The following is a 57,671-nucleotide window of genomic DNA, read 5'->3' on the forward strand; positions in this document are numbered from 1 at the left end:
AAAATGCGGGGTTAATTCCCCTCCTCCGGAGGGGTGCCCGTAGGGCGGGGTGGTTTCGTTACGAATAACTCATACTCAGTCTCTAGCTTTTGTTTTTCCTAGGATCTGCCCTCACCTAGTGCCTAGGAACTTAGTTTAAAAAACCCAACCACCCCGTCAGGCTTCGCCTGCCACCCCTCCGTGGGAGGGGAATTTGGTTCAGTGCAAGGGGTGAAGTTAGTTCAGTGCAAGGGGGGAATTTAGTTCAGTGCAGTGGTGAAGTTAGTTCAGTGCGAGTGGTGACGTTAGCCAGCCCTTACACATGAAGGATCAGAAGAAATAGCAAAGGCCGGATTGCTCGCCTATCCACATTTTTCCTGCTACTATTTGCGCAGTTTTTAGCTTGAACGTGGAATACAATATGATCATCGTAACCGGCGGTGCTGGCATGATTGGCAGCAATATAATCAAAGCACTTAATGACCGTGGTATCACCGATATACTAGTGGTTGACCACTTAAAAAATGGCCGAAAATTCAAAAATTTAGTTGATCTAAAAATCGCCGATTATATGGATCGTGACGATTTTTTAACGCAAATTATGGCGGGCGATGATTTTGGTCCGATAGACGCTGTTTTCCATGAAGGGGCTTGTTCGGCCACAACGGAGTGGGATGGCAAATACATCATGCTCAATAACTATGAATATTCGAAAGAGCTGCTGCACTTCTGTTTGGATCGTGAAATCCCCTTCCTATATGCCTCTTCTGCTGCAACTTATGGTGATACCGATACCTTTATTGAAGAGCCTGAATATGAAGGCGCACTCAATGTTTATGGCTATTCTAAACAACAATTTGATAATTACGTTCGCCGCTTGTGGCAAGATGCTGCCGAGCACAATGAAACGCTCTCGCAAATCACTGGCTTTCGTTATTTTAACGTCTACGGCCCACGTGAGCAGCACAAAGGCTCCATGGCTTCGGTTGCCTTCCATCTCAATAATCAAATGAACGCTGGGGAAAATCCAAAACTGTTTGCCGGTAGCGAACACTTTAAACGTGATTTTGTTTATGTTGGCGACGTTGCAGCGGTCAATTTATGGTTTATGGACAGTGGCGTATCAGGCATTTTTAACTGCGGTACCGGTCATGCGGAATCATTTAATGAAGTCGCTAATGCGGTCATTACGTATCACGGTCGCGGCCAAGTAGAAACTATCCCCTTCCCTGAGCATCTAAAAGGGGCGTATCAAGAATATACTCAAGCCGATTTAACCAAACTGCGTACCGCCGGCTGTGATATCACCTTTAAAACTGTCGCCGAGGGCGTGGCTGAGTATATGGCAATCATTAATCGTTAATATTTTATTGATAGGAAAAACAGCGTGAAAATAGCAGTAGCAGGAACCGGCTATGTCGGTCTATCCAATGCGATGTTGCTGGCGCAGCATCATCAAGTGGTGGCTTTAGACATTATTGAAGAAAAAGTAACCATGCTGAATCAACGTCAGTCACCGATTGTCGATAAAGAAATTGAAGACTTTCTACACCATAAAGCACTCAACTTTGTTGCCACCCTCGATAAAGAACATGCTTATCTCGATGCCGACTTTGTCATTATTGCCACTCCAACCGACTACGATCCACAAACCAACTACTTTAATACCTCTTCCGTTGAAGCAGTAATTCGTGATGTGATGGCCATTAACCCGAATGCGGTGATGGTGATCAAATCAACCGTGCCGGTCGGTTACACGGCACGAATTAAGCAAGAATTTCAGTGCGATAATATTCTATTTTCTCCTGAGTTTCTTCGCGAAGGTAAAGCACTGTACGATAATTTATACCCGTCGCGGATCATCGTAGGTGAGCAGAGTGAGCGGGCTAAAGTGTTTGCCGATTTACTGGTCGAAGGGGCACAAAAAGAAGAGATCCCGGTTCTGTTTACCCATTCAACCGAAGCAGAAGCAGTAAAGCTATTCTCTAATACCTATCTTGCGCTGCGAGTGGCTTATTTCAACGAATTGGATTCCTACGCGGAAGTGAACGGCTTAGACACTCGACAAATTATTGAAGGGGTCGGGTTAGATCCACGTATTGGCAATCATTATAACAATCCTTCTTTTGGCTATGGTGGCTATTGCCTACCGAAGGATACCAAGCAGTTATTAGCCAACTATCAAGCGGTGCCGAATAATATTATTTCAGCCATTGTGGATGCCAACCGCACCCGCAAAGATTTTATTGCCGATTCAATACTAAAACGTAATCCCAAGGTTGTGGGTATTTATCGTTTGATCATGAAAGCCGGGTCGGATAATTTCCGTGCCTCTAGCATTCAAGGCATCATGAAACGCTTAAAAGCGAAAGGGATTGAAGTGATTGTTTATGAGCCTGTTCTTAAAGAGAGTCACTTCTTCCATTCTCGAGTGATTGATGATCTCGAAGCGTTTAAACAAGAAGCAGATGTGATTGTGTCTAACCGCATGACCGATGACCTTAGCAATGTTGCCGATAAAGTCTACACAAGGGACTTGTTTGGTAGTGACTAACACCGCTTGCCGCCGTCTATTCGGCGGCGAACTTGTCACTGTCGCGCTTGGCAATGAGCTGTTATACTGCGCCGCAAATTTAAACAATCGACCTCATTTACGCTGAGTAATTTATGCCATCACCACGCAATGACTTTGATGAATACGCCTATAATCCTCAATTCCAGTGGCATTTTCTTCACCCTCGTTACTGGGGCACTTGGCTTGCTGTTTTTTTCGCCTGCTTGATTAGCTTCCTTCCTAATTGGCTCAAACGCGCCATCGCTCGTGGTTTGGCCACTCTCGCGGTTCGGGTAAAAAGTAAAGCGAATAACCGCGCACGGGTCAACTTAGCCATGTGCTTTCCTGAAAAAACGGTCACTGAGCGTGAAGCCATTTTATATAATATGTATATCACCTCGACTATGTTTTTGATGGGCTTTCCTTCAATTACATTAAGAAGTAAACAATGGCTTAAAAAGCAAACAACCATCAGGGGATTTGAACATCTCGATCAAGTTATTAAGAATGGAGATAATGTTATTCTTTTATTGCCGCATACTTGGTCTGTTGATATCCCAGCTATTTTTTTGGCTTCTGAAGGCTTACCTATCACCGCAATGATCAAACAGCAAAAAAATCTGCTTTCCGATTGGTTGATGCATAGACAGCGAGTTCAATATGGTGGACGGATTAATAAACGTGAATCGGGCATAAAACGTTTTATTCATGCGATTCGGAAAGATGGTTATTTAGGCTATTATCTACCCGATGAAGATCTCGGTAGAAAACATAGTGTTTTTGTCGATTTTTTTGCCACCCAAAAGGCGACGATGGCTGGTTTAGGTCGACTCGCTACCTTGAGTAAAGCGAAGGTGGTTCCGTTGTTTACGATCTTTAATACCGAAACCGGTCGTTATGAACTAGACTTTTATCCAGCATTACCTTTCCCAACCGGAGATGATCGACAAGACGCTCGCATGATGAACCAATGTATTGAAGCCTATGTCACACAACGACCAGAACAGTATATGTGGATTTTACGTCTGCTAAAAACTCGTCCGGATAGTGATGAAAACCCGTATAGTAAATAAAATTATGAATAATAATAAATCATTGATATCAAACAGCTTGATTCTATCCCCTTATTTATTCCTAATACTTGGGTTAAATTTTTTATCTAATGGTGACAAAAACATGGTGGTTTTCTCCCTCATATCAATGCTCACCAGCTTTATATTTTATGGAAAAAAAATCGTTTATGAAAATATAAAGAACCCTATTTTTATCGTATCGATCTTATTTTCTATATATCTATCCATATTGTACCAACTTCAAGGGGGAAGCCCGAGTTTATTACGATCTTTTATTGCTGCCAGCTTAGTCACTCTATTTTTACCTAAAAAATTACTTTCAAAAAAAATCATGTTAGGCCTAATATTAATTGGCTCCATGATGTTATTTTTAAATAGCCTTTACTATACATTCTATCTTGGGTTGTCACGTTCTGCTGGACTCGTCAATGTTATTCCTTATGCAACCTTCTGTTCAGTTTTTTCTTTAGCTGGCCTATATTTCTTTTTATCACATCAAGAGAAGAATATTAAGTTAATAGGGTTGATAACTACCATATTGTCTACGACTTGTGTCATCCTCAGTCTTTCTAGAGGGGTATGGCTTGCCTTATTTTTTTCTATGATAATGATGCTATTTTTTCAGTTTAGGTATTCAAAAAAAATGTGGAAATATATCCTCATTTCTATTATCAGCTTACTGATTGGTTTTTTCATGTTTCAGGATAAAATTAATCATCGTATAGCACAAACAAATGCAGAAATTCAAGAGATAAAAGAAGGGAATCTTAACACATCTATTGGGCTGCGGCTGCAAATGTGGAATGCCTCATTTCTTGTTGTAAGGGATAATTGGCTTTTTGGTGTTGGTAGTTCACATCAAATGATATTAGAAGAGCTGGCTAATCAAGGTCAAGTGAGCCAAGAACTTGTTAAGTTTAAAAATCAACATTATCATAATCAACTAATAGACACACTGGTTAAATATGGGGTATTTGGCGTACTGCTACTGATAATGATGTATATAACCCCTATATACTTAGCCGTTCATAATAAATTAAATTATGCGCCCTTTATCATTTCTGTGTCTTTGCTATATTTTATCTCAGGCTTGACAGATGTACCATTAAGTCATAGCCAAACTATATATTTATATCTTCTTATAATGATCCCACTATGTTCTACTAAAAATTGACTATTCAATGAAGAACCTAACTTTTTAAGTTCTTCATTTTTCTTTTGAAAATTTTAAATTTTGTTTGAATTCGATTTGGATACACATGTAAAAGTCTAAAAAAAGAAACATTAACTTTATTTTTTATAAAGCTATCTATACATATAGATGAATCACAATATTTTTGATAAATTTTCTGCCACTCAAAAAACTGTAACATTGCAACTTGGCCACTGCGTCGAGATATTCTAGCTTTGCCTAAAAACTTTTGACATAGCCCTAAACCAATATGCTCTGGAGAGGCTACTATTAAATTATTTGCAATAATTTTATCTGATTGAATTAATTTATATTTCCGGTTATCTAATAGATGTTCAAGTGAAATATTTTGATCAAACTTCTTTATTGCCGATATAAATAATGCTTGTGTGCAGTCGATAACAAAATTAGGGAATCCATCATTAATTGGTGTTACTTTCGATGGTTGAAAATCTTCAAATAAAGGGATATCCCATAAAGCTAATACATCTTCCGTTCTTCCATAATAGAAAAAATCACTAATGTGGAAAGCAACAGGAAATCCTTTAGCATATCGTCTTGTAAACGTATTACTGACCACTACTCGTTCATTAAAAAAATTGTACTCATCAGACCGTTTATAATATTTCTTTTGCAATTCAACAAAATTATTGCCAGTTAGATAGTTGTCACTTCTAATTTTAATAGCATAAGGTGTTTTTACTTTCTTTAAGCCTTCTCTTGATGAAACGATCTGTCTGTTATTATTATATTTTTGTGGTTCACCATTTATCGTATAATTACGAATATTTACTCCAGGATCATCAGAAATGACGATTTCATCATAATCTAACCCAGTTAGATCTTGTTCTGGCCAAGTTGAAAGAATTATATGTGCTCCAGGGAGATACTCCCGAATAGACGCGATACATTTTTGAGTTATATTTGCCTCTTGTGGGCGATCCTGAAACGTTTGTACCGGGCCTTGTACCACAACAGTAATATCACAATAATCCATTTTTCATTTTCTCACTTAGCTTTTCGTATTTTTTACCAACAACTCGATAGTCTAAAAAATTAAGATCTTCTGGCCCTACTAATGGCGGAGATTGAAGAACTTGATCGATCTTTCTAGCTAATGCATCAACATCTCGACATGGGACAATCCATTCCTTTAAACGTTCACCGAGAAGCTCTCTAACGCCACCAGTATCGGTTGCTACCACAGGGGTTCCTACCGCTAAACTTTCAATAACCACTGTCGGCAACCCCTCAACATCCGAACTTAAAATATATGCGCTAGCTTGTTTAAAGTAAGGCAGTAAATTATTACAAAATCCCCAGAATATTACTTTATTCTCGATACCTAATTTAACAGAAAGTTTCTTTAATTCATTAAGCTTTCTCCCCTCACCAAATATAACGAGAGGTAAAGTTTTACTGCTTTTTGCATAAGCTTTTAATAGAATATCAAAACGTTTTGTACGGTCAGGACGCCCTGCAGCCATAATAAAATTTTGGGGTACATTTTCTGTTTTTCCTTGCCGAGCTCTTTCTATTATTTCATCAAAATTAAAACCATTGTAGATCGTCTCAATACTAATAGGTTTTGCTTTCATTTTATTTAGCATATCCAACCGAACAGAATTAGATACTGTAAGTAAATGCTTAGCGCTATAAACTTTTTTGTATATTTCTTGATGGATTTTTTTAGTTAAAACTGAACGATGGCCAAGGAAGTTATCATATTTACAGCTATGCAGTACTAAAAAATGGGGAAGGTTTAATTTTCTAAAAGCAATAGAAGCGGCTCCATGCAAAAAAATACAATCATATCCCTTAAAGTAAACAACAAATTTATTAGTAACCAATCGACTTGTTATAAATTCATATATATGCCTGCTTAAAATATTTTTTAAAAAACCAAATAATCGATTTATGAAGTAAGATTGAAAAATGTTTTTTCTATCTATAAATTTTTGATAACGATCCAAAGGAATATCAGAACGTTCAGTAAAAAAAACATCAACTTGATGGCCGTTTTCTCTTAAATAATTTATCACATCTTTAGTTACAATATATATGCTTGTTTTATTATTTCCCGTAATAATAAAAGCAATCTTCATTTTTACCACGGCTCACCCTCTGATTACTACAAAAAAACCAGTGTAAATGTTATCATAGCTTTACCGAAAACAACTATTACGTTTGATATGAAAAGATTGATTGTTGATCTCGATGGTACAATAACCAATGGAGATAACCCTGATTATCGCCATGTCTCTCCTAATGTAGCAGTGATTGAACGCTTACGCGAATACCAAGCTCTAGGGTTCAGTATAACTATTTCTACAGCCAGAAACATGCGCACTTACCAAGGTAATGTAGGAAAAATCAATATCCATACTTTGCCTATTATTACGGAATGGCTCAATGAGCACCAAGTTCCATATGATGAGATACTTGTAGGAAAAGCATGGTGTGGACACGAAGGTTTTTATATCGATGATCGCGCCATTCGCCCTTCTGAATTCGCTACTTTAAGTTTAGAAGCAATCAATGATTTATTAAAAAAGGAACGTCACTCATGTTCTTAATTATGTCTGGCTCTTATGTTGGACAGGATCTTCGTGCTGAGTTCGGTATGATTCCTCCTTCTTTCTTACCCTTGGGAAATCGCCGATTGTTCCAACACCAAGTCGCCTTAGTGCCTAAAGGTAAACGAATTTATCTTTCTATTCCTCAATCCTATCAAGTGGAAACATTCGATAAACAATGGTTAACGGCGCACGACGTCGAATTATTAGCACTCCCTGACGATCTCTCTTTGGGCGAATCACTAATGGCGGCTTTAGCCTTAACCTCCCAGTCTTTTGATACGGATCTGAGTATTCTTTATGGTGATACGTTACTCACGCCTCCCACACAAAAAGACGTAATTACCATTGCCCAAGTGGACAGTGGTTATAACTGGGCAACGATTGATGAAAATAACTCCCAATGGTTAGCAACGGAAGATACTAATCTGACCAGTAAAAGCCAGGTGGTTAGTGGATTTTTTAACTTTTCATCACCAAGAACATTAATCCGCTGTTTGAGTCAAACCCATTGGAACTTCTTACAAGCATTAAACGTTTACCACAAAGCTCTCGGCATTCAAGTCAGTCAATCTCATGATTGGCTCGATTTCGGACATGTAAATACTTACTATCGCTCTAAAGCTGAATATACAACGCAAAGGGCGTTCAATGAACTCACAATAACTCCTGACTGGATAGAGAAAAGCAGCGTTAAAGAGCATAAAATTGTGGCGGAATCGCTTTGGTTTCAACACATCCCAAATGAATTAAAACATTTTTCTCCGCAGTTTCTTGGTGAATATACCAAGAACGGCAAAGTGGCATATCGCTTAGAATATCTATATCACAATGCGTTAAATGAATTGTTTGTTTTTGCCCGCTTACCAGAAATGACATGGCGACAAATTTTGCTGCAAATGCGTACTTTTCTTTCTACTTGTTACTCAATGACTGCACCTGAATATGCCGTTACCGATTCGTTAGAAACGCTGTTTGCTAGCAAAACCGAGCAAAGATTAAAGCAGTTCTGTCAAGAACGACAATTCGATTGGACACATCCTTGGACTTATAATCAACACCCACACTTAAGTCTTAAGGCGTTACATGAGGCGTCTTTGCAGCATTTACCAACGAGTCAAATGGCAACCGTTATGCATGGCGATTTTTGCTTTAGTAATATTTTGTATGACTTTCGTAAAAATCGCATTAAAGTCATCGATCCTCGAGGCATGACGGCAGATAATCAACCCACTATTTACGGGCATATCGAGTATGACATTGCTAAGGTTTGTCATTCAGTGATTGGTTTGTATGATTGGATCATTGCTGGGTATTATAGCGTTGATATCAATAAGTACACGATTGAGTTTTCACTGGCGGATACTGATCACCTCTCTGACGTACAGCAGCTCTTTTTGGACACACTCTGTGCCGACTACCAGTTGACGGCTAAGGCACTCTACGCGATGCAAATTCAACTGTTTTTATCGATGCTCCCCCTACATAGTGATGATCTTTCTCGACAAAACGCTTTATTAGCCAATGCGTTTCGACTTTATAACTGCATGTTAGAGGCAAAGTAATGATTGTGATCCCGATGGCCGGACTCAGCTCTCGCTTTTTTAAAGCTGGATTTGATAAGCCCAAATATATGTTAGATGCCCATGGAAAAAGCCTTTTTGAACACGCCGTCAGCAGTTTCCAACGCTACTTTCAAAGTGAGCATTTTTTATTTATTGTCCGAGATGTCGATAATACAGTCGAATTTGTCAATCAACGGGCACAAACATTGGGCATTCGCTCCTTTAGTGTCAAGTTGTTGACCCAAGAAACTCGGGGCCAAGCAGAAACGGTCTTTATCGGTATTGAGGATCAGGGGGATGAAAAACAATCACTCACCATTTTTAATATCGATACCTTTAGACCGGGGTTTGTTTTCCCTAGCAAACTCGCTGACTGGGATGGCTATCTTGAAGTCTTTGATGGCCAAGGTGACAATTGGTCATTTGTCCGGCCACAATCAGCAAACACAACACGAGTTATTGAGACTGCAGAAAAAAGACCTATATCACAACTTTGTTGCACAGGGCTCTATTACTTCGCATCACTACAAGACTATCGCGATGCTTATCAGCATTACCTCGCTTTACCCCCAGAGCAGTGGGAAAAAGGCGAACTTTATGTGGCTCCGTTATACAATTACTTGATTCAGCAAGGTAAACAGATCCATTATCACTTAATCGAACGCGATAAAGTTATTTTTTGTGGTGTTCCTGATGAATATTATGCTTTCTTAAAGCAAGAGCCTTCTGCTTTCAAAGGTTAACACGCTACTTATGAATCGTATTCTGATCATAGGCCCATCTTGGGTCGGCGATATGGTGATGTCGCAGTGCTTATATATCACCCTTAAACAGCAACATCCTGACGCGCTGATCGATGTGATGGCTCCCGCTTGGTGTAAACCGATTTTAGAACGGATGCCCGAAGTCAACCGCGCTCTTGAACTGCCTTTTGCCCATGGTGAGTTTAACTTTTTTGCACGTCGGCAACTGGGGCGCTCTTTACGTGGTCAATATGATCATGCCTATGTGCTGCCGAATTCCGCCAAATCCGCTCTGATTGCTTGGTTTGCGGGTATCTCTGTCCGTACTGGCTGGAAAGGGGAAATGCGCTATGGCTTATTAAATGATGTGCGCCCGAATAAAAAAGCATTTCAATATATGATTGAACGCTATGTCGCGTTAGCTCACCCTAAGTTTAAGATGACCGGTTCTGCAGCGTTGGGCGGAATCGATCAATTACCTAAACCCAGGTTAACCATCACGACAGAGCAGCAACAAGCCACGGCAAGAAAGTTTGCTTTAGCATTGACTGACACTATCGGCCTCTGTCCTGGTGCTGAATTCGGCCCAGCAAAACAGTGGCCGACGGCTCACTATGCGCAAGTCGCTATACATTTTCTGCAACAAGGTAAGCAAGTCTGGCTTTTTGGCTCCGCGAAAGATCAAGTGACAACTCAAGCGATTGTGGCACAAATTCCAGACGATCTAAGAAAAAATATCGGTGATTTAGCTGGAAAAACAAGCCTAATTGAAGCCGTGGATTTGCTTTCTTGCTGCCAAACGGTGGTCAGTAATGATTCTGGCTTAATGCATGTGGCGGCGGCGGCGGGTTGCCAAGTGGTCGGTGTTTATGGTTCAACCTCACCGCACTATACCCCACCGCTGGCAGAAAAAAGTGCGGTTGTGCATACTGATATTGACTGTCGCCCCTGCTTTAAGCGTGAATGTCCTTACGGGCATTTAAAATGTTTAACTGAGCTTGCTCCCAAACAGGTTATTAACGCTATCGAGGCTTTTAACACGGATGTAGAGCTATGCTGATTCGTGCTTTATATACTTTTTTGTTGCTGATCGCCGCCCCTTTTATGTTATATGGGTTATATAAAAAACGGGCCGGAAAACCCGCCTTTGGTCGGCGCTGGAAAGAGCATTTTGGGATAACGCCAAAACGAAATGCTGCGGATAAACCATTATGGATTCATGCGGTTTCGGTGGGAGAAGCTATTGCAGCGACCCCCATTATTCAAGCAATAAAAGAGCGTCAACCTAATTTATCGATTGTGGTCACCACCACCACCAGTACCGGTGCCGAGCAGATCGAAAAATTATCCGCTCTCGTTGAACATCGTTATATGCCGCTGGACTTTCCTCTTTGCATTAATGGATTCCTTAATGCTATTCAGCCTAGCCAATTGCTGATTATGGAAACCGAACTCTGGCCCAATACATTGCATTGCGTTGCCACGCGCAATATTCCCATTACCGTGATTAATGCCCGTTTATCGGAACGCTCTTGCCGCCGCTATCAACGTTTCCAATCCATATTTCATCTGCTTTCTCAACATATTAGTCAGTTGCTTTGCCAATACCAGAGTGATGCAGAACGTTTTCTTCGACTAGGTATCGACTCGCATAAAATATCAGTAATGGGTTCGATTAAATTTGACATCACCGTCACCGATGAGATCCGTCAACAAGGACGGATGTTACGTGAACAATTAGGCCAAGATCGTCCTATCTGGATCGCCGCCAGCACCCATCAAGGTGAAGATGAAATGTGCCTTGCGGCGCATCGACAATTGCTAAGTCACTATCCTGATGCATTATTAATTTTGGTTCCTCGCCATCCAGAGCGTTTTAATTCGGTAGATTTACTGTGCCGAACGCAAGATTTTACCGTTAGCCGTCGAACTGAACCTATGACAGAACCAACTGAGATCTACCTTGGGGATACCATGGGCGAGATGCTAACGTTGATTGGAAGTGCCGATATTTGCTTTATGGCAGGAAGTTTGCTGGGCAATAAAGTGGGCGGCCATAACCCATTAGAGCCCGCCGCATTAGCGAAACCGATACTGAATGGCCCAAGTTATTATAATTTTTCCCAAGTTACTGAGGGTTTGTTAACCGCTGACGCTGTGATGATTTGTCATTCGGCATCCGAGATCAGCGCCGCTTTAGTGGCATTATTTGGTCACCCCGCAAGGATGCAAGCGATGGGGCAAAGAGCACAGCAGGTGGTGGAAGAGAATCGTGGCGCTTTAGAAAAAACCGTACAAGCTATTTTATCGCCAACCCACTATTCTGCATGATAGCCAGCCAATAGAGATTGCCACTGTGACTCTTGCCACACAATACCAAACCGCTGCTGCTCTTTACGAAAAGAGCGTAGCAAACGCTGTAAATTAGCAGCCTTCCAGCGGTCACCTTTTTGCTGGTAGCATTTATCAAAATCAATAATCCATACGGTATTGTGTTCATCGAGCAATATATTATGGATATTCAAATCGGTATGATTCACCTGAGCCCGATGCAGCTTAGCAATCTCTTTTCCTATCGCCATATATTGACTTTCTGTTAGGGCGTTTTCTTGCAAGATGGCCACCAAATCTCGCGCATTGGTGATTTTTTCGCTCAATAAGTCCGCTTGATAGAAAAGCCCTTGTTTAACGGCACGGGCCGCAATCGGGCGAGGTACATTTACCCCTTGCTCACGCAGATAATGCAAGAGATGAAATTCAGCGTAGCTACGGGTTTTTTGCCAATTCTGAAACCAGTAGTGATCACTCACCAACTTACCGAATAATCCGCCTCGCCGGTAATGACGCAGTGCCACTTCAAGCTGCTGCATGGCAATAAACCACGTGGTACCGCGGCCTGTGGCACTGCCGATGATTTTCTGTTCCGCTTGCCAATAGCTGACATCGAACAACGAGTGAAGGGGGTCGTTAATCCACTGTTCGTCATACCAGATGATTTGGTTATTGAGTGAAAGCTGCTTAAGCATAATAAGATTCCTGCGGCACGTTATCCGTAATAAGCATAGAGTAAACTTCCCCAAATTAACCCTGCAAGTAACAAACTCACCATCACAGCGGCTGAGCCAATATCTTTTGCTCGTCCACTCAGTTCATGCCGCTCTGCTCCCACTCTATCCACCACGGCCTCTATGGCTGAGTTGATCAGTTCAACAATCAACACCAGTACCACGCTGGCAAACATCAGTAACCGTTCAATCAAGGGTAAATCCACGACACTTAAAATCCCAGCAGCGACGAGTAATAATACCAATTCTTGCCGTATGGCCGCTTCATGTTGAAAGGCGGCTTTCAAGCCTTGCCATGAATAACCCGTGGCATTGAAAATTCGGCGAATCCCTGTTGCGCCGGGCTTACCACTAGAGGACGATGACATGATGGAATTCTCCCATGGGGTCATTAGTGAAAGGCTTATTTTACATTTATCTGCAGACTCTGCATAATTTAGCCTCATTAATTAGTGAGCGATGTGCATGCCTCTTTTTTCATCCCCACCAAAGTCTGTTTGTTTTTTGCGTCTCTCTGCGATCGGCGATGTTTGTCATGCGGTGGCCGCGGTGCAAGCTTTGCAACAATATTGGCCTGAGACCAAGGTGACTTGGATTATCGGTCAGGTTGAAGCTCAATTATTGCAAGGGTTAGACAACGTTGAGCTGATTGTGTTTGATAAAAAATCGGGTTGGGCAGGCATGAAAGCCGTTTGGCAACAGTTGCAAGGGCGGCACTTTGATGCCTTAATCCATATGCAACTCGCGCTAAGAGCAAGCCTACTCACCTTGGGTATTCGCGCGCAATACAAAGTGGGGTTTCATCGTAAACGGGCTAAGGAAGGTCAGTGGTTATTCACTAACTGCAAAATTACTGATACCGCCTCAACCCATGTACTCGATAGTTTTTTCTCGTTTATTGAGTATTTGGGCGTGCCTCGTACTCTCCCGACATGGTCAATGCCGATTAGCGAAACTGAACGAGCCTTTGCTCGTCAACAATTAGACCATAAACCCAGCGTTATCATTTGTCCTGCTGCAAGTAAAGATGAGCGTAATTGGTTAACCGAGCGTTATGCCCAATTTGCCGATTATGTCGTGTCACAAGGCTATCAGGTCGTATTATGTGGCTCTCCCGCACCTCGTGAGCAGTTGTTAGCAAAACAGATTGCTGACTTAATGACTCAACCGGTGATTAACCTAGTCGGTAAAACCAGTTTAAAACAATTAACCGCGATACTGGGTGAAGCGAAGTTAGTACTTGCTCCAGATTCAGGGCCGGCTCATATTGCCACTACGCAAGGCACGCCTGTGTTAGGTTTATACGCGCACAGCAATCCAAAACGTACCGGCCCTTATTTTAATATTGAAGATGTGGTCAGCGTCTATGAAGATAATGTGACGAAACAACAGGGAAAACCACTCACTGAACTCGCTTGGAGCACACGAGCTAAAGGCGCGGATTTGATGCAAGGGATCGCCATATCCGTCGTGATTGAAAGGTTTGAACATATGATGAAAGGTGTAGCACTGAATGACTAAATCCACTCCGACGTTGGCGGTCGCCTTAATTGTCAAAAATGAAGCCAAACACTTGCAAGCGTGTTTGGAAACGGTCGCTGATTGGGTCGATGAAATTGTTATTCTTGACTCTGGAAGTAGCGATGAAACAGAAGCGATTGCACGCCGTTTCACTGATAAGTTTTTTGTTAATACCGACTGGCAAGGGTTTGGGCCTCAACGCCGCTTAGCGCAATCGTATGTCGAATCGGATTATGTCCTATGGTTGGATGCCGATGAGCGAGTCACACCTGAGTTGAAAGCGAGTATTTTACAAGCGCTTGAGCATGACAAACCTAATACGGTGTATCAGATCGATCGCTTAACCACTGCATTTGGTAAGCAAATTCGCTATTCCGGCTGGTCACCGGACTGGGTCACTCGCCTCTATCGTACTCAGGATACTCACTACAATACTGCATTGGTGCACGAAAGTGTCGAAATTCCATCACATCTCACTCTGCTCTCATTATCCGGCTATTTAGAACACTACACTTTTGAGTATCTCCCACAATACACGGCAAAAACTCAGCACTATATGAAAGCGTGGGTTGATCAACGAGAAGGTAAGAAGTCCTCCTCTTTCACGGGTGCTGTTTTACATGGCTTTTTTCGCTTTTTCAAAATGTATATTGTCAAGCGTGGTTTTTTAGATGGTCGCCATGGTTTATTACTTGCCATATTGAGTGCGAATACGACCTTTACACGCTATGCTGACCTTTGGTTGCGTGACTATGTCCGGAAAAATCAAAGAGACCGCTCATGAATATTTGCCATGTCAATCTCGCTTCAGGTTATCACGGTGGAGAAAATCAAACACTATTGCTGATACAACAACAACTCAAATTAGGTTACCGCCTCACCGTTGTAGCGAACCCGAAAAGCCCATTCTTCTCTCGTGTTCAAGCCCTGCCATGTCGAGTTATTGCCTGTAAGCATTATCTCACTCAGCATAGTAAAGCCATGACACAAGGCTGTGACCTTATTCATGTGCATGAAGGACGAGCGATTTATTGGGCGTGGTTACAGCATAAATTGCACAACATTCCTTATATCATTACTCGTCGAATTGATAACCCACTCAGTGAACGATGGTTTGCTACTCAAGCTTACCGCTCAGCCAGTGCCTTGGTCGGATTAAGTCAGGAAATTTGTCGGCAAATTTTATTGCGTCATCCGCAGAAAAAAGTCGTCACCATCCCAAGCTCTCCCGTCTGTTATCCTGTTAATCAGCAGCAAGTCTCTCAGATTCGTGAACAATTTTCGCATTCATGTTTAGTGATTCATGCAGCGAACATGCTTCATCACAAAGGTTTTGATGTCACGATTGCCGCCGCTCGATTATTAAGCAACACCGCCCCTGATATTCAATTTGCCTTATTAGGGGATGGAAAAGAACGGCCAGCCCTAGAGCAGCAAGCTCAAGGTTTAACGAATGTTCATTTCATGGGTAAACAACATAATATGGGAGATTGGTTTGCCGCCGCTGATATGCTTATCCATCCTTCTTATAGTGAAGGGCTAGGCTCGGTCATTTTAGAGGCAATGGGTAGCGGTTTACCGGTGGTCGGTAGCCGAGCGGGCGGTATTCCAGACATCATTGAACACGGAGTTTCTGGCTTATTGATTCCCCCCGGAGACGCCCAAGCATTAGCACAAGCTATTTTGCAGATTCACCGAGATCCGATTCTGGTTGATGCATTAGCTAACGGACGAGAAGAAAAATTGCGTCATTTTCAAATTGCACAAACCGCGCTGCGTTATCAGACCCTATATTCAGAAGTGATGGTCGACCACCCTCGCCACTAGCACCATAAAGGTAAAAAGTATGAGAATTTTGATTTTTAGCTCTTATAAAGATGCGTGGAACAGCGTTCGTCCGGAAGCTGAAATGTTTATTGAAATGGTTAAGCTGGGGCACGAGGTAACCATTATGACCCAAGGCGACGCAGACTACGTGGCCCGCTTTCGAGACAACGGTATCAAGGTGATTGATGCCTACCCGAGTAAAAAAATCTGCTGGACAACCATCAAAACGCTGCGGGCAGAGTTGCGCGCTCATCCCTATGATATTGTCTATGCCATGAATTCGAAAACCATTCCCAATGCTGCGTTTGCCTGTATCGGTTTTAAACGCACTAAATTAGTCACCTACCGAGGAACTGTGGGTGGACTATATCGTCATGATCCCACGGCATATTTAACTCATTTGCACCCCAGAGTGGATGGTATTAGTTGCGTAGCACAAGCCGTGACCGATGATGTTAAACAGCGTGTTTGGCGGCATAAAGATCGCGTGGTCACCATTTATAAAGGGCATGATATTGCTTGGTATCAAGCTCAGCCCGCCAATATCAGTGAATTAGGCCTTCCCTCTGATGCCTTTTGCGTTATTTGTATCGCTAATGCTCGGCCAAGCAAAGGTGTCCATATCCTACTTGATAGTGCCAAACAACTGGCGGACTTACCCCATGTGCACTTACTGTTAGCTGGACGTGATATGGACACCGAGCAAAACCTAAACTTAGCCAAACAAAGTGGGATGTCAGAGCGTATTCATTTTCTCGGCTATCGCCAAGATGTTCCTGAACTTTTGGCAGCAAGTGCAGTACAAGTTCAACCTTCGATTAGCGGTGAAGGGCTACCGAAAACCATTATTGAAGCTATGGCGATGGGAGTTCCTTCTATTGTCACGACGACGGGGGGAGGAAAAGAGCTATTAGTCGATGGCGAAAGCGGATTCATTGTCCCAGTACAAGATCCTGATGCCATTGCAGAGAAAATTCGTTGGTTGTACCAATCACCGGAGCAACGCCAGAAAATGGGAAAACTCGCACAACAACGTATGATCAGTGACTTTTCTTGTCAAACCAGCGCTCAGCAACATTTGGCTTTTTTCCAATCATTATTGGGGTAACATAAGCTGATCAACGCGACTTTAATAATCATTGATAGGGAGATAGCGTGAGCCAAAAACGCCTTTCTCGGGTAATTTATCCCGGCACTTTTGATCCGATCACTAATGGCCATTTGGATATTGTTGAACGCGCTGCCAACATGTTTGATCAAGTCATTATTGCGGTGGCAGCAAGCCCAAGTAAAAATACTATGTTTACTTTAGAGGAACGCGTGGCGTTTACTCAAGCCGTGACTCAGCATTTACCGAATGTCACTAGCAAAGGCTTTAGCGGTTTGATGGTCGATTTCGCCCGAGCAGAACAAGCAAATGTATTAATTCGCGGCCTGCGCACCACGGTCGATTTTGAATATGAATTTGGCTTAACCAATATGTATCGCCGCTTAATGCCGGGGTTAGAAAGCGTGTTTCTCACTCCGGCGGAAGAACATGCCTTTATCTCATCAACGATTGTGCGAGAAGTTGCCATTCATGGCGGAGATGTGCAAGGTTTTGTCCCTTCCGTTGTAGCACAAGCGCTACGTAGTAAAAAACAAATATAATGCTATCGTGGCGGGTTAATGATAACGCTAACCCGCCCTTCTATCTGTTATGTTGCTATGTTGCTATGTTGCTATGTTGTCATATTACTATGTTGCTATGGCGTCATCGGCAATACTTGTGAGCGTAGAAAATACTCTTGCAACCGATGGTACTCTTGCCCCCACTGCCGGTTAAAGGTTTGCGCATCACTGGCTTGCTTTTCTGTAAGCAACATTTCACCTTCTTGCCAAGGATAAAAAGTAAATGGTGGCCTGTTATTCACTGCGCCATACGGGTTAATGACCATTGCCGCATTATAACCAATATTGCTCACCGGATCGGTACTGAGTAAGTTTTCTCCTCCTAAAGAGACATAAGGCTGATCCGATAAACTAAAGTGGTAAAGTGTCGGAAAAATATCCCGATGAGAACCAATGCGTTGCGGATCATACTGGTAATCGGTATGCGCTAAAATGGCAGCAGGTATATAGAGGTAAAATGGCACCGCATGTGTTAACCCAGCTTCTCCTGGTCGAGCCGTATTGGTATAGCGTACTCGATGATCGCCGGTAACTGCGATCATCACACGATCGTTTAATGATGACTGCTTCACGCTACGAATAAATTGACCCACTGCGTTACTGGCATATTGAAACGTTTTTAATAGCTCTTGCGCCTCGCCTTCCCCTTTATAGCCTAACAATTCACGCAAACGTGTATTTAAGGCGGTCGGCGCGGGTTGATAATAATCCGGAACGTGATAAGGCGAGTGGTTGGTAACCGTCATCACGTAAACTAAAGTTGGCCGCTTTGCTTTATCTAATAATTGCTGGATGAATTTAAAGGTGAATGCATCAGGCACACCCCATGTTCCCGCATCCTGACTGGCCTTGGGAAAAGCTTCGATAATATCATTTTCATCATAGACCCGATCAAACCCTTGAATTGGCAGATAATTGGCTAAATTACGCCACATTCCATTTCCACCATAAACAAACACCACATCATATCCGGCACGCTTATAAGGTAGAACCGCTGAGCTAGGCAGTGGGATCTTTTGTAGATTAGAGTGGCTAATGGTCGGTAATGGGCTATGGACCAGCATCATCGCAATGCTATCAATTGTCGCCGAAGTCCCAGCAAAAAAGCGTTCAAAGAGAAAATCTTGCCGATAATTCTCCCTAAAACTGCCCAACAAATCGTTGCTGACAGGGTTATCTTCTAATAATAAGCTTAATCCCATGCTTTCCATCATGGCAACGACAACATGGGGAGAATTTTCAGCGAGATAAGCATTTTTAGGTGTTCGATAATTAGGATTAGGTTTACCTAATATTTTGTACATTTGCTCTTGTAGCGCCTGCTTAGAAATCGGCTCGATGTGGGCTTGTTCTTGGTAATCACTTCGTGCCCAATCTAAGGCCATAAATACATTCGGGGTCAGCATATTGAGCGGTTTATACGCGGATACACTGGCGTGATAACGTTTCAAAGGCAAACTGCCAACCGACCCTCTAGCCAGTAGAAAGACAGCTAAAATCACGACCACGAGTACCGCACTGGTTATACTCCAATGCCATGATTTTTGGGGTTGCCAGAAGGGTTGACGAATTAAAAACTGAGCAAAGAAATAGCCAATCGCCGCTGTCATTATCGCAACACTAGTGCCTAAAATAATCGGGTAATCACTCCACAAGTTTTTTAGTATGGCGATAGAGTCATCATCCACTAACCCAAAAATAAACAGATCCACATGGCTGCCATAAGTGAGGTAATAGTAGTAATTTGCGATTCCGCCGATCACATAAAGCAATACAATGGTGGCATGGTAGTAAGCTGACAAGCTTAACCATCGTTGATAAGCCTTTCCAAAAGGGGCACAAAATAGCCCGGCTAAAAGAAGCGGTGCATAAGCAATGGCTGTTACTTTGGCATCAAACCGAGCGCCGACCCAAAAAGCACGACCCACATCATCGGCAATGTCATTGACCGGTAGGTTAGGCTCAATTCCCAAGTAGAAAGCATACCGAGAACAAAGCAGTAGCAAAAAAGCGAAAATAAAGTAGAGAACGAGCAGTTGAAATAAGTGGCGAAAATGAGTCTGAAAAACCATGCTGAAACGACATAAGACCAAGAAATAAGGGCAAAGATATTACCTTAAAGATATTTTCTCCGCATGGAAATAAAGCATAAAATGAGACTTAATGCTGACAGCGATAACAAAAAACGCTGTTTCTTTGGCCAATTTTCTGTTCACACAATGGTTCCGAGCAGCGCGGGCAAGGTTGTCCGCCTTTACCATACACTTGCAGCTCTTGAGCAAAATAACCGGGTTTGCCATCGGCTTGCGAAAAGTCTTTTAGCGTCGTGCCCCCTTGAATGATCGCCGTTTGCAACACCGATTTAATCTCACGTACTAAAGATTGCCATTCCGCGATAGATAAACTCTGTGCTGGGCGCATTGGATGAATACCGGCACTAAATAATGATTCATTGGCATAAATATTACCGACCCCCACAACGATGGCGTTATCCATAATAAACGCTTTGATCGCAATGCGCTTTTTGCGTGCCTTTTCCATCACATCGTGCGCATTAAACGCTTCCGTTAACGGCTCTGGGCCCAATTTATCTAATATGGGAAGGCTTTCTCCGGCCGGACACCATAACCAAGCGCCGAAACGACGAGGATCGTGGTAGCGCAGAATTTTTCCATTCGTTAACTGAAGATCCACGTGATCATGTTTACCGGCAGGAAAGTCCCCTTCCAGCACTCGTAACGAGCCAGACATACCTAAATGGACAATCGCACGACCTATCGGCGTTTTGATCAACAAATATTTTGCTCGACGTGAAATATCTTCAATTGGCTGACCTTCCATCTGATGCAGTGCCGCTGGGATTGGCCAGCGCAATTTGGGGCAACGGAAGGTCAACTGTTTTACCGTCTGACCAATTAAATGCGGTGAAATACCCATACGGCTGACTTCAACTTCAGGTAACTCTGGCACGACGGCTCCTTATCGCTTGCAGCAAGAGAGAAAAAGTAGACTCGTTATAGAGGAAAGAGGTAATCATCTGGGGTCGAAATGGCGATCCAGCGATTTTGCCAGTTTTTAAATAGCCAAAACTGCGGTGCCTGATAATACGTGATCCGTTGTGGCTCTTCCACTCCCTGATACCAAACTTCAATGGTTTGTGGCCCGCTCAAGCTTGGCTGTAATGAGCGTACGGTTTGTTCATCGACCTCGGTACCAACTAACGCCTGCCAACGTTGTGCCAATTGTGCCGCAGGTAGTTCAATAGAAGGCATAACTTGCCACTCACCTTGCTCAAGGGTTAGCTCAAACGCTGGTGTATATATCGCCTGTAATGGTGTGTTGAGATTAAATAAACTGGGATACGCTTGTGCTTCACTTGGATCAGAAGCGAGATAGGATTTGAGTAATGGCGGAATGTTCAGCACCCCAATAAACAGCAGGACCAAAATGATCAGGATATTGTTCCATCGCCGACGACGATGCGGGGCAATACGCATACAGCATTCCTTAGCCGAGAGAGACTGAATGAACAAAGCATAGCAAAGTCGGTCACGAGGTTCTAGAACTTAGAACCTAGAACCTAGAACCTAGAACCTAGAACCGATTTTTCCACATAAAGAAAAAACCCAACCAAATTGGCTGGGTTTTCTGCTACTTGCAAGAAAAGGGGTAATCAATTACTTGATTTTACCTTCTTTATACACAACGTGCTGGCGAACAACTGGATCAAATTTTTTGATCTCAAATTTGCCTGGCATGTTACGTTTGTTCTTGTCAGTAGTGTAGAAGTGACCAGTACCTGCAGAAGATACTAGGCGGATTTTTTCGCGAATGCCTTTAGCCATTGCTCAATTCCTCTTAAACGTTTTCGCCACGTGCACGGATATCAACAAGAACAGCATCGATGCCTTTCTTATCAATGATACGCATGCCTTTAGCAGTTAGACGTAGTTTAACAAAACGTTTTTCGCTCTCTACCCAGAAACGATGAGTTTGTAGGTTCGGCAGAAAACGACGCTTAGTAGCATTTCGTGCGTGTGAGCGGTTGTTACCAACTGCAGGACGCTTACCAGTTACTTGGCATACTCGTGACATGAATGTCTTCTCCAAATCGTTTCAGCTCGATATCAACCTTGGTGGCCGAACCTCTCTCTTTCTAAATAAGAAGTTGAGGTTAAAAACCGTTATGGAAAATCCATACAAGGCTATCAAAGGTCGCGCATTATACTAACTTGACACGCATTGCTCAAGACCCGAACAGATCCTTTTTGCAGGAACTGGTGATCTTTTTTTCTATTGAGCTGACTGAGGTTAAAAAATGTGGGCGAATCATAACAGAAAACCGTAGAAAGCTAAGCATTTTTTGTACATTCTTTCAAATATCCCTCGACCCCTTGTTTTTGCTTATTGCTGAATAAGAATTAAACACGCTTGCCTTTCCCATGTGTCTTATCCTCTAAGTCATATCCAGCCTCGCTCTGCGAACGAAACCACCTCGCCATCTCCAACCACAAAATGGTCAAGTACTCGAATATCAACCAGCGCCAAAGCATCGATCAGCCGTTGAGTAATCCGTCGGTCTGCTTGACTGGGCTCTGCAATGCCTGACGGATGATTGTGAGCTAGAATGACTGCCGCGGCATTATGATGCAGGGCCCGTTTGACGACTTCTCTTGGATAAACACTCGCCGCATCAATAGTGCCTTCAAATAAGACTTCATCTTGTATCACTCGATGCTGGTTATCTAAAAACAACGTATAGAAGGCTTCTCGCTGACGATCCCGTAACACACAAGACAGATAGAGCTTGGTTTGTTGGGGGCTGGTTAAGGCTTCGCCGCGCTTTAAGGTTTCCGCTAAATAACGTTGAGTCATTTCTAATACCGCTTGTAATTGAACATATTTGGCCTCACCCAAACCTTTATGCGCACAAAATTGCGCTTTACTGGCTGAAAATAGCGCGCGCAAGGAACCTGATTCTCGCAATAAAAAGTCTGAGAGTTCTAATACGTTCATGCCTGGAGTCCCCGTTCGCAAGAAAATGGCGAGCAGTTCAGCATCTGAAAGCGCTTGAGGGCCACGAGTGAGTAGTTTTTCTCGTGGCATTGATTCACTTGGGAGTAATTTGAAATGCATCGCGATTGCCCATCCATTGGCTCATTATCACAGTCACAAAGCGCCTTAGTATCCGGTGGTAAAACAGATCCAGTAGTAAAACAACATCCAGTACTAAAACAACAGTGTAAATGGATTAGCACTCAGGCCATAACAAGCCTGAGTCACCCTTAGATGCAAATCAATGTGTCATGCAATAATGATGTTCGCTAAAGCTTAAAGTGGCTAACTAAGCTCCCCATTTGTTGTCCCGATTGGGCAAGTCGAGTACTGATGGATTGCGAAAGCTGTAAATTGTCACTCAGTTGGTTGACGATTTGCTGAATCGCAACCAGGTTTTGGTTAATGTCTTCAGCAACCGCACTTTGTTGCTCTGCTGCTGAAGCGGTTTGAATCCCCATATCTTGAATGGTCTCAACCGCATGTGAAATCCCCGCTAAACGTTCTTTAATTAACACGGATTCCTGCGCCGTTGTTTCACCACGCTGTTGGCTAACGTTCATGCTGCTCACCGCTTTATTCACCCCTTGATGCAGTGCGCTGAGCATATTGCTGATCTCTTGAGTGCTATTTTGCGTGCGGCTCGCTAACGAGCGAACTTCGTCAGCAACAACGGCAAAACCTCGGCCTTGATCGCCTGCACGAGCCGCTTCAATGGCCGCATTCAAGGCCAGTAAATTCGTCTGCTCAGCAATTTCACCGATCACATTCAACACATTGGTGATTTTGTCCGTCTGCTGGCTCAGCTCTTGTATCGCCTCAGAAGTCATATTGACTTCATTCACCAGTTCGCTAATACCTTCAATGGCACTGTTAACTTCTTGCTGGGCTTCTTGGATTTGAGCATTGGCCGACTCGATCGCTTGTGAGGTTTCATTGGTATTATTAGCGACCTCTCGTGCTGTGGCACTCATTTCGGTTACCGCGGTCACGACTTTGTCTGTTTCCAAACTGTGCTCGTTCATCTGTTGGCTAGATTGGGTGGTTTGGGTATCTAGCTCTCCTGCGGCTGCTTGTACCTCTTGGGCAGAAGAGCGAATATCTTGGATCAGTGGATGCAGTTTATCCATAAAGGCATTAAAGGCTTTTGCCACATCACCAATTTCATCATTGCTTTCGACGTTCAATCGCGCGGTTAAATCACCGTCTCCAGCTGCAACATCTTGTAGCGAGGCAACAACATGTTGTAAGGGTGCAACGCCACGAGTCACCAACACACTGACCACGATAATAGTAATAATAAGCCCGATGGTGGACAAACCGATGGTTGACCATAATTGCTCAACCGACTGCGCTTCACGTTGAGATCTAAATGTTGCGACTTGGCTGTCGATATCATCAATATAAATGCCTGTCCCCAGTACCCAATCCCATTTGGATAAGTATTCCGCATAACCTAATTTTGGCGCTTGTGCATCAATCGTTGGTTTATGCCAAGAAAAGTAGAGAAAACCATCACCTGATTTGGCGGCGCGAATTAAACCGGCAATCACTTCAACGCCATTCTCATCTTTTAAGCCGTATAAATTTTTTCCTTCCAACGCGGGGTTGATGGCGTGTAATGTGTTAATGCCTTGCGAATCATAAGCAAAAAAGTAGCCATCGCTGTCAAAACGCATCGCTTTTAATAACGCTTTCGCCGCAGCTTTATTCTCTCCGTTGCGATCTTGCTCATATAACGACTTTACTGCGGTCACACCCATCATCAAATATGCTTGCAATTCAGCTTTACGAGTTTCAACTAATTGTTCGCGATATTGGCTCAATTCCTGTTCTAAAGCTTGACGGTTGTTCCAGTGGTTGACAACGGTCAGTAACGCCGTGATCACGATAAGTGGTATCACCGTTAACAGTAAAAGTTTGGTTCTGCTTTTCAAAAAGGTCATAATCAGCATCCTTTCGGCCTATTGTTATTTTATTATTTGCATCGCGCTTTAAAGGGAAGCTAAAGCTTCTTGCTCTATGATGCATAACGAGAAAAAAATATCTGTGAAGGCAGGTCGAGTTTAGTGTGATAACCGCTAAATGGCCGTAAAACAGCCTCGGGTCTGTTGACACGGCTCCAACATTATTCAGAAGTTGTGCTAACATTGCGCCCACTATTTTGAGGAATTCAAGCATGCAAACATTAGCAGGAAAAAAAATTCTGCTTGGCATTAGTGGCGGTATTGCTGCCTATAAATGTGCAGAATTAACGCGTCGTTTTATTGAGCGGGGCGCAGAAGTACGAGTGGTGATGACCCACGCAGCCAAAGAGTTTATTACTCCACTTACGATGCAGGCTGTTTCTGGCCACCCCGTAGCCGACAGCTTACTTGACCCTGCGGCAGAATCCTCTATGGGACACATTGAGCTGGCGAAATGGGCAGACATCGTCTTACTGGCTCCGGCAACCGCAGATTTGATTGCACGATTAGCCGCTGGAATGGGCAATGACTTACTCACGACCTTGGTGTTAGCCACTCAAGCTCCTCTGGTGATCTCGCCTGCCATGAATCAGCAAATGTATAACAATGTCGCTACCCAAGAAAATATTGCCACTTTGGCTCGGCGTGGCGCTTATATTTGGGGGCCGGCCGCGGGAGAACAAGCTTGTGGTGATGTTGGTCCAGGGCGCATGTTAGAGCCGATGGAGCTAGTCACCCGCTGCGAGGCGTTTTTTGCTCCTAAGCCACTAGCTGGTAAGCGGGTACTATTAACCGCGGGGCCAACACGTGAACCGCTAGATCCGGTACGTTATCTATCTAATCATAGTTCAGGAAAAATGGGATTTGCCATTGCTGAAGCTGCCGCTACTTTAGGGGCAAAGGTAACTCTGATTAGCGGGCCAGTGTCGCTGCCGACACCAACCGAGGTGTCACGTATCGATGTACAAAGCGCGTTAGACATGCATCAAACTGTCATGGAACACGCGACAAGCTGTGATATTTTTATTGGCTGTGCGGCGGTCGCTGACTACCGAGCGGAGCAGGTCGCCGAACAAAAAATGAAAAAGAGCGCTCAAAATGACACTCTCAATATTACCTTGGTCAAAAATCCTGATATTGTCGCCTCTGTGGCTGGGTTAGCTGAGCATCGTCCTTTTACCGTTGGTTTCGCTGCAGAAACACAAGACGTAGAAACATACGCACGAGGCAAGTTGACGAAGAAAAATCTTGATATGATCTGCGCAAATGATGTTTCTATCGCCGGTCAAGGCTTTAATAGTAATAACAATGCATTAACCGTTTATTGGCACGATGGCAAGCAGGAACTCCCTCTGGCCAGTAAGCGTGAATTAGCTCAGGCGTTAATGTTGTTGATTGCACAACAGCTGTAGCACATGGGTGAGTGAAATTACCACGTGATGTTGGCTTGCCGTACGAATGATGTTGATTTACCGTACGAATAAAGCATTCCCGTGCAAGCACGCGTTACCCATTATGAATCACCTATCTTATTGGTAAAAAAGGAAAACGGGTTATGGCCGGTAGTAAGAAAACCAATCGACGTGAAGAAATTCTCCAAGCCCTGGCGCAAATGCTTGAGTCTCATGAAGGGGCTTCACGCATTACTACCGCCAAATTAGCAAAACAAGTGGGTGTCTCAGAAGCGGCCCTTTATCGTCACTTCCCGAGCAAGGCTCGCATGTTTGAAGGCTTGATTGAGTTTATTGAAGAGTCTTTAATGTCACGGATTAACCGCATTCTCGATGAAGAGAAAGATACCTTAAGTCGTCTTCGTTTAGTGATGCAGTTAATTTTAGCCTTTTCTGAGCGTAATCCTGGCTTGACTCGAATTTTATCCGGCCATGCATTAATGTTTGAAAATGAACGATTGCGTGAACGGATCAACCAACTGTACGAACGGATAGAAACCTCATTACGACAAATTTTACGCGAACGTAAACTGCGTGAAGGAAAAGCCTTTCCCGTTGATGAAGGGACACTGGCCGCGCAATTACTGGGACAGGTGGAAGGCAGTTTAAACCGTTTTGTACGCTCCGATTTTAAATATCTGCCTACCGCTAATTTTGATGATTATTGGGCCCTGCTTAGCGCACAAATTAAGTAACCATGATGAGTAAAAAGAAATACGGAAAACCTGAGTTTTCATTGGCCTTAGTGCATCCCAGATATTGGGGTGTATGGGCCGGATTTGGCTTCTTAGCCCTGTTGGTCAATCTGCTGCCTTATCCTGTCTTATTGAAGCTGGGGCGAAGCCTAGGCAAGTTTGCCATGCGTTTTGGTAAAAAACGGGTAAAAGTGGCACAACGCAATCTTGAATTAGCCTTCCCCGAGATGAGCGCAACAGACATTGACCAGTTTGTGGTGGAGAATTTTAAAAATACCGGCGCGGCCTTGATTGAAACAGGCATAACTTGGTTTTGGCCTACTTGGCGTTTTAAACGGATCTTAGAAGATAAAGATACCGCAGTCATACGCCAATACTCCGAACAAGGTAAAGGCGTACTGCTGTGTTGTGTCCATGCTCTCAATTTGGAAATTACTGCGCGCGCCTTCGCGGTTTTAGGATTACCGGGTTATGGTGCCTATCGCCCTCATAATAATCCGGCATACGATTTTATTCAGTATCGTGGTCGAACGCGTAATGGTAATCAATTGATTGACCGAAAAGATCTGAAAACCATGCTACGCACACTGCGCCAAGGTCAACGTTTGTTCTATCTTCCAGATCACGACTACGGACGTAACAAGTCGGTGTTTGTACCATTTTTTGCGGTCAATAATGCCTGTACCACAACTGGAACCAGTATTTTGGCTTATACCAGTCGGTGTGCCATCGTCATGGGTTCAGGATTTAGGAATGCACAAGGTAAATATGAGATCAGAGCCGACCTTTCGATTGCAGAAAATTACCCACAAAAAGACGAAACTGCCGCAGCCGCTTATATGAACAAATACGTCGAACATGTTATTTTGCGTGCCCCAGAACAGTGGATGTGGCTGCATAAACGCTTTAAAACTTTACCCGATCCTGAACTGAAGCATAGCCGTTATCATTAACCCCTTGCGCATAAAAACCATTGCCCGTAGCGGCTGATAGATAAGCGTTCAGCTTGCTGATATCATCGGTTTTGTTCGCCAATGATCTGAATCATAGGTAATGAAAAGGGAAGTCCGTTACACTGGCTTCCCTTTTCATTTTTCGCTCTTACCATGATGTATAACGACCAATTTGTGATGTTGCTGGCGGTGTTTGAACGTGCGGCCTTACTGCTGATGGTGCTATTTTGGCTAACACGGTTACACCTAATTCAAACCATTGTGCAAAAAACCGAGCGTCGCCCGACAGAAACAGCACTGCTGGCAGCCCTTTTTATCGGCTTTGCTCTATTTAGTACCTACACGGGCGTCAACGTCGATGGCTCATTGGTCAATGTTCGCATTATTGCCATTGTCGCTGGCGGGATTTTGTTTGGCCCATGGGTTGGGATCAGTGCCGGAGTTGTCTCTGGGCTGCATCGCTACTTAATTGATATTGATGGCCCAACGTCACAAGCCTGCTTAATTGCCAGTATCGTAGCCGGTTTATTATCGGCTTTGATCCATTATCGAGCCGATAAAATACATTATGCCCGCTATGGCATTTTAGTTGGCATGGTGTGTGAAGCGCTGACGATGGGGTTAATTGTCCTACTCGCAGAAGATCACCCGCTAGCTTATAACATTGTCAGCCATATTAGCTTTCCGATGATCGCCGGCACACTCTGTATTGGCTTAATTATTCAACTAGTTCAACACATTGATGATGAGAAAGAGCGACTGGCCGCCTTGCAAGCCAAACAAGCCCTTCATATTGCGACCCAAACACTGCCCTATTTTCGCCAAGGAGGCCGCAGTGCCCTCACCAAAGGGTGTCAAGTCATCCGTCACAATACTCAGGCCGATGCGGTAGCCATTACCGACACACAAGACGTTCTCGCCTATGTTGGCATTGGTGAAGAAGAGTATCTCGATGCGCATCATCAAATTAGTGAGCTGACTCAGCAAGCGGTAAAACTGGGTCAGCAGATCATCAGTAACAATTTGAATCTATATCATTTTCGTTCTTTATTGATTATTCCCCTATGGGAAAATCAGCAGGTAACCGGCACTTTAAAGATTTTTTATCGACAGCCCAATCGAATTCATCGTCCGTTAAAAGAGATGGCGATTGGCTTATCACAGCTGATTTCAACCCAGTTGGAAGTGTCGCGTGTTGAACAACTCAAAGAGATGGCTAGCCAAGCCGAATTCTCGGCCCTGCAAAGCAAGATCAATCCGCATTTTCTATTCAACGCACTGAATGCGATTGCGAGTTTGATTCGCCTGCGTCCGGATGAGGCACGCAGCTTAATCGGTAATTTGGCTGACTTTTTGCGCTATAACTTACACTGCACACAACGGTTCATTCCACTCGATGACGCTCTCAAACAAGTGCGTGATTATGTTGCCATTGAACAAGCACGGTTCGGTCACAAATTAAAAATTCACTTCGATGTCGAACCGGTGTCTATCTCGGTTGCGCCTTTGTTGATCCAACCTTTAGTGGAAAATGCCATCCAACATGGGTTTCAACCTTCTGCCCACGCTTGTGAGATCACGATTCAAGTGCGAGTCACCGCTCAAGGTGCGCAGGTAACCATTACCGATACTGGTGTCGGTATCGCACCAGAGTTAATTGAACAACTCTATCGAGGAGAAATTAATAGCCAGCATATCGGGCTAATGAATGTACATCAGCGGTTACAATTATTGTACGGTCAAGGGCTACGCATTGAACGATTAAACCCTGGAACACAAATTCGCTTCGATATTCTGACTAAGGGGAAAGCATGTTACGCGCAATAGTGGTTGAGGATGAATATCTGGCTCAAGAGGAGCTACGTTATTTAATTGAAAAACATAGTGATATCAAGATTATCGCCAGCTTTGACGATGGTTTGTCAGCGTTAAAATATCTACAAAACCATCCGGTAGATGTGTTGTTTTTAGACATTAATATGCCAGCCATGGATGGCATGTTATTAGCTCGTAGTCTGCCGCCGGCGATTCGACCTCCTTATATTATTTTCACCACGGCCTACAAAGAACACGCGGCAGAAGCCTTTGAACTGGAAGCTTTTGATTATTTATTAAAACCACTCAATGAACAACGAGTGAAAAATGTGCTCGATAAATTACAACTGACGCAGGTAATCAGTCAACCGATTCCCTGCAGTGCGCCACTGCATCTTATGCGCGACAATCGGATTCGGATTACCGAGCCTGAGCAGGTGATTTATGCCATGGCGAAGGAGAAAATTACTCTGGTGTATTGTGATGACGGTGAGTTTTATGTGCCATATCCGATCAGCGAGCTATGCGAACAGCTTCCCGCCCACTCTTTTTTCCGCTGTCACCGCTCTTATTGTGTCAACCTTACTCGCGTGCAGGAAATCATCCCTTGGGTCAACAGTACTTATCTGCTCCATTTACAGGGAAGTGAAGCCACTATTCCTGTCAGTCGAAGTAACTTAAAAACCTTCCGCGAGCGAATGCAATTGTAATTCATGCCAAATAATTGCATTTGATGCGCCACTAATGCAGCTCATTTTATCTTGCTTTAACCCTATTGCTGATAGGGGAATAAGGCTCGTATCTTAACGGTAATCCTTACTCATTTTGTTATGGAGTACCGTTATGCGACACATGATTACCCCAAGATTACAGACCTTAATTGGCACCGTGATTGCACAATTTGCGCTCGGCTCTGTGTATACCTGGAGCTTATTTAACGCACCACTCGCGGAAAAATTAGCCGCGCCGGTGAATCAGGTTGCCTTTTCTTTTGGGCTATTAACCTTGGCGCTTGCTTTGGCCTCTTCCGTATCTGGCTTACTGCAAAAACGATTTGGTGTACGTCGTGTTACTATTGCTGCAGGGTTAGTCTTGAGCTTGGGTTTACTCTGGGCTGGGCAAGTTTCCCAAGTCTGGTTACTGTATGTCAGTGCTGGTTTGATCCTTGGCTTTGCCGATGGCACTGGCTACTTAATGACCTTGTCTAACTGCGTGCGGTTTTTCCCTGAACGTAAAGGCTTAGCTTCAGCTTGTGCCATTGGCGCATATGGGTTGGGTAGCTTAGGGTTTAAATACATTAACCTATATTTTCTTGAGCAAAGTGGCGTAAGCATGACCTTTACCATGTGGGCACTGATTGCGGGAAGCTTGGTGGTGCTCGGTGGCTTATTAATGCACGATGCCCCGATTCAAACAACCAGCCAAGTCAACAATAGTAGCGACCAACGCCAAGAATACTCATTACAACAAAGCACTAAAACACCTCAATTTTGGCTATTGGCTACGGTCTTTTTCACCATTTGTATGAGCGGTTTATACGTAATTGGCGTAGCAAAAGACGTAGGCGAACTGCAAGTACACCTCTCAACAGCGGCGGCCGCTTCTTCGGTAGCGATTCTGGCGATGGCTAATTTAGCGGGACGTTTAGTCCTAGGCATTTTGTCGGATAAAATGGAGCGCCGCAAAGTGGTGGGGATTGCGTTACTGATCTGTACCTTAGGTGTGAGCATCTTACTCTTTGTCCCCCTCAATGAAATGCGATTTTTTATGGCGATTGCCTGTGTTGCATTCAGTTTTGGCGGCGCGATTACGGTATTTCCAACCTTAGTCAGTGATTACTTTGGGCTCAATTCTCTGACCCAAAACTATGGGGTTATTTATCTTGGTTTTGGCCTAGGAAGCTTTTTTGGATCGATGGTTGCTTCTTTATTTGGCGGGTTTGAAGCGACTTTCAGCGTGATGTTACTGCTGCTCGGTGTATCACTGTGTATTGCTCTTTGGCTACGTGCGCCGAAAGAGACACAATCCACAGCTATCGGTTGGCAAGCCTCTTTATCTTCACACACTCGCTAAGCGATTAGGAACGGATTCACAATCAGAAAAAACTCCGCGGCTGGCTTCTATCACCAGCCGCGGTTTTATTTAGCCGTTCACACCATACTGAGCACGATAAGCTTTCACTGCATCCAGTTGGGCAGCATCCGTTCCTTGCTCTTGTAAATAGGTAACCAAATCGTTCAAGCTCACAATAGAGATGATCTGACAGCCAAAATCACGTTCAACTTCCTGAATCGCCGATAGTTCGCTTTTACCTTTCTCTTGACGATCAATCGCCACTAAAACACCCGCTAACTCAGCGCCATTGGCTTGAATGATTGCCATTGACTCACGAATCGCTGTCCCTGCGGTAATCACATCATCCACCAGCATAATGCGCCCTTCCAGCGCGGAGCCGACTAAGTTGCCACCTTCACCATGATCTTTGGCTTCTTTGCGGTTAAAACAGTAAGGCGTATCGATATCGTGGTGATCCGCTAAGGCCACGGCGGTAGTGGTGGCAATCGGAATCCCTTTGTAAGCAGGGCCAAACAGCACATCAAACTCAATACCAGAATCTGCCAGTGCCGCGGCATAAAAACGGCCGAGTCGCGCCAAATCACGCCCCGTATTAAACAGGCCAGCGTTAAAAAAGTAAGGGCTTTTACGACCGGACTTCAAAGTAAACTCACCAAATTTCAACACTTCCTTTTCTAAGGCAAACTCAATAAATTCACGCTGGTAGGCTTTCATGAATACTCTCTCGATGTTGGTTTTAGGTTCTAGGACCTAGGACCTAGGTTCTAACTTCTTGCAATAGATAAAAAAATAGCCCCCTTAATGGGAGCTACTGACTCAATCATTCCGCTAACGCGGCTTTCTGCTCGGCGAAGATCTCACCAATGCCTTTCTTGGCCGACGCCAGTAACGCTAGCAATTGATCATGGCTGAATGGTTCGCCTTCTGCCGTGCCTTGAATTTCGATCATCTTGCCTTCTTCCGTCATCACCACATTCATGTCAGTATCGGCAGCTGAGTCTTCAACGTACTCTAAATCACACAGTACCTCATCGCCTAAAATGCCAACCGAAACAGCAGCAACATGACCTTTCATTGGGTTCTTTTTTAATTTTCCTTGTGCCACAAGGTGGGCAAAAGCATCGGCCATCGCCACACTTGCGCCAGAAATAGAAGCGGTACGAGTTCCACCATCGGCCTGAATCACATCACAGTCAACCGTAATCATAAACTCGCCCATCGCTTCCAGATCCACCACCGCACGTAAGCTGCGCGCGATCAAACGTTGAATTTCCATCGTACGACCACCTTGCTTGCCAGTCGTCGCTTCACGGCGGGTACGCGAATGCGTCGCGCGGGGCAACATGCCATATTCCGCGGTTACCCAGCCTTTACCTTGACCTTTTAGCCAACGCGGTACATTTTCTTCCACCGTTGCATTACACAAAACTTTAGTATTACCGAATTCAACGAGTACTGAGCCTTCAGCATACGCCGTATAATTGCGAGTGATTTTAATTGGGCGAACTTGATCTGCCGCGCGGTCATTTGGACGCATGGTTAAATGCCTTTTGTGAAGGAATAAACAAGATTGGAGCGAGATTATACTGGAAATAACGGTTAGGTGCTAGGTGCGAGCAATAGTCAAAACTCAAACGGAATACACAAGCAATCCATGCTCACTCGCTTTTCAACTATCTGGATCACCAAGCAAGCTGGATCATCAAGTAAGTGAATAGGGATCGAACCTAGGATCTCGCCAATCTTTGCCGTATTATTGACTTATTGCGCTAAAAAGCCGACTCAATTAAGGATATGGTAATGATTTACAGCATGACTGCCTACGCACGCAAAGAACTGAAAGGCGAATGGGGCACCGCCGTATGGGAAATTCGTTCTGTTAACCAACGTTATTTAGAAACTTATTTTCGCTTACCCGAACAGTTTCGTAGCCTAGAACCGGTTCTTCGTGAACGTTTTCGTCAACGATTAGCCCGTGGCAAAGTTGAATGTCACTTACGTTATGAAGCCAGTGCCGCTGCACATAGTGAACTGATCATTAATGAACCGCTTGCCGAGCAAGTAATTAAAGCTGCCAACCAGATCATGCATATGACCGGTGAACTCAGCCGCATCAACCCATTCCAAGTGATGCAATGGCCGGGAGTGATGGAAACCCCAGAACAAGACATGGATAGCATTAACAAAACACTGCTAGCAGGTTTCGATGATGCGCTAAGCGATTTTATTGAAGCACGTGGTCGTGAAGGCGACAATATGAAAGCGTTAATTGAACAACGCTTAACGGCTATTGGCGAAGAAGTGGTAAAAGTTCGCGCACGAATGCCAGAAATTCTCCAATGGCAACGTGAGCGTCTATTCAGTAAATTTGAAGAAGCCAACATTGAATTAGATACCTCTCGTGTCGAGCAAGAACTCATTCTACTGGCACAAAAATCCGATGTAGCAGAAGAGCTGGATCGCCTCGACTCTCATATCAAAGAAACTCGTAATGTGCTTAAGAAAGGCGGTGCTTGTGGCCGAAAACTCGACTTTATGATGCAAGAATTTAACCGTGAATCGAACACACTGGCCTCAAAATCGATCTCGACCGATATCACCGCTTCTGGTGTAGAGCTGAAAGTGCTGATTGAACAAATGCGTGAGCAGATCCAAAACATCGAATAAGGTTTTTTGAGTCTCTTTGAGCTTACTTAATATTACCAAGCCCCTGTAAATTGGGGCTTTTTTGTTTTCAGGGGATTTCAAAACCTTTCCGCTGTTTTCAACCAACTGGTGAGTTTAGTGGTGAGTAGGATTGATCTAGTATGCCCTTAAATGGTGAGTAACTTTCCATGATAAGGAGAACACTATGGGCAAGCTCAATGCACGCAAAGTCGCCGCTTTGGCCAATTTTGGCTTATACATAAAGTTATTTTATGGGTAACAATTGGTAGACCTTTAGACGGTCATTCAACCTTTCAGGTACCCATGCTGAGCGAGCTTCATTGTTGTCCCTTATTATTGTTGTAAAAAATCGCTGTGCATATGCAATCGGCCTGAACTGCGATTGCTGCTTAAATTAGTCTATTGAGTGACATAATCAAAACGCTTGAGCGCCAACCAAGCAGACGCACCGCTTGTATTCGGTGCTTTAATGAGCTGCCAAATTGGCGGTTGACACTTAGCTTGCTCAGCCATTTGCAAATACACCGCCTCACACAAACCTTCTTCATCGCCGAGCGCGAGATTTTTCGAGGTAAACTTAATCAGCCAAAAAGCAGCACCAAGATTTAGTAAAAGCCATAGGCAAGTAGTGGGCAAAGTTTAATCCCCCTCATTCTGATCAAACAGCGCACTAACCACAAGCTTTTTGGCCGGCATGCATGCGAGCCTCCCTATCGAGCGGACAATCTGCGCACATTTGGGTGCAAGGCAGTTTGTGGCGCAGACAACACACGATACGCGCGCTTTGCTGCTCCTTAAGTCTTAATTTTCGCCAAAAGGGATTGATTGTCGGCTGATCACTTACCCTTAATGATAACTCTGGACGAGAGAATATCTCGTTTATCCGTTGATCACGCCAGCTATCAGGGAGTGACAGCTCCCCCAGATACCAATGCACAATATAAGCTTGATGACTAAAATGAAGCTTTGCAGCCACAGGGCTAAGGCAAGTTAAACGCTCGACGATCGGGATGAGCAGTCGTTCGAGTAGCTGCTCCCAACTGGCAAGCTGACTGACGGAAGCAAGATAATTCGTCTCTGGACTAAGCAATAAATAAAAAGTTTCTACTCGACCACTTTCGTGCGCTTCAAAGTACCAATTATCCCAACTGGATGCCGCAGCAATGGCACGCTGAAGCTCACTACCGGGCGGACAACAAAACAGCCACAATAATAAAGGTGGCAGTTGCAGACCAAAAAACCACTGACTCCACATTGAATGTAATGCCCTTGCATCGACTTCTCGCGTTGCCTCTCCAACAACGCTCCCTTTTACTCGATAGCTAAGAGCAAACTGTTCCAGCCATGGTCTGTAATGTGTCGCACTGAGCACCGAGTTTAAACAATGGGCATTTGGAGGTAACTGCTGCAAATTATCGATGGCTTTGAAATGCTGAGCATAAAATGCCGCTTTTTGACTGAGCAAATGGTTGAGCTGGTTAGCTAGGGTGATTATTCCCATGATGGTAGTCCCCCATTGGCTTCATTATGTTCATCACTTCGGTGATAACTTTTCGCGATTCGCACCCGAGGGATAATCATTGGGCACAGCGCTTCAGGGTCGGACTAACAAGATTAATCGGGGGGTACTTATGTCCATTTTTTGGTTAATTCCTCGAGGGTTTACAAGGCTGAAGTGGCATAACGTCACGCAGGGAAAAACAATAATATCTTCTCCACAAGTGATTCTTTCTCATAGCAGCAACAACAAATTAACACAAACAATAATGCGAATACAAACAATTATCAATAAAATAACTGAGAGGTATAACTGGTCTGATTAGAATATGGGGCGATAAAGAAGGGGGAAGTGTCACCGAGTAATGATGATATTTTGATGGTAATACTCAGCGATAAAGCACCTTAAATGATAGTAATTATCTGTTTTTAGAAACCATTTTCCCACACAGTTTGGATTACAAAGAAGAGAAAAGCCGTTGAGCATCCGAACTTAAGCACTCCAGCGATAGCAATTATTGGCCCAATCTGTCGCCAAGGTTTCGTGAGTACAACATCACCATAACCTAGAGTACTGATTGAGGTACCAACAAAGTATAATCCCTCTGTGACCGAAGACACTAATCCAGCCCAACGCAAAAATATCCCCCACCCGACAACCTCAAGTAAATGGGCAAAAAATAGGATCATAAAACAGCATAGGATAATTATCTTTCCTGCGTAGCTCGGGCTAAAGTGCTCAATAAACCAAGGATGAGCTCGTAGAAAATCTCCAGCGACATCAAATATTAACCATGCATGCACATAGAAGAGACTAAAGACCAGCAAAATGGCTAATAAATATATTTTAGCGATAGAAAAAGGCTTAAAACTTTTAATATTGCTCATGTTATTTCTTTACCTATTGTCAAAAATTAATGCGTAAAGCCCTGAATGCTAGAAAGCGATATATTTCAGTAGTAGTTATATTGCCATCTCAATTATCTAAGCGGATGAATAATCTGACTTAAGAAAAAACAGAGATAATCCAATAACAATGGCTATCGTCTTAGAGGCTGCATTTTTAACTTCAGAGCAAGCTCTCGCGCGAAGTCAGTTTACCCATAATAAAAGCTAAGTTAACTGAGCTAATAAGTGTCGCCACATGAGCATCCCCTTGCGCTTGTCGGGCATCAAGTAATGCCGTATCTGCGACTGTGATTGCATCAATCGTACCGATATCATTACGATAAGCGGCAATGGCGGCTTCGTAAGTAATTGACGCAGCTACAACCAGCTCGGTTGCTGCATGATAGGCTTCATGTGCCGTGCGTAAAGCGTTATGTGCAGCAATAATTTCTGCTACGGCAGCATTTTGTACCCGCTGAAACTCATCCTCAGCAGCCTCAGATCGAGACTTAGCCTCTGTAACCCGCGCACTTCTTAAACCGCCATCATAAATAGGTACGGTTATTCCCAAGAGAACACTGTTCCCAGATCCCTGCTGACTGATTGAGGGAAGACCAGAAATATCGAAATTTCCAGATCCCCAGCTAGCACTTGCACCCAAATAAACCTTGGGTAAGTAACCCGCCTGAGCCGCATCAACACCAGCTTTACTCGCCTGTAAAGCGGCGTAACTTGCTGCAACATCAGGACGTTGTGATAAGGCTTGCTGTATTAGCCTATCCATAGGAGTATCAATAGGTTTAGGAAGGGGGCGTTGCGTTATATTAGCAGCATCAACGTTCAATTCGCTATTAACACCGACAATGGCAAGCAGATGATAATAAGCCGTACGCTCATCACCAATAGCCTGAATACGACGAAATTTAGCCTGAGCGACGGCCTGCCGTGCTTGAGCGACATCCATGGCCGTAGCGAGCCCTTGATCCGCTCTTGCTGCAACCGCCGCTTGAATATCTTGAGCGTTGTGTAAGGCCTCCTCAGCAAAACTTCGCCGTTGAATGGCTGCACCATAACCGTAATAAGCTTGAGAGACATCGAAAATCAATTTTTGATGTGTGCCATTGAATAAAATATTTGCTGCTACCGCAACCTGCTGACCTTCCATTGTAAGCGCTTTTCGCTGTCCAAAATCAAACAGAAGCCATTGAAGTGACAGTATTTGTGCGCTGCCTTGTTCTGTATTATCGATATGACGCTGGCCGAAAATTTCCGGTAATGGAACGGTGAGCGTCTGAGATCCTCCCACAACACTTGCTGCAATGAAAGGTAAGTAAGTACTTTCGACCATGCCAACCGCAATTGCCGCTTGTCTCGCGCGTTGCCAAGCCGCTCGTGTTTCTGGATTCGTTCGTTGTGCCAAATCAATCAATTCAGGGAGCCCATAGCGTTGTTCAGAATCAATAAACTCATTTTGCCTAAATTGCGCACGAGCAGGGTTTTCGGGAATACTGAAGTCTGGAATAACATGAGTTGGAGTGGGCTGACTATCATCGGAACCAGCCAAACTCCATAATGCGGTTTTATCCTCATCACTTGGTACCCATGGCTGATCCGGAGCTGGAGACACCCTGTGATCCACATTAGATACGCAGCCAGAGACTATCAAAACCATCATTAATACGATGAATGAAGAACAAACACGACATCGCAAATAATATCGACCGTTATTTATCATGCTGCCTCCATAACGTGATCCAGTGAATCAATAAATGATGCGGAAAGATCAGAACGCTCTTTTAATTCAATATTATAAGAACCGGGCTCTCCGGACTTATCTTGAAATCGTAGTGCAAGATCATCAAGTAAATCAGCAAGTGGTCCAAGGTCCGTTTCATCGCTCAACCAAATGGCTCTATTGAGCGATTCTATTTCATCCATCGCTTTTTTAAGAGCCGCTTCACGTTTTGGTGGCGGACGTAACCATTTTGGCTCAAACGGCAATAGACACAATGCTTCATCACATTTTCCGACTAACGATTCTACGGCAGCAGTATGCCCCAAAGCCTGTATGCGTTGATGGGAAGGTAACCTAGCCATCCGAGCCAACTCCGATAGAGCACGAGAAAATAATGTACGGACCTCGCCCTCTAAAGGCGCGGGCCAAAGACGAGAAAAAATCAGATAAACCACAACATTACCGAGCAATATACCAAAAATTCGACCTTGCGCGGTTTCCAAACTCAGATTCGGACCAAAACCCTGCAATACGGTGAGTAGAAAGGCGAGCGCTACCTGAACACCAGCATAAGAACTACGCTCTGGCCCCGTTGAAATCCAAGCGCTAATTAAGCAGCCTAAAAATATCAATACCATTAACGAAGCAATATCATCGATATAAGGTATCACCCAAAAGATAGAGGCAATGCCAAGTGATGCTCCTATCAAACACCCAACAATGCGCAGCGCCAACTTGTGTAAAGTCTCTCCTGCCGTTCCTAATGCTGCTACATAGCAAGTAATCATCGCCGTATGAATGCCTTGCCAATCGATAGCGGTATAGATAAGAAAACAAATCATCGCAGCTAAGGTCGTTTTGAATGCAAAACGAGTGTAGGCAGGATTAGTGAAAGCGTCTGGGGCAACAAATGCGGGCTTGCTTATCGACACGATTTCAGGCTCACTCGCTCCCGCAAGTAAACAGAGCGCATCCCAGGCCTGCTTCTCTGCTTCTCCCATTTCAGTGTCAAGATCTTGAGCACGAGCAATTGAACATTGGGGAGCCTTCCCCAGAGCAAGTGAATCATCAATATCACGAATAGCATCCACTAGAGCGACCCGGCGATCAGCATCCATAGAGGCGGGTAAGGCGGAAACAGCAAGCATGAGTTTAAAACCTGCACGAATATCGGTAGCTATCTGTTGCGCGGCAGAAAGATTAACTAAACGAAGTGCTTTTACAGTAAGCGCTTGCGGCTCAAAGGCACTATTTCCTTCGCGTAGATATTGAAGTAACGCGGCTGAGTCACCTGTTTCTAATGCCTTAATAGTCACGGCCAATCGAGAGCGCAATTTATCCCGTAATAGCTGTACTGGTGAAAATCCGAGTAGAAAATTAAAGCCGATCATTAATATCATCGGCATAGCAGCCATTAACCAAGCTTCACGCAGTGCAAAGCTCGCCGCTTCGCCAAACGGTGCCTTAACGATCAAAGTAAGTAAAAAAGCAATGATCAACGCCGCTACGCTACCTTGCTCCCCTAGCTGTGTTGCCGCGCCAAGATAAACCAGAAAAACAGAAGTGACGACAATAGCCGCCATGATATGCATCGTCGAACCATTCGTTAGGTTGATAAGCCAAACCAAAAACGCAATAAGTCCGGGCAATAAGATGAGAAAGCCAAAACCCGTGACAATATTGACTACCGCATCAGGCTTCATTAGAAAGATGACTAGGTAGCAGCTGATCGCAGCTTCAGGGATCTGAAACATCATACCGACCGCGGTTACCAAAGCGCATAACAGTGCAATTCGCCAAGCTAAACCCGCTCGCCCTGGCGCTGACTGTAAATCCTCCAGAGATTGAGACCATAAATACGACATCAACTCGCGAGTATTACTCTTTTGAACGGTCATCACAATTTTCGCTATGCTTGACTACCGCAACCGCTGAAGCCCCTACACGCATCAAAGATGCTGGAGGATTATCGATAATGATTCGTACAGGAAAGCGTTGAACAATCCGTACCCAATTTAATGATTTGGGTACGTAAGGAACATTGCGAGGTAAATTGATCAGCTCTTCAGATATCACTCCCCAACCGATACTATCAACCCGACCGTAAACGGGAATAGAACGATCTGCCAGTATATAAACCTGTGCACAGTTGCCCACAGCAATATGAGCCAGCTCTGTTTCGGGAAAAGTCGCCAAAGCGTACCATTTACGAGTATCAATAAGCGTAAACAGAGACTGCCCGGGAGCAACAATCTCTCCCGTTGAAACCGTGAGACCGACGACAAGACCTTCATGTGGGGCACGTACTTGAGTTGCCGCTAATTCATGCTCAGCAATCGCTAACGCTGCTTGCCGAGCACCAACCAATGCCTCTGACTCATCAAGACTGGTGATCAAGGCTTGAGCCGCAGCCTCTTGATGTATGGCTTGTTCGAGCGTGGTTTGAGCATCATCTCTAGCCGTTCTCGCGTCATCCACTTGCTGCACGGTAACGTACCCCTTAGCCACTAATGGTAATAGCCGGGCAAGTGCGCTCTCTGCAAGAGAGAGATTGGTACGAGCACGATGAACCTGTTCTGAAGCGATAGCAGCATTGGATGACTCAGCCGTAATTGTTCTACGCTGAGCATCACGCAATGCTTTAGCAAGCTGTAATTCTGATCTGGCTTTATTGACTATTATTTCATAGGGTTTGGGATCAATTTCAAATAACAACTGTCCCTCGTCGACACGCTGATTATCGGTTACAGCAATAGTGATTACTCGTCCTGCAACGATAGAAGCAACGTTAACAACATTTGCACTCAGTACCGCATCCTCAGAAAGAGCTTTATCTGCGCTGTGTTGAAAGTAATACCATCCCGATACAAGTGCGCCAAGTACAACCGCTATCGCCAAGGCAGTACCCACAACACTATATCGACGTGTATAAGCAGAGTTAGACATCACTAAACTCCAAAAACAGTGATCGCTAGCGTCAAAGTAATCATACTCGCAAGCGCGATATAAACGATCGTTCGTAACGGGATGCCTTCATCAACACCAAGTCGGATTAAGACAATACGTATTAATACCGTGCTAATTATCCCAATCATGGCGCATATAAGCCAAGACGGAAAATAAGCGCCATAAAAGGGTAACAAAGGGATCACCGATATGCCCCTTATTGATGAGATAAGAGCGTTTGCGTTCCATCCCATGTTCCACCAGAGAACTGACTGAGAGGAACGACCATTGGACTTGATTGTTTGCGTAATGCTCCTAGGTCAAAAGTGACGTAATTTAAGCTTTCATATAAACGAACACTTAATCGCAGCCGTTTAAGATCAGATAACGAAGTCCAAGTCGAATATTCTGATGTGTACATACGGTGGCCAACCACTCCAGGAGCTACCTTATCTTGAAGAGCCTCGGTCATACGACTATCAATAGTGATACCTCGAGGTCGGTCGAAATTATTCATAATATGCGCCAAGGTCGTGACGGCTTCATCGGGTGTTTTCGCTTTTTCAGTAAACTGAGCATAATAAACCGCACGAACAAAGCGGCCTACCGATGTATTTGATGCTGGCAATCCTGCCGTTGCGATCCCTGAATCCGGTTGTTTAAACGTTACCCCGCCGAGTTTTATCTCTGATTGGTCGATATTACTTAAAAACGTGTAATTATTAAGATTAGTTAAGTGCCAAGTAAACTCAGGACCATTGGTCATAACACCTAAAGGATTTTCATAGATATGCTGTTTACCATTCGAAAACTCAATAACGATAGAGTGACCATTAGCATCGTGTAGAGTGTAGTGGAAAGGGGTTTTCAATAATCCCATGGGTAATAGAGCGGTGACCAATACAGGCTGTTTCTCTAACGCGGTCTTGACGTCATTCACCGTTTTAAATTGTGATAATGCCCAACTTCCTAAATCGATCGCAGATAACATTTTTTGAGTTTTGTCTGACATATCTTCTGGGCCTTCAGTACTTGCAAAAGCTAAGACACTGAAACTCAACCCTTGATCATTAATGCCCTCGACTACTTTAAGATCTTTAGTAATAGGATCTGGCATGGCAATCGATAAAAAAGCGTGTTTTGCTTCATAATTTAAAGAGGCATGCTTATCGGCATGGGAAGAAAATCTCGAGCCTTGGGGAAAGAAAGCGACCTTATAATCTAGCTGGACCGGTAATTCCATGGTCCTACCCGCATAAGGCGCACCGTTGGCATCAGTATACAAAAGTGACGTACAAGCTTGGCTAATTGCTGGAAGCATAAACGTTGCCGCAAGTACTGTTGAAATGAGTGTTCGTTTGAGTGTAGATGATGCGTGCATGACAGCTCCTTGAAATAATTCTGTACCAAGTCACATGAATCCCCATTTAATAGGAGGTGTATCGACAAAGTATTCGTAAAAAAAATATAGTTCAATCAATGGCTTTGTCAATGAATTCACCTCTCTCATTAGTTCATCTCAAAAAATAGAGTTTTTCCGCACCATCAATGTTGTAAATTCATTGCTAATCATCAGTTTTTACTGACAACTAAATAACGATAAAAAATAAATACATTTAAAAAGGAGATGGATTGTTTTAAAAATGTATTTAAAAATCGTGATCCTCGTGCTTGAAAAAAAATGCCACCCGAATTAAACGAGTAGCATTCTTATATTTACAAAGTCAGTTGGCTTTCTTTGCAACCAATATTCAGTAAATTAATCCACGGACTCGCCAAACGAGGTAATCACTTTTAAGCACTTGTCTTTACTTAAATAGCGTTGGGCACTTGTTTGTACTGACTGAATATCAGCGGCGGCAATATGATCATAAATTTGCTGCACGCGCTGATAATACTCTGGTTGAGTTCGGCCCATTGCCGTAGCCTCTAACCAAAATCCATTGCTATTACTGACATGAGCGATGGATTGTAATAAAGGCTGCTTAGCTCTCGCCAATAAATCAGCGTCTATTCGCTGCCCTGAACCCAGTTGCTCGATGAGCGTGTCAACTTTACCTTCAATAGACAATACATGCTGTCTATCAACCAGCGCAAATAAGCCGATATAACCTAACTCTGACGGTTCTTTCGCACTAGAATGGAAAGTATAAGGTGAATAACTCATCCCCGCTTGTACTCGTAGCTCTTCAGTGATCAGCAGTTGCAAAACGCGATCTAATAACAAGATTTTCGCCGCTTGCTCAACGGAGTAACTATCAAGATTAGGCCAAATCCAAGCCAGAGCTGTTGAATCAACCGCTCCTTGATGGCTCAACTGGCGGCTCGCTGGTAACTCAGGCAGGCGAGCTACGACTGGACGCTTGGTGATTGGCAACGGATGACGCTCTATCGCACCCAATGTTTCGGCTACCGCTTGAATCGCCTGAGATTCATCAATATCGCCGACAATCGTGACCTCAAGTAAGCCACGATCGACGGCCGATGCGAGCACGAGGGCGATTTCAGAAAAATCTCGCTTCAATAGCTCTTGATCGCGGCCAAGGGCGTAGTTTATGTCCTCTGGATGTAATAGCTCAGCGAATCGCTGCCAAAATAACGTTTCAGCGTTGGTATGGCGGCTAAATGCATGCTCTCGCACTTGTTGCCGAAACTGGTGTAACGCTTCAGGTCTAAACCCTGGCGCAATCAAAAAAGCGGTATGTAACCCTAGCTGCGCTCTTAATCGCTCGGTTCGCACAGAGACGGCATCATTAAACCCTTGCTCCGATAGTTTCCATCCCACAGCTAAACCTTGCCCTGCTAATATTTGTCCCAGCTCAGCATAACTATGCTCAGCTAATCCTCCAAGAACAAAGCTACGTTGAAATAACGTGGTTAGCCCTTCGCTTTTAGGCAGGGCTACATCACCAAAACCGACTTTGAGCTGCACTATCGCTTGTCCCAATTCAAATTGAGTGGGTCTCAAACTAAGTCGTACGCCATTAGCAAAAACCAGTTGGCGGATTCCTGCCTGTTCATCACGCTTATCGGCAATGAATTTTCCCGGCTTACCGAAATTTGCATAAGCAAACGGAGTCAATTTTTGCTCTTGATGAGCGCTAATCGGCTGCTGCTGGCTTTGCTGATAGACGCTCAGAAGCTGCTTTGCCACCTGTTCTTCTGGTTGAGAGTGAGTCAGATAAATCCATGGTTCCCCTTGCCAACGCTGCTTCAGGGCTTCATGCAGTGCTGATGCAGTCAAACTAGGCTTCAATCGTTGAAACAACGCCCATTCCTGCTTGGGATCTAAAAAATATAAGCCGCGAGCGTTAAAATCGACCAATTGCTCAGCTAAACCAAAGCTATTCACACTTAGTGGTTGAGCTAGATCATGCTGTATATCTTGTTCGATCAAGTCTAATGCTCGATTAACTTCTTGTTCAGTAAAACCACCCACCAAAGCTTGACGCATGGTCTGCTCTAGCAGGGTAAGGCTTTCTCGCCATTGTTGAGGTGCTGAATTGAGTGATAATTGAAAACGTAAGCCATGTTTAAACTCTTCAAATAAGGCCACATTGACTCGACGCCCCATATCCTCCTCTGGCAGATGGGCGGTTAAGCGGCGATACAACAGATGACGAATTAGCCAGTCGTTAAGCATTCTATGCCGTCTTGCGATACCATCAACAAGTACATCTTGAGGCTGTAACATACCCAAAGTCACCGTCGTCGGTAAACGTGGGTCAAAAAAGCTATCCGCTCTAAGCTCTTGCTGGACTGTCAAGGTTGGCAGTGGATCATCACTAACTAAAACCGCCTGTGGATGTGGTTGCCAGTTGGCAAAACGTTGCTGAATCTGACGCTCTGTGGCGGCAATATCAATATCACCGACAACAATTATGGTCGTGCGCTCTGGTGTATAAAAGCGCTGATAGAGATCACGTAATTGTGCTACTGTCGCTTGAATAACTACGCTTTCCAAGCCGATTGGCAGACGACTCGCCAATGGGCTGTCTGGGTACAAAAATGCTTGCTGATATTGATAATCATCTAGCTCCATCGATTGTTTTTCGCGTATTTCCGCCATTACGATCGGCTTTTCTTGTGCTAGAGCTTCGGGTGTTAAAGTCAGTTGATCACCAATCTCACGCATTAACATCAGCCCAGTTGTAAGCTTATCTTGAGTGCCTTCCGTGATATTAAATTGATACACCGTTTGATGATACTCAGTAATTGCATTGGTATCCGAACCAAAACTAAGACCAAGCTTTTCTAGCTGAGCAATCATATCCCCTTGTGGAACGGATCGAGAGCCCTTAAACGCCATATGCTCTAATAGATGCATCAATCCCTGCTGCTGTTCAGACTCCACCAGCGAGCCACCGGCAATTTGCATGCGCATGATGATGGCTTTTTCTGGGTATGGATTAACCATCAACTGATAAGTTAAGCCATTAGCTAAACGACCTTGGTGGATTCGTGGATCAGGGGTTAATTCATTGGCAACCGAGTGTAGAGACATGATGATGTAGCAAGCGCCAAAGAATGGCATTAACCGAGTAAAGAGACAAGAGACAACCTCGAATAACATCAGTAAAAAAGAATCGTTATTATTCATGTTTTATCTCGCTTTAGAATGGTTACATACAAAAGCATACAAAAACATCAAGCAACTCAACGAGTAAACCGCTGAGGTTTATTCAACAAAGTTGGCATTTTTGCTCTTAAAATCGGATAGTTTCGCCAAATATCGCTACACTTTTATCTGTTTGTGCACCAAGGTGTCATGCCGCTAGTTGATTGGAGTGATAAAATGAATAAACCGCTTTGGCTACTGCTAGGTGTAAGCCTAATCGCTTGGCCTACTTTTGCCGCCCAGTATGTATTTAAAAATGTGCAAGTATTTGATGGACGACAAGCAACACTCAGCGCAGCAAAAAATGTCTATGTGCAAGATAACCTGATCAGTAAAATCGAAGATTACCAAGCTCTTAACATCACTGACTCCAATACTATAGTGATTGATGGGCAAGGCAAAACCTTAATGCCGGGATTGATTGATGCTCATACTCATTTAATGCTCGCCGCCCTGCCTCAACAAACCTTAATGCTTGCTGATCAAGGTTTTATTAATATTGTTGCCGCTAAAACCGCTGCCGATATGCTGCAACGGGGTTATACCAGTGTGCGCGATTTGGGTGGGCCAGTATTCGGCTTAAAAATGGCGATCGATAAGCAGATCACCACCGGGCCTCGCATTTGGCCATCTGGGGCTTTTATTTCCCAAACCGGCGGACACGGTGATTTTCGACTCCCTAATGAACTGATCAGCGCAGATAGTAAAAAACACACCATCTCTGTTAGGACAGGCACTTCAGCGATTGCTGATAGTCCGGACGAAGTTCGCCAGCATGTACGAGAGCAGTTAGCCCTCGGGGCATCGCAAATTAAACTGATGGCAGGTGGTGGCGTCTCATCATTTTACGATCCACTGGATGTGACTCAATACAGTGTTGCAGAAATCCGCGCGGCAACAGAAGCGGCAGAAAATTGGGGCACCTATGTGGCAGTGCATGCTTATACCCCTCGCTCGATTAATCAAGCCATTGATGGTGGAGTTAAATCCATTGAGCATGGTCAGCTGGTGGATGAAAAAACCGTAAAACGGATGGCAAAAGAAGGCATTTGGTGGAGCTTGCAGCCATTTACCTCCGATCGAAAATCGGCATTTGCCGACGGTTCACCACAACGTATTAAGCAAAAGATGGTCGAACAGGGTACCGATCGTGCTTACCGTTTGGCGAAAAAGCATCAGGTAAATGTCGCCTGGGGAACCGACATTTTGTTCAGTGCGGAAAAACTCAAAGGGCAAACGCAACTTTTGAGTATTATGACTCGCTGGTACACCCCTGCTGAAGTACTGAAAATGGCTACCTACGACAATGCGCAGCTACTGATGCTCTCAGGAGAGCGTGCGCCTTATCAAGGTAAGTTAGGGGTTATCGAGACCGGAGCTTTGGCCGATCTGCTGATCGTCAATGGCAATCCGCTACAAGATTTAACGATTTTAGAAAACACCGAAAATCTGCAAGTCATTATGAAAAACGGGATGCTATATAAAAATACTCTCCACTAAGAGAGACTGGCTTGCAGCGCTGGACGCAGAAACCCACGATGCACTGCCAGTAACTGACTGGCCTGCTTCGCATCCAGATCGGCAAGAATCATCAAAATAGCGGTCTTGCAGTGACGCTGGCAGGCATGTAAAGCCTTGTCTGCCTCTTCCTCATTACAACCAGTTGCGGCAATGACAATCTGCGTTTGCCGCTTAATCAACTTAGCATTGGTTGCTTCTACATCGACCATTAAGTTGCCAAACACCTTACCACAACGAATCATAGCACCACTAGTTAGCATATTTAAAATCAGCTTTTGTGCCGTACCCGCTTTCATTCTCGATGAGCCAGTCACCACTTCAGGCCCCACAATGGGCGTAATCGCAATATCGGCTATCTGCTCCATCGAACTGTTAGGATTACAAGCAATGGCAACAACGCTCGCTCCGACGGTTTTGGCGTATCTCATTCCTCCAAGGACATACGGCGTCCGTCCACTGGCTGCAATCCCGACCACGACATCTGTACTGGTCAGGTTCAACGCCTGTAAATCAGTTTGCCCTAACGAAGCATTATCTTCCGCATTTTCGACTGCTTTTAAAATTGCGGGATGCCCGCCCGCGATTAGCCCAACAACTAAATCCGGTGACGAGCCATAAGTAGGGGGACATTCGCTAGCATCTAAAATGCCCAGTCGTCCTGAGGTGCCAGCTCCGATATAAATGAGCCTTCCTCCCGACTGAAAAGCAGTACTAATCGCATCAACCGCGAGCGCTACTTCAGGTAAGGTTTTTTCTACGGCAAGTGCTACTTTTTGATCTTCTTGGTTAATAATGCGTAACATATCCAAAGTAGATAAGGTATCAATTGTCGCGCTAGCAGGATTACGACTTTCGGTAATCCATTGGGTTAAATTCATCTTCATTAAAGACTCACCACTAAAATAGAATCGACGCTCTATGAGGCACTGACCGTTAAATACCCCGCGCAAATAACTGAGCGAGAAAGATTAATTCCTCTTCACTCTCTTGGGCTGATAGTGCCTCAATCCAAATACTGCCGCTGTAATGCTCGGCCCGCAACAATAACGGACAACCCTCGAAATCAATCAACCAGCTATGCAGATCGGCATCCAGCTGTTTTTCGATCACCGTGGCTGAAAGTAACCGAACTAGACGCTCAGCCAACTCAGGAAACGTATCAATATCCCAAGTTGGAGTACGTAAAATAATGCAGCCTTGTCCGGCTAAATACTCACCTAAGACAAATTCAGCCATATCCGGTTAAATGCTCCTGAATAACATCCAAAAACGGATCTGCGTATTTCTCTAATTTTCGCTGCCCCACACCGCTCACCGCCAGCATTTCGCCATAGGAGGTGGGTAAGATGTCTGCCATATCAATCAAGGTCGCATCGCTAAAGACAACATAAGGAGGCAAGCCTTCTTCATCGGCCAGCGATTTACGTAACTTACGCAATTTCGCAAACAATTTTTTGTCGTAGTTCTTGCTCGATAATTTATCGGCTTTTACCGTCCGAGCCGCCGTATCTAAACGAGGTACCGCCAGCTCTATCGCTTTATCACCACGTAAGATAGGACGTGCTTCTTCCGTGAGTTGTAAGGTCGAGTTACGGGTAATGTTTTGATGCAGTAGCCCTTTATGAATCAGTTGACGAAAGATACTCACCCAGTAATCATGGCTATGATCGCGACCCAAGCCATAGGTGGAGAGCTTGTCATGACCGTTTTCGCGAATACGGATATTTTGCATCCCACGCAGCACTTCAACCACATAACCAATCCCAAAACTTTGATTAACCCGATAAACACAAGAGAGCGCTTTGCGCGCTTGTTCGGTTGCATCAAAATGCTTAGGTGGGTCAAGACAAATATCACAATTACCACACGGCTTATCACGGTATTCGCCAAAATAGTTGAGCAGCACTTGGCGACGACACGTTTGCGCCTCGGCAAAATGGCTCATGGCGGTCAGTTTATGGCTTTCGACTTGTTTTTGCGGCCCCTCTTCTTTTTCATCCAGCATGCGTCGTAACCAAACGATATCAGCAGGATCGTAGAGCATCATGGCTTCAGCAGGCAAGCCATCACGACCCGCTCGACCAGTTTCCTGATAGTAAGATTCAATATTGCGCGGAATATCAAAGTGCACCACAAAACGAACGTTGGGCTTGTTTATACCCATCCCAAAGGCAACAGTTGCAACGACGATCTGAATATCATCACGTTGGAATGCTTCTTGAACATAGGCGCGCTCATCGGCATCCATTCCAGCATGATAACTGGCGGCGCGAATTCGGTTATTGCACAACTTCTCTGTTAACATTTCCACTTTTTTTCGGCTGCCACAGTAAATAATTCCGCATAACCCTTTTTGGGTTTCTAAATAGCGAATCACCTGCGACACCGGCTTATGTTTTTCAACCAATGAATAACGGATATTCGGGCGATCAAAACTGCCTAGATAAATATGTGGCTGATTAAGCTGCAGTCGGTGCAGGATATCACCACGTGTCGCATCATCTGCAGTGGCCGTCAAAGCCATAAACGGAATATGAGGGAACTGCTGTTTAAGCTGACCTAATGCGGCGTATTCTGGCCGGAAATCGTGCCCCCATTGTGAGATACAATGAGCTTCGTCCACGGCAATCATCGCGATCGGCAAGTGATTTAATCGTTCAATAAAGTCGGAGGTGAGAACCCGTTCCGGTGACACATACAACAGTTTAATGTGCCCCGCATGCATACGTTGATAAATACTTTGTAGCGCTTCTCGGCTCTGGGTTGAATTGACACATTCAGCCGCTACCCCGTTTGCTTTCAGTTGGTCAACCTGATCTTTCATCAGCGAAATCAGCGGAGAAATCACCACCGTAACGCCGTCGCGGATCAGGGCTGGAATTTGATAACAGAGCGATTTGCCACCACCCGTTGGCATGATCACTAAACTATCTTGCCCTGCCATTGCCGCCTCAATCACCTCTTGCTGACCCACCCGAAAGCTTGGGTAGCCGAAGACCTCTCGTAACACATCCTGCGGGTTAGAGGCGAAAGCGGATTGTTCAGCGAGTAAAGTGGCGGTCATGCTTGCTCTTTTTAATGAGTGGGAAGACTGATAGTTCAGCATCAGAATAGATCTGCCATTGTAGTGCCCTTTGGCGGTGAATAAAACCGCAAAATGTTCGAGGAATCTGATTTACACGCTATACTGGCGACCTATTCGCAATATTCATGGTTGCGTACTCAGCGAGATGTAAAGCATGACACAAGAACAACAAAAAGAAGCCAAGAAAGGCATTTTATTCGCACTCAGTGCCTATACCATATGGGGTATTGCCCCGATTTATTTCAAACAGCTTAATCAAGTATCACCACTTGAAATCCTTAGCCACCGTATCATCTGGTCCTTCTTTTTATTGGCGGCATTGTTACATTTTAGTCGCCAATGGAAAGCCGTAGTCGATGTTTTCCAGTCAAAAAATAAGCTGTTCTATTTGCTATTGACCTCACTGCTGATAGGGGGAAACTGGTTAATTTTTATCTGGGCGATTAACTCTAACCATATGCTGGACGCCAGTTTAGGGTATTACATTAATCCACTTTTAAACGTTTTTCTCGGGATGCTGTTTCTAGGGGAGCGGCTACGCAAACTGCAATGGTTTGCCGTGTTGTTAGCCGCGATTGGCGTCGGTATTCAATTAATCTTATTTGGCTCTATTCCTCTGGTAGCGTTAGCGCTTGCGGTAACGTTTGGTCTTTATGGCTTACTACGCAAAAAAGTGGCCGTGGGGGCGCAAAGCGGTTTATTTATTGAAACCTTAGTCCTGCTGCCTATCGCCACTTTATATCTATTTTTTTTGGCAGACTCGCCCACCAGTTCACTGACCGAGAATAATTGGCATTTAAATCTATTACTCGTCAGTGCGGGGCTCATAACGACCCTTCCTTTACTCTGCTTTACCAGTGCTGCCACTCGGCTGAAACTCTCCACACTCGGTTTTTTCCAATACATTGGACCCAGTTTTATGTTTTTATTAGCCGTAATGGTGTATGGCGAAGCCTTTTCGAGTGATAAAGCAGTAACCTTTTTATTTATTTGGGGGGCATTGCTGGTGTTTACCTTTGATGCTGCCGTCTATAACCGCAGACGCCATTAGATGATCATTTTTTATCAGACTTAACTATGAACGAAATCAGCCTACTCTTTACGCTTGCTAGCGTCCATTTCATCGCCTTAATGAGCCCTGGGCCGGATGTGGCATTAGTGATCCAAAACGCAACACGGTACGGACGCAAAACTGGTCTATTTATCGCACTTGGACTGTCATGTGGTATTTTTCTTCATTCACTCCTGAGCTTGACAGGCGTCAGTTACTTAGTTCATCAGCACCCCGTTTTGTTTGCGATTTTACAGCTTGCAGGAGGGTGTTATTTACTTTATCTCGGCTTTCATGCCTTACGATATACCTTACAACATGGGCAAGCTACAACCGAACAAGCCCATCCCGCTTTATTGCTGAGTAACAAACGTCAGGCATTTTCTCGTGGGTTGATTACCAATATTTTAAACCCCAAGGCCCTGATTTTTTTTATTAGCTTAATGTCGACCTTAGTACCCGCCGACATGTCCCTGCAAGGCAAGAGCTTAGCGCTGGTCATTCTATGGGGACTCTCATTGCTGTGGTTTGCCTCACTCGCTTGGATGCTTTCCACCGAAAGGTTGCAACGTCGATTACAACAAACGAGCCGTTATATCGATGCGCTCTGTGGCGTTATTTTTAGCATCATTGGCTTGATTATTCTGTACCAAGCACTCGTTAGCGTAACCGCATAGCATTTAAGACTAAAAAATGATCTTGTATCAGCAGTAAATCACCTTGGTTCGCTGTAAGAGATCTCGCACAAACAGGTAAGTAAATCACGCTTTCCATACTGATAAAAACCGAAAGAAAAAACATAACATGTTGATTTAAAATAACATAAAAGTAAAAGATACCGCAGATAGATAAACATATCCTTTTTCAGCTCTTGTATGGTTCAAACAAATACGCGATATTGGATGTGTCGGAAGGATGCTGACAGGGAAAAGGAATCACTAAGGATAGTACTCTTCAGGATGAAGGATCGGTTGTTGAGGACAAACAATCGGCAAGGAAAGCGAAAGGACATTGAACGGACTCAATCGTTACTAGGACGGTAACGACAATGGAATGGCAATGGACACCTCAGGATGAGGCATGGACGAAACATCAGGATGATGTCAAGGACACTGCTCAAGGAACAAGTAATGTGCGCTGACAGGATGGTTAGCAGATCAGGATGATCGAGGACACCGCTAGGAAGGCGATGAACGGATTACGCTGAAGGAATAGCACACTATCAAGGAATCGATGCAGGGAGCACTTATTTAGTAGCTGGATTGCTGCGAGTAAGACCATAACCCCGCAGGGCTTTGCCCGCGGGGTTTTCTTTTATTCGTTATCCCACGTTTCTGTCGGTTATCAACCTTTTACTCTCAAGCTAAAACTTGATCGTTCAGCATCAGCGATACCCAGGAACCTCACCGCACTATTGCTGAAAGCGACTACACTTTTTCTAATTTGGCATAAGCGGTCACTAACCACTTGATCCCTTCGCCATTAAATGCGACTTGAACTCGGCTTTGTGGGCCGCTGCCTTCGAAGTTGATAATGGTACCGTCACCAAATTTGGGATGCCGGACTCGTGCGCCAAGGCTAAACCCGGTTTCGTTAAAATTGTCTTTTACTGCGGTAGCACTAAAGCGTCCACTGCTTGCCGGACGACTCACCTGCGCTTTCATTCGCACTTCATCCAAACATTGCTCAGGCAATTCTCGGATAAAGCGCGACGGTTTATGGTATTTATCTTGGCCGTATAAACGGCGAATTTCCGCATAGGTAATGTAGAGCTTTTGCATTGCACGGGTCATGCCTACGTAGCACAATCGGCGCTCTTCTTCTAAACGCCCCGCTTCTTCAACCGACATCTGGTTCGGGAACATGCCCTCTTCAACCCCCACCATAAAGACCAGTGGGAATTCTAACCCTTTCGCACTGTGCAAGGTCATCAGTTGCACCGCATCATCAAACTCATCCGCTTGCCCTTCCCCAGCCTCTAATGCTGCATGAGTTAAGAAAGCGGTAAGTAGGCTCATCTCTTCCGCTTCTTCCGGTTTTTCAAACTGACGGGTGGCGGTGACGAGCTCTTCTAAGTTTTCAATTCTGGCTTTGGATTTTTCACCTTTTTCTTGCTCATACATGGCATACAAACCGGAGGTTTTGATCACATGATCGGTTTGCACATGGAGCGGCATTTCTGCACTGTCATCTTCTAGTGCATTAATCAGCTCAACAAAGCGGCCCAAAGCTCCCGCAGCCCGCCCCGTCAGTACTTGCTCATTGAGTAGAGCAAGCGAGGCTTCCCATAAGGTGCAGCCCCGATCCCGCGCAGCAAAGCGCACCGTTTCTAAGGTTTTATCACCTAAACCACGGGTGGGGGTATTGATCACTCGCTCAAAGGCCGAATCATCATTTCGGTTGGCCATTAAGCGTAAATAACTGAGAGCATCTTTGATCTCTTGCCGTTCGAAGAAGCGCATTCCACCATAAATACGATAAGGTAATCCTGCTTGCAGCAACGCTTCTTCCAACACCCGTGATTGGGCGTTATTGCGGTAAAGCATTGCACAGTCATTCAATGCCCCGCCTTTATCCTGCCACTCTTTAATTTTACTCACCACAAACCGCGCTTCATCCAAGTCGTTATACGCGGAGTAGACAGAAATCGGTTCACCTTCACTGCCATCGGTCCATAACTCTTTGCCCATACGTTCGGTGTTATTGGCGATTAATGCGTTGGACGCTTGCAAAATGGTTTTGGTGGAGCGGTAATTTTGCTCAAGGCGAATGGTATTCACACTCGGAAATTCCAGCGTGAATTTTTCGATATTCTCAATTTTTGCTCCACGCCAACCATAAATGGATTGATCATCATCTCCAACGATCATGACGTGGCAATCCGGGCCCGCCATCATTCGTAGCCATGCATACTGAATGTTGTTGGTGTCTTGAAACTCATCGACCAGTATATGCTTAAAACGCGCTTGGTAATGCTCGCGAATATGCTGTTTATCACGCAGCAGTTCATGCGCTCTGAGTAATATTTCCGCAAAATCAATCAACCCCGCCCGATCACACGCATCTTGGTAGGCGGTATAGAGCTGTAAATAGGTTTGGGTAACGGGATCTCGATAAGCATCAATATGGCGAGGGCGCAGCCCTTCATCTTTTTTACCGTTAATCCACCAGCACACTTGCTTGGCAGGCCACTGCTTTTCATCCAGATTTTGCGCTTTAATCAAGCGGCGCAACAAACGCTGTTGATCTTCTGAATCGAGGATTTGAAAATCTTCCGGTAGCTTAGCATCCAGGTAATGAGCGCGGAGAATACGGTGACAAATGCCATGAAAGGTGCCCGTCCACATGCCCGACGCACTGCCCATCATCAGCGCTTCGATGCGCCCGCGCATTTCTGCCGCCGCTTTATTGGTAAAGGTCACCGACATAATCGAAAAGGGAGAGGCACGCTCCACCGAGATTAACCAAGCGATACGATGCACCAGTACCCGAGTTTTACCACTCCCCGCCCCCGCGAGAATAAGCAGATTTTCAAGTGGCGCGGCAACCGCTTCACGCTGTTTATCATTGAGACCGTCGAGTAAAAGAGAAGGATCCATCATGGCTAGGCTACTGGTTATTTATACATATTTTGCACGATTATACTCTTAAACGAAGGGATAACCAAATGACAAGAAAGGGGAGCGCTATGGCTCCCCTTGTAAGGTTTTTCCGCGTGAATTATGCGACAATTCCGGCGTGACGCAACATGGCATCAATTTGTGGTTCACGGCCACGGAAGCGTTTAAACAGTTCCATCGGCTCCTCACTGCCACCCATCTCTAGGATGTGATTTAAAAAGCTCTGCCCGGTTTCCGCATTAAAAATACCCTCTTCTTCAAAACGAGAGAAAGCATCCGCCGATAACACTTCTGCCCATAAATAGCTATAATATCCTGCGCTATAACCACCGGCAAAAATATGGCTAAAGCTGTGGGAGAATCGGTTCCACTCTAGGCTCGGCAATACGGAAACTTTCTTTTTCACTTCCGCTAATGTTTCCAGCACTTTCGGGCCGATTTCAGGATCATACGTGGTATGCAGGGTGAAATCGAACAAGCCGAATTCTAACTGACGCAAAATAAACATCGCAGATTGGAAGTTTTTCGCGGCTAACATTTTATCCAGCATCGCTTTAGGTAACGGCTCTCCGGTTTGGTAATGGCCCGAGATAAAGGCTAGCGCCTCTTCTTCCCAACACCAATTTTCTAGAAACTGGCTAGGCAGCTCGACGGCATCCCACGGTACACCATTAATGCCTGACACCGCGCCCACATCGACTTGCGTTAACATATGGTGAATACCATGTCCAAATTCGTGGAATAGTGTCACCACTTCATCATGGGTAAACAGGGCCGGTTTATCCCCGACTGGCCGGTTAAAGTTACAGGTGAGATAAGCCACCGGTGTTTGCAGTTCACCACTGAGGGTGATACGACGGCCACGACAATCATCCATCCATGCGCCGCCACGTTTATGCTCACGAGCGTATAAGTCGAGATAAAAACTGCCCCGCAAGCGATCTTGACCATCAAAAATATCAAAAAAGCGCACCGATGGATGCCAAGTATCCACCCCTTCACGCTCTTGCACACGCATACCAAATACGCGCTGCAACACTTCAAATAGGCCGCTGACCACTTTAGCTTCTGGGAAATAAGGGCGCAGCTCTTCATCAGAAATATCAAATAGATGCTGTTTTTGTTTCTCGCTGTAATAAGCAATGTCCCACAGCTCAAGCTCAGTTACGCCATACTCTTGCTCAGCAAACTGACGCAGTTCTTCCACTTCGCGCTCTCCTTGCGGCTTAGCTTTGCTCGCTAAGTCATTGAGAAAACTGAGGACTTGATCCGGCGTTTCTGCCATTTTGGTGGCCAGAGATTTTTCGCTGTAAGTGCTAAAGCCAAGCATTTTTGCAATTTCATAACGCAGCTTGAGCTTCTCAGCGATGATTTCACTGTTGTCCCATTTCCCTGCGTTCGGGCCGCGGTCAGAAGCACGAGTCACATACGCTTGATACAACTCTTTGCGTAATGCTTGGTTATCACAATACGTCATGACCGGGAGATAAGATGGCATATCCAAAGTTAACAGATATCCCTCAAGCCCTTTGGCCTCTGCCGCCGCTTGCGCCGCCGCTAATGCCGATTCAGGCATACCGGCCAACAGCTCAGCATCAGTAATATGTTTCGTCCAGCCCATGGTCGCATCCAACACATTATTGGAAAACTTGGAACTAAGTTCCGACATTCGCTTGCTAATTTCACCATAACGTTTTTGCTCGGCAGCAGGCAGACCAATACCGGATAACTCAAAATCACGCAGTCCATCGGTAATGGTTTTTTGTTGCGCTCGGCTCAACTGGCTGAACTCAGGGCTGGCTTTAATCGCTTTATAAGCGTCGAATAGGCCTTTGTGTTGCCCAACCCATGTGCCATATTCTGACAGCAGTGGTAGACAACTTTCATACGCGTCGCGCAATTCGTCACTATTTAGCACCGAATTCATGTGGCTAATCGGCGACCAAAGACGACTTAAACGATCATCCACTTCTTCAATCGGAGCGATCACACTCTCCCAAGTGGGTTGACGATTATCTTGCAACACCTGTTCGATTTGAGTGCGGCAATCTTCAATCGCTTTCTCAACCGCTGGCTTTACATGCTCGGGCTTAATGGCAGAAAACGGGGGTAAATCCGTAAAGGTGAGAAGTGGATTAGACATAAAACATTCCTTTTGAGTGACTAAGGTCTGTTGACCCTAGATATTTTGCAGCGATGAAATAGTAAATATAGGTAGGTTCAGCAAATTTCAATAGTGGCGTATAATCAGTCAACATTTTTGAT

Annotated in this window: 50 protein-coding genes and 1 pseudogene; 24 read left to right on the top strand and 27 right to left on the bottom strand. The window is 44.6% G+C overall.

All coding sequences use genetic code 11. From position 1 onward, the window contains the following. Positions 1-400: 400 nt before the first annotated feature. The 4 genes from rfaD to CAG57_RS12900 all read left to right on the top strand — a co-directional run bounded on the left by rfaD (position 401) and on the right by CAG57_RS12900 (position 4,780). Complete coding sequence (rfaD, locus tag CAG57_RS12885; protein ID WP_161426838.1) at positions 401-1,342, top strand: ADP-glyceromanno-heptose 6-epimerase; 942 nt, start codon at positions 401-403, stop codon at positions 1,340-1,342. A gap of 24 nt (positions 1,343-1,366) precedes the next feature. Then, on the top strand, positions 1,367-2,533 hold the full coding sequence (locus tag CAG57_RS12890; RefSeq protein WP_099610807.1) for a nucleotide sugar dehydrogenase: 1,167 nt from the start codon (positions 1,367-1,369) through the stop codon (positions 2,531-2,533). A 113-nt stretch (positions 2,534-2,646) separates the two neighbouring features. Next, positions 2,647-3,606 (top strand): lauroyl-Kdo(2)-lipid IV(A) myristoyltransferase, encoded by a 960-nt coding sequence (gene lpxM, locus CAG57_RS12895; RefSeq protein WP_161433878.1) that lies wholly within the window; start codon positions 2,647-2,649, stop codon positions 3,604-3,606. Positions 3,607-3,610: 4 nt separating this feature from the next. Beyond that, a complete protein-coding gene (locus tag CAG57_RS12900) occupies positions 3,611-4,780 on the top strand; it encodes an O-antigen ligase family protein (protein WP_161439537.1) in 1,170 nt (389 codons plus the stop codon). Between the two features lie 16 nt (positions 4,781-4,796). Here the strand turns inward: CAG57_RS12900 and CAG57_RS12905 are convergent, their stop codons facing one another. Both CAG57_RS12905 and CAG57_RS12910 read right to left on the bottom strand, forming a co-directional pair. Then, entirely contained in the window at positions 4,797-5,795 is a 999-nt protein-coding gene (locus CAG57_RS12905; protein ID WP_161439538.1) for a WavE lipopolysaccharide synthesis family protein, read from the bottom strand. Then, on the bottom strand, positions 5,782-6,903 hold the full coding sequence (locus CAG57_RS12910) for a glycosyltransferase (RefSeq protein WP_161439539.1): 1,122 nt from the start codon (positions 6,901-6,903) through the stop codon (positions 5,782-5,784). The genes CAG57_RS12905 and CAG57_RS12910 overlap by 14 nt, the downstream gene beginning before the upstream one ends. A gap of 87 nt (positions 6,904-6,990) precedes the next feature. Between CAG57_RS12910 and CAG57_RS12915 the strand changes: the two genes are divergently transcribed. From CAG57_RS12915 to waaA, 5 genes are read left to right on the top strand one after another with little or no spacing between them, the layout of a single operon-like run. Next, on the top strand, positions 6,991-7,374 hold the full coding sequence (locus CAG57_RS12915) for an HAD hydrolase family protein (protein ID WP_161428461.1): 384 nt from the start codon (positions 6,991-6,993) through the stop codon (positions 7,372-7,374). Beyond that, positions 7,365-8,939: a phosphotransferase gene (locus tag CAG57_RS12920; RefSeq protein WP_161428425.1), complete on the top strand. Its 1,575-nt coding sequence runs from the start codon at positions 7,365-7,367 to the stop codon at positions 8,937-8,939. The genes CAG57_RS12915 and CAG57_RS12920 overlap by 10 nt, the downstream gene beginning before the upstream one ends. After that, the gene (locus tag CAG57_RS12925; protein ID WP_161428426.1) at positions 8,939-9,682 is read left to right on the top strand and encodes a glycosyltransferase family 2 protein; all 744 of its coding nucleotides are present in this window, start codon (positions 8,939-8,941) and stop codon (positions 9,680-9,682) included. The genes CAG57_RS12920 and CAG57_RS12925 overlap by 1 nt, the downstream gene beginning before the upstream one ends. Before the next feature lie 10 nt (positions 9,683-9,692). Continuing rightward, complete coding sequence (waaF, locus tag CAG57_RS12930; RefSeq protein ID WP_161428427.1) at positions 9,693-10,742, top strand: lipopolysaccharide heptosyltransferase II; 1,050 nt, start codon at positions 9,693-9,695, stop codon at positions 10,740-10,742. Then, a complete protein-coding gene (waaA, locus tag CAG57_RS12935) occupies positions 10,736-12,013 on the top strand; it encodes a lipid IV(A) 3-deoxy-D-manno-octulosonic acid transferase (RefSeq protein WP_161428428.1) in 1,278 nt (425 codons plus the stop codon). The genes waaF and waaA overlap by 7 nt, the downstream gene beginning before the upstream one ends. On the opposite strand, the gene CAG57_RS12940 is transcribed toward waaA, so the two are convergent. Both CAG57_RS12940 and CAG57_RS12945 read right to left on the bottom strand, forming a co-directional pair. Next, complete coding sequence (locus CAG57_RS12940; protein ID WP_161428429.1) at positions 12,001-12,708, bottom strand: 3-deoxy-D-manno-octulosonic acid kinase; 708 nt, start codon at positions 12,706-12,708, stop codon at positions 12,001-12,003. The genes waaA and CAG57_RS12940 overlap by 13 nt on opposite strands. Before the next feature lie 20 nt (positions 12,709-12,728). After that, positions 12,729-13,115, bottom strand: coding sequence for a diacylglycerol kinase (locus tag CAG57_RS12945; protein WP_161428430.1), 387 nt, complete (start codon positions 13,113-13,115; stop codon positions 12,729-12,731). Positions 13,116-13,212: 97 nt separating this feature from the next. On the opposite strand from CAG57_RS12945, the gene CAG57_RS12950 reads away from it, so the two are divergent. The 5 genes from CAG57_RS12950 to coaD are packed head-to-tail and all read left to right on the top strand — an operon-like array spanning position 13,213 to position 17,745. Continuing rightward, complete coding sequence (locus CAG57_RS12950; protein WP_161428431.1) at positions 13,213-14,268, top strand: glycosyltransferase family 9 protein; 1,056 nt, start codon at positions 13,213-13,215, stop codon at positions 14,266-14,268. After that, positions 14,261-15,052, top strand: a complete 792-nt coding sequence (locus tag CAG57_RS12955) for a glycosyltransferase family 2 protein (protein WP_161428432.1) — start codon at positions 14,261-14,263, stop codon at positions 15,050-15,052. Before CAG57_RS12950 ends, CAG57_RS12955 begins: the two co-directional genes overlap by 8 nt. Then, positions 15,049-16,095 (top strand): glycosyltransferase family 4 protein, encoded by a 1,047-nt coding sequence (locus CAG57_RS12960; RefSeq protein WP_161428433.1) that lies wholly within the window; start codon positions 15,049-15,051, stop codon positions 16,093-16,095. The genes CAG57_RS12955 and CAG57_RS12960 overlap by 4 nt, the downstream gene beginning before the upstream one ends. Before the next feature lie 19 nt (positions 16,096-16,114). Next, positions 16,115-17,203, top strand: coding sequence for a glycosyltransferase family 4 protein (locus CAG57_RS12965; RefSeq protein ID WP_161428434.1), 1,089 nt, complete (start codon positions 16,115-16,117; stop codon positions 17,201-17,203). Positions 17,204-17,250: 47 nt separating this feature from the next. Beyond that, on the top strand, positions 17,251-17,745 hold the full coding sequence (gene coaD / locus CAG57_RS12970; RefSeq protein WP_099610821.1) for a pantetheine-phosphate adenylyltransferase: 495 nt from the start codon (positions 17,251-17,253) through the stop codon (positions 17,743-17,745). A gap of 95 nt (positions 17,746-17,840) precedes the next feature. Here coaD and CAG57_RS12975 read toward each other — a convergent pair whose 3' ends face one another. From CAG57_RS12975 to CAG57_RS13005, 7 genes are all read right to left on the bottom strand, one after another. Further along, a complete protein-coding gene (locus CAG57_RS12975; RefSeq protein ID WP_161428435.1) occupies positions 17,841-19,838 on the bottom strand; it encodes an LTA synthase family protein in 1,998 nt (665 codons plus the stop codon). A gap of 88 nt (positions 19,839-19,926) precedes the next feature. Further along, complete coding sequence (gene mutM / locus CAG57_RS12980; protein ID WP_161428436.1) at positions 19,927-20,736, bottom strand: bifunctional DNA-formamidopyrimidine glycosylase/DNA-(apurinic or apyrimidinic site) lyase; 810 nt, start codon at positions 20,734-20,736, stop codon at positions 19,927-19,929. A 44-nt stretch (positions 20,737-20,780) separates the two neighbouring features. Beyond that, complete coding sequence (locus CAG57_RS12985; RefSeq protein WP_099610823.1) at positions 20,781-21,263, bottom strand: hypothetical protein; 483 nt, start codon at positions 21,261-21,263, stop codon at positions 20,781-20,783. 180 nt (positions 21,264-21,443) lie between these two features. Next, a complete protein-coding gene (gene rpmG / locus CAG57_RS12990; protein WP_001051800.1) occupies positions 21,444-21,611 on the bottom strand; it encodes a 50S ribosomal protein L33 in 168 nt (55 codons plus the stop codon). Positions 21,612-21,624: 13 nt separating this feature from the next. Beyond that, positions 21,625-21,861 carry a 50S ribosomal protein L28 gene (gene rpmB, locus CAG57_RS12995; RefSeq protein ID WP_099610824.1) on the bottom strand — a complete coding sequence of 79 codons (237 nt, stop codon included), beginning with the start codon at positions 21,859-21,861 and terminating at the stop codon, positions 21,625-21,627. A gap of 366 nt (positions 21,862-22,227) precedes the next feature. Further along, a complete protein-coding gene (gene radC / locus CAG57_RS13000) occupies positions 22,228-22,902 on the bottom strand; it encodes a RadC family protein (RefSeq protein WP_161428437.1) in 675 nt (224 codons plus the stop codon). A 188-nt stretch (positions 22,903-23,090) separates the two neighbouring features. Beyond that, on the bottom strand, positions 23,091-24,767 hold the full coding sequence (locus CAG57_RS13005; RefSeq protein ID WP_202597941.1) for a methyl-accepting chemotaxis protein: 1,677 nt from the start codon (positions 24,765-24,767) through the stop codon (positions 23,091-23,093). 233 nt (positions 24,768-25,000) lie between these two features. Here CAG57_RS13005 and coaBC point away from each other — a divergent pair, with 233 nt between their 5' ends. The 6 genes from coaBC to CAG57_RS13035 all read left to right on the top strand — a co-directional run bounded on the left by coaBC (position 25,001) and on the right by CAG57_RS13035 (position 31,775). After that, positions 25,001-26,200, top strand: coding sequence for a bifunctional phosphopantothenoylcysteine decarboxylase/phosphopantothenate--cysteine ligase CoaBC (coaBC, locus tag CAG57_RS13010; RefSeq protein WP_161428438.1), 1,200 nt, complete (start codon positions 25,001-25,003; stop codon positions 26,198-26,200). Positions 26,201-26,343: 143 nt separating this feature from the next. After that, complete coding sequence (gene slmA, locus CAG57_RS13015; RefSeq protein ID WP_099610827.1) at positions 26,344-26,934, top strand: nucleoid occlusion factor SlmA; 591 nt, start codon at positions 26,344-26,346, stop codon at positions 26,932-26,934. 5 nt (positions 26,935-26,939) lie between these two features. Further along, positions 26,940-27,887: a Kdo(2)-lipid IV(A) acyltransferase gene (locus CAG57_RS13020; protein ID WP_161428463.1), complete on the top strand. Its 948-nt coding sequence runs from the start codon at positions 26,940-26,942 to the stop codon at positions 27,885-27,887. 156 nt (positions 27,888-28,043) lie between these two features. Next, positions 28,044-29,714 carry a LytS/YhcK type 5TM receptor domain-containing protein gene (locus tag CAG57_RS13025; RefSeq protein ID WP_161428464.1) on the top strand — a complete coding sequence of 557 codons (1,671 nt, stop codon included), beginning with the start codon at positions 28,044-28,046 and terminating at the stop codon, positions 29,712-29,714. Next, positions 29,699-30,412, top strand: a complete 714-nt coding sequence (locus CAG57_RS13030) for a LytR/AlgR family response regulator transcription factor (RefSeq protein ID WP_161428439.1) — start codon at positions 29,699-29,701, stop codon at positions 30,410-30,412. Before CAG57_RS13025 ends, CAG57_RS13030 begins: the two co-directional genes overlap by 16 nt. A 133-nt stretch (positions 30,413-30,545) precedes the next feature. Further along, positions 30,546-31,775 (top strand): OFA family MFS transporter, encoded by a 1,230-nt coding sequence (locus CAG57_RS13035; protein ID WP_161428440.1) that lies wholly within the window; start codon positions 30,546-30,548, stop codon positions 31,773-31,775. A gap of 69 nt (positions 31,776-31,844) precedes the next feature. On the opposite strand, the gene pyrE is transcribed toward CAG57_RS13035, so the two are convergent. After that, complete coding sequence (gene pyrE, locus CAG57_RS13040) at positions 31,845-32,492, bottom strand: orotate phosphoribosyltransferase (protein WP_099610830.1); 648 nt, start codon at positions 32,490-32,492, stop codon at positions 31,845-31,847. A gap of 106 nt (positions 32,493-32,598) precedes the next feature. Continuing rightward, complete coding sequence (gene rph, locus CAG57_RS13045; protein WP_161428441.1) at positions 32,599-33,315, bottom strand: ribonuclease PH; 717 nt, start codon at positions 33,313-33,315, stop codon at positions 32,599-32,601. 263 nt (positions 33,316-33,578) lie between these two features. On the opposite strand from rph, the gene CAG57_RS13050 reads away from it, so the two are divergent. After that, the gene (locus CAG57_RS13050; protein WP_161428442.1) at positions 33,579-34,445 is read left to right on the top strand and encodes a YicC/YloC family endoribonuclease; all 867 of its coding nucleotides are present in this window, start codon (positions 33,579-33,581) and stop codon (positions 34,443-34,445) included. A gap of 402 nt (positions 34,446-34,847) precedes the next feature. Here CAG57_RS13050 and CAG57_RS13055 read toward each other — a convergent pair. From CAG57_RS13055 to CAG57_RS13095, 9 genes and pseudogenes are all read right to left on the bottom strand, one after another. Beyond that, positions 34,848-35,048, bottom strand: a pseudogene (locus CAG57_RS13055) (type II toxin-antitoxin system HipA family toxin); the annotation flags it as partial. Positions 35,049-35,115: 67 nt separating this feature from the next. Continuing rightward, positions 35,116-35,946, bottom strand: coding sequence for a siderophore-iron reductase FhuF (fhuF, locus tag CAG57_RS13060; RefSeq protein ID WP_161428443.1), 831 nt, complete (start codon positions 35,944-35,946; stop codon positions 35,116-35,118). A gap of 425 nt (positions 35,947-36,371) precedes the next feature. Beyond that, the gene (locus tag CAG57_RS13065; RefSeq protein WP_161428444.1) at positions 36,372-36,830 is read right to left on the bottom strand and encodes an ion channel; all 459 of its coding nucleotides are present in this window, start codon (positions 36,828-36,830) and stop codon (positions 36,372-36,374) included. 181 nt (positions 36,831-37,011) lie between these two features. Next, on the bottom strand, positions 37,012-38,457 hold the full coding sequence (locus CAG57_RS13070) for a TolC family protein (RefSeq protein WP_202597943.1): 1,446 nt from the start codon (positions 38,455-38,457) through the stop codon (positions 37,012-37,014). A 104-nt stretch (positions 38,458-38,561) separates the two neighbouring features. Beyond that, positions 38,562-40,463: an FUSC family protein gene (locus CAG57_RS13075; RefSeq protein WP_161428445.1), complete on the bottom strand. Its 1,902-nt coding sequence runs from the start codon at positions 40,461-40,463 to the stop codon at positions 38,562-38,564. Next, positions 40,444-41,511, bottom strand: a complete 1,068-nt coding sequence (gene mdtN / locus CAG57_RS13080; RefSeq protein ID WP_161425511.1) for a multidrug transporter subunit MdtN — start codon at positions 41,509-41,511, stop codon at positions 40,444-40,446. Before mdtN ends, CAG57_RS13075 begins: the two co-directional genes overlap by 20 nt. 2 nt (positions 41,512-41,513) lie before the next feature. Beyond that, positions 41,514-41,765 (bottom strand): YtcA family lipoprotein, encoded by a 252-nt coding sequence (locus CAG57_RS16305; RefSeq protein WP_161428446.1) that lies wholly within the window; start codon positions 41,763-41,765, stop codon positions 41,514-41,516. After that, a complete protein-coding gene (locus CAG57_RS13090; RefSeq protein WP_202597946.1) occupies positions 41,729-42,892 on the bottom strand; it encodes a linear amide C-N hydrolase in 1,164 nt (387 codons plus the stop codon). Before CAG57_RS13090 ends, CAG57_RS16305 begins: the two co-directional genes overlap by 37 nt. Positions 42,893-43,270: 378 nt before the next feature. After that, positions 43,271-46,111, bottom strand: coding sequence for a M16 family metallopeptidase (locus tag CAG57_RS13095; RefSeq protein ID WP_161428447.1), 2,841 nt, complete (start codon positions 46,109-46,111; stop codon positions 43,271-43,273). 195 nt (positions 46,112-46,306) lie between these two features. Here CAG57_RS13095 and CAG57_RS13100 point away from each other — a divergent pair, with 195 nt between their 5' ends. Further along, positions 46,307-47,629, top strand: a complete 1,323-nt coding sequence (locus CAG57_RS13100) for a metal-dependent hydrolase family protein (protein ID WP_161428448.1) — start codon at positions 46,307-46,309, stop codon at positions 47,627-47,629. Here CAG57_RS13100 and murQ read toward each other — a convergent pair. From murQ to recQ, 3 genes are read right to left on the bottom strand one after another with little or no spacing between them, the layout of a single operon-like run. After that, positions 47,626-48,534: an N-acetylmuramic acid 6-phosphate etherase gene (gene murQ / locus CAG57_RS13105; protein WP_161428449.1), complete on the bottom strand. Its 909-nt coding sequence runs from the start codon at positions 48,532-48,534 to the stop codon at positions 47,626-47,628. The two genes, CAG57_RS13100 and murQ, sit on opposite strands and share 4 nt — an antisense overlap. A 49-nt stretch (positions 48,535-48,583) precedes the next feature. Further along, the gene (locus CAG57_RS13110; protein ID WP_161428450.1) at positions 48,584-48,886 is read right to left on the bottom strand and encodes a DUF3630 family protein; all 303 of its coding nucleotides are present in this window, start codon (positions 48,884-48,886) and stop codon (positions 48,584-48,586) included. Continuing rightward, complete coding sequence (gene recQ / locus CAG57_RS13115) at positions 48,879-50,714, bottom strand: ATP-dependent DNA helicase RecQ (RefSeq protein WP_161428451.1); 1,836 nt, start codon at positions 50,712-50,714, stop codon at positions 48,879-48,881. The genes CAG57_RS13110 and recQ overlap by 8 nt, the downstream gene beginning before the upstream one ends. Positions 50,715-50,889: 175 nt before the next feature. On the opposite strand from recQ, the gene rarD reads away from it, so the two are divergent. After that, positions 50,890-51,786 (top strand): EamA family transporter RarD, encoded by an 897-nt coding sequence (gene rarD, locus CAG57_RS13120; RefSeq protein ID WP_161428452.1) that lies wholly within the window; start codon positions 50,890-50,892, stop codon positions 51,784-51,786. 26 nt (positions 51,787-51,812) lie between these two features. Then, the gene (locus CAG57_RS13125; RefSeq protein WP_161428453.1) at positions 51,813-52,463 is read left to right on the top strand and encodes a LysE family translocator; all 651 of its coding nucleotides are present in this window, start codon (positions 51,813-51,815) and stop codon (positions 52,461-52,463) included. 750 nt (positions 52,464-53,213) lie between these two features. Here the strand turns inward: CAG57_RS13125 and uvrD are convergent. Together uvrD and prlC are read right to left on the bottom strand one after the other, a co-directional pair. Further along, the gene (gene uvrD, locus CAG57_RS13130) at positions 53,214-55,388 is read right to left on the bottom strand and encodes a DNA helicase II (RefSeq protein ID WP_161428454.1); all 2,175 of its coding nucleotides are present in this window, start codon (positions 55,386-55,388) and stop codon (positions 53,214-53,216) included. Between the two features lie 118 nt (positions 55,389-55,506). Then, positions 55,507-57,549: an oligopeptidase A gene (prlC, locus tag CAG57_RS13135; RefSeq protein ID WP_161428455.1), complete on the bottom strand. Its 2,043-nt coding sequence runs from the start codon at positions 57,547-57,549 to the stop codon at positions 55,507-55,509. Positions 57,550-57,671 lie beyond the last annotated feature (122 nt).

It is taken from the genome of Vibrio sp. V30_P3S12P165 (genome assembly GCF_009904905.1).
Lineage (GTDB): Bacteria > Pseudomonadota > Gammaproteobacteria > Enterobacterales > Vibrionaceae > Vibrio > Vibrio fujianensis.

Bases quoted from the DNA above. Each gene is read 5' to 3' on its own strand.
- rfaD (WP_161426838.1), top strand. From the start codon at position 401: ATGATCATCGTAACCGGCGGTGCTGGCATGATTGGCAGCAATATAATC.
- lpxM (WP_161433878.1), top strand. From the start codon at position 2,647: ATGCCATCACCACGCAATGACTTTGATGAATACGCCTATAATCCTCAA.
- CAG57_RS12900 (WP_161439537.1), top strand. From the start codon at position 3,611: ATGAATAATAATAAATCATTGATATCAAACAGCTTGATTCTATCCCCT.
- CAG57_RS12905 (WP_161439538.1), bottom strand. From the start codon at position 5,795: ATGGATTATTGTGATATTACTGTTGTGGTACAAGGCCCGGTACAAACG.
- CAG57_RS12910 (WP_161439539.1), bottom strand. From the start codon at position 6,903: ATGAAGATTGCTTTTATTATTACGGGAAATAATAAAACAAGCATATAT.
- CAG57_RS12915 (WP_161428461.1), top strand. From the start codon at position 6,991: ATGAAAAGATTGATTGTTGATCTCGATGGTACAATAACCAATGGAGAT.
- CAG57_RS12920 (WP_161428425.1), top strand. From the start codon at position 7,365: ATGTTCTTAATTATGTCTGGCTCTTATGTTGGACAGGATCTTCGTGCT.
- CAG57_RS12925 (WP_161428426.1), top strand. From the start codon at position 8,939: ATGATTGTGATCCCGATGGCCGGACTCAGCTCTCGCTTTTTTAAAGCT.
- waaF (WP_161428427.1), top strand. From the start codon at position 9,693: ATGAATCGTATTCTGATCATAGGCCCATCTTGGGTCGGCGATATGGTG.
- waaA (WP_161428428.1), top strand. From the start codon at position 10,736: ATGCTGATTCGTGCTTTATATACTTTTTTGTTGCTGATCGCCGCCCCT.
- CAG57_RS12940 (WP_161428429.1), bottom strand. From the start codon at position 12,708: ATGCTTAAGCAGCTTTCACTCAATAACCAAATCATCTGGTATGACGAA.
- CAG57_RS12945 (WP_161428430.1), bottom strand. From the start codon at position 13,115: ATGTCATCGTCCTCTAGTGGTAAGCCCGGCGCAACAGGGATTCGCCGA.
- CAG57_RS12950 (WP_161428431.1), top strand. From the start codon at position 13,213: ATGCCTCTTTTTTCATCCCCACCAAAGTCTGTTTGTTTTTTGCGTCTC.
- CAG57_RS12955 (WP_161428432.1), top strand. From the start codon at position 14,261: ATGACTAAATCCACTCCGACGTTGGCGGTCGCCTTAATTGTCAAAAAT.
- CAG57_RS12960 (WP_161428433.1), top strand. From the start codon at position 15,049: ATGAATATTTGCCATGTCAATCTCGCTTCAGGTTATCACGGTGGAGAA.
- CAG57_RS12965 (WP_161428434.1), top strand. From the start codon at position 16,115: ATGAGAATTTTGATTTTTAGCTCTTATAAAGATGCGTGGAACAGCGTT.
- CAG57_RS12975 (WP_161428435.1), bottom strand. From the start codon at position 19,838: ATGGTTTTTCAGACTCATTTTCGCCACTTATTTCAACTGCTCGTTCTC.
- CAG57_RS12985 (WP_099610823.1), bottom strand. From the start codon at position 21,263: ATGCGTATTGCCCCGCATCGTCGTCGGCGATGGAACAATATCCTGATC.
- rpmG (WP_001051800.1), bottom strand. From the start codon at position 21,611: ATGGCTAAAGGCATTCGCGAAAAAATCCGCCTAGTATCTTCTGCAGGT.
- rpmB (WP_099610824.1), bottom strand. From the start codon at position 21,861: ATGTCACGAGTATGCCAAGTAACTGGTAAGCGTCCTGCAGTTGGTAAC.
- radC (WP_161428437.1), bottom strand. From the start codon at position 22,902: ATGCATTTCAAATTACTCCCAAGTGAATCAATGCCACGAGAAAAACTA.
- CAG57_RS13005 (WP_202597941.1), bottom strand. From the start codon at position 24,767: ATGACCTTTTTGAAAAGCAGAACCAAACTTTTACTGTTAACGGTGATA.
- coaBC (WP_161428438.1), top strand. From the start codon at position 25,001: ATGCAAACATTAGCAGGAAAAAAAATTCTGCTTGGCATTAGTGGCGGT.
- slmA (WP_099610827.1), top strand. From the start codon at position 26,344: ATGGCCGGTAGTAAGAAAACCAATCGACGTGAAGAAATTCTCCAAGCC.
- CAG57_RS13020 (WP_161428463.1), top strand. From the start codon at position 26,940: ATGAGTAAAAAGAAATACGGAAAACCTGAGTTTTCATTGGCCTTAGTG.
- CAG57_RS13025 (WP_161428464.1), top strand. From the start codon at position 28,044: ATGTATAACGACCAATTTGTGATGTTGCTGGCGGTGTTTGAACGTGCG.
- CAG57_RS13030 (WP_161428439.1), top strand. From the start codon at position 29,699: ATGTTACGCGCAATAGTGGTTGAGGATGAATATCTGGCTCAAGAGGAG.
- CAG57_RS13035 (WP_161428440.1), top strand. From the start codon at position 30,546: ATGCGACACATGATTACCCCAAGATTACAGACCTTAATTGGCACCGTG.
- pyrE (WP_099610830.1), bottom strand. From the start codon at position 32,492: ATGAAAGCCTACCAGCGTGAATTTATTGAGTTTGCCTTAGAAAAGGAA.
- rph (WP_161428441.1), bottom strand. From the start codon at position 33,315: ATGCGTCCAAATGACCGCGCGGCAGATCAAGTTCGCCCAATTAAAATC.
- CAG57_RS13050 (WP_161428442.1), top strand. From the start codon at position 33,579: ATGATTTACAGCATGACTGCCTACGCACGCAAAGAACTGAAAGGCGAA.
- fhuF (WP_161428443.1), bottom strand. From the start codon at position 35,946: ATGGGAATAATCACCCTAGCTAACCAGCTCAACCATTTGCTCAGTCAA.
- CAG57_RS13065 (WP_161428444.1), bottom strand. From the start codon at position 36,830: ATGAGCAATATTAAAAGTTTTAAGCCTTTTTCTATCGCTAAAATATAT.
- CAG57_RS13075 (WP_161428445.1), bottom strand. From the start codon at position 40,463: ATGACCGTTCAAAAGAGTAATACTCGCGAGTTGATGTCGTATTTATGG.
- mdtN (WP_161425511.1), bottom strand. From the start codon at position 41,511: ATGTCTAACTCTGCTTATACACGTCGATATAGTGTTGTGGGTACTGCC.
- CAG57_RS16305 (WP_161428446.1), bottom strand. From the start codon at position 41,765: ATGGGATGGAACGCAAACGCTCTTATCTCATCAATAAGGGGCATATCG.
- CAG57_RS13090 (WP_202597946.1), bottom strand. From the start codon at position 42,892: ATGCACGCATCATCTACACTCAAACGAACACTCATTTCAACAGTACTT.
- CAG57_RS13095 (WP_161428447.1), bottom strand. From the start codon at position 46,111: ATGAATAATAACGATTCTTTTTTACTGATGTTATTCGAGGTTGTCTCT.
- CAG57_RS13100 (WP_161428448.1), top strand. From the start codon at position 46,307: ATGAATAAACCGCTTTGGCTACTGCTAGGTGTAAGCCTAATCGCTTGG.
- murQ (WP_161428449.1), bottom strand. From the start codon at position 48,534: ATGAAGATGAATTTAACCCAATGGATTACCGAAAGTCGTAATCCTGCT.
- CAG57_RS13110 (WP_161428450.1), bottom strand. From the start codon at position 48,886: ATGGCTGAATTTGTCTTAGGTGAGTATTTAGCCGGACAAGGCTGCATT.
- recQ (WP_161428451.1), bottom strand. From the start codon at position 50,714: ATGACCGCCACTTTACTCGCTGAACAATCCGCTTTCGCCTCTAACCCG.
- rarD (WP_161428452.1), top strand. From the start codon at position 50,890: ATGACACAAGAACAACAAAAAGAAGCCAAGAAAGGCATTTTATTCGCA.
- CAG57_RS13125 (WP_161428453.1), top strand. From the start codon at position 51,813: ATGAACGAAATCAGCCTACTCTTTACGCTTGCTAGCGTCCATTTCATC.
- uvrD (WP_161428454.1), bottom strand. From the start codon at position 55,388: ATGATGGATCCTTCTCTTTTACTCGACGGTCTCAATGATAAACAGCGT.
- prlC (WP_161428455.1), bottom strand. From the start codon at position 57,549: ATGTCTAATCCACTTCTCACCTTTACGGATTTACCCCCGTTTTCTGCC.